Annotated in this window: 55 protein-coding genes and 2 pseudogenes; 34 read left to right on the top strand and 23 right to left on the bottom strand. The window is 31.8% G+C overall.

Going from position 1 to position 56116, the window contains the following annotated elements; genetic code table 11:
* The first annotated feature begins 345 nt into the window (after positions 1 to 345).
* Together PNO30_RS08945 and PNO30_RS00480 are read left to right on the top strand one after the other, a co-directional pair.
* Positions 346 to 393 (top strand): hypothetical protein, encoded by a 48-nt coding sequence (locus PNO30_RS08945; RefSeq protein WP_420319621.1) that lies wholly within the window; start codon positions 346 to 348, stop codon positions 391 to 393.
* 391 nt (positions 394 to 784) lie between these two features.
* Positions 785 to 1075: a bacteriocin immunity protein gene (locus PNO30_RS00480; RefSeq protein WP_271986721.1), complete on the top strand. Its 291-nt coding sequence runs from the start codon at positions 785 to 787 to the stop codon at positions 1073 to 1075.
* 235 nt (positions 1076 to 1310) lie between these two features.
* Here the strand turns inward: PNO30_RS00480 and galE are convergent, their stop codons facing one another.
* Positions 1311 to 2333, bottom strand: a complete 1023-nt coding sequence (gene galE, locus PNO30_RS00475) for a UDP-glucose 4-epimerase GalE (protein ID WP_271986720.1) — start codon at positions 2331 to 2333, stop codon at positions 1311 to 1313.
* 373 nt (positions 2334 to 2706) lie between these two features.
* Between galE and PNO30_RS00470 the strand changes: the two genes are divergently transcribed.
* Genes PNO30_RS00470 through PNO30_RS00460 form a run of 3 tightly spaced genes read left to right on the top strand, consistent with a single transcriptional unit; the run spans position 2707 to position 5209 of the window.
* Positions 2707 to 3666 carry a Gfo/Idh/MocA family protein gene (locus PNO30_RS00470; RefSeq protein ID WP_271986718.1) on the top strand — a complete coding sequence of 320 codons (960 nt, stop codon included), beginning with the start codon at positions 2707 to 2709 and terminating at the stop codon, positions 3664 to 3666.
* Between the two features lie 15 nt (positions 3667 to 3681).
* Positions 3682 to 4551: a glutathione S-transferase C-terminal domain-containing protein gene (locus PNO30_RS00465; RefSeq protein WP_271986717.1), complete on the top strand. Its 870-nt coding sequence runs from the start codon at positions 3682 to 3684 to the stop codon at positions 4549 to 4551.
* A 7-nt stretch (positions 4552 to 4558) separates the two neighbouring features.
* Positions 4559 to 5209, top strand: coding sequence for an MmcQ/YjbR family DNA-binding protein (locus tag PNO30_RS00460; RefSeq protein ID WP_271986715.1), 651 nt, complete (start codon positions 4559 to 4561; stop codon positions 5207 to 5209).
* A 264-nt stretch (positions 5210 to 5473) separates the two neighbouring features.
* On the opposite strand, the gene PNO30_RS00455 is transcribed toward PNO30_RS00460, so the two are convergent.
* From PNO30_RS00455 to PNO30_RS00430, 6 genes are all read right to left on the bottom strand, one after another.
* Positions 5474 to 5827: a hypothetical protein gene (locus PNO30_RS00455; protein ID WP_271986714.1), complete on the bottom strand. Its 354-nt coding sequence runs from the start codon at positions 5825 to 5827 to the stop codon at positions 5474 to 5476.
* On the bottom strand, positions 5828 to 6427 hold the full coding sequence (locus PNO30_RS00450; RefSeq protein WP_271986712.1) for a response regulator transcription factor: 600 nt from the start codon (positions 6425 to 6427) through the stop codon (positions 5828 to 5830).
* A gap of 11 nt (positions 6428 to 6438) precedes the next feature.
* Positions 6439 to 7530, bottom strand: a complete 1092-nt coding sequence (locus PNO30_RS00445) for a sensor histidine kinase (protein WP_271986710.1) — start codon at positions 7528 to 7530, stop codon at positions 6439 to 6441.
* 84 nt (positions 7531 to 7614) lie between these two features.
* Positions 7615 to 8355, bottom strand: coding sequence for an ABC transporter permease (locus PNO30_RS00440; protein WP_271986708.1), 741 nt, complete (start codon positions 8353 to 8355; stop codon positions 7615 to 7617).
* A gap of 12 nt (positions 8356 to 8367) precedes the next feature.
* Positions 8368 to 9255 carry an ABC transporter ATP-binding protein gene (locus PNO30_RS00435; RefSeq protein WP_271986707.1) on the bottom strand — a complete coding sequence of 296 codons (888 nt, stop codon included), beginning with the start codon at positions 9253 to 9255 and terminating at the stop codon, positions 8368 to 8370.
* 154 nt (positions 9256 to 9409) lie between these two features.
* Complete coding sequence (locus PNO30_RS00430) at positions 9410 to 10009, bottom strand: NAD-dependent epimerase/dehydratase family protein (RefSeq protein ID WP_271986706.1); 600 nt, start codon at positions 10007 to 10009, stop codon at positions 9410 to 9412.
* A gap of 127 nt (positions 10010 to 10136) precedes the next feature.
* Between PNO30_RS00430 and PNO30_RS00425 the strand changes: the two genes are divergently transcribed.
* The 4 genes from PNO30_RS00425 (at position 10137) to pflA (ending at position 15071) form a co-directional block, all read left to right on the top strand.
* Positions 10137 to 10991 (top strand): patatin-like phospholipase family protein, encoded by an 855-nt coding sequence (locus PNO30_RS00425; protein ID WP_271986705.1) that lies wholly within the window; start codon positions 10137 to 10139, stop codon positions 10989 to 10991.
* A 1-nt stretch (position 10992) separates the two neighbouring features.
* Positions 10993 to 11466 (top strand): peptide-methionine (R)-S-oxide reductase MsrB, encoded by a 474-nt coding sequence (gene msrB / locus PNO30_RS00420; RefSeq protein ID WP_271964883.1) that lies wholly within the window; start codon positions 10993 to 10995, stop codon positions 11464 to 11466.
* A gap of 418 nt (positions 11467 to 11884) precedes the next feature.
* Positions 11885 to 14125, top strand: a complete 2241-nt coding sequence (gene pflB, locus PNO30_RS00415; RefSeq protein WP_271964881.1) for a formate C-acetyltransferase — start codon at positions 11885 to 11887, stop codon at positions 14123 to 14125.
* Between the two features lie 148 nt (positions 14126 to 14273).
* Complete coding sequence (pflA, locus tag PNO30_RS00410; protein ID WP_271964880.1) at positions 14274 to 15071, top strand: pyruvate formate-lyase-activating protein; 798 nt, start codon at positions 14274 to 14276, stop codon at positions 15069 to 15071.
* A 114-nt stretch (positions 15072 to 15185) separates the two neighbouring features.
* Here the strand turns inward: pflA and PNO30_RS00405 are convergent, their stop codons facing one another.
* Both PNO30_RS00405 and cls read right to left on the bottom strand, forming a co-directional pair.
* Positions 15186 to 16124, bottom strand: coding sequence for a foldase protein PrsA (locus tag PNO30_RS00405; protein WP_271964879.1), 939 nt, complete (start codon positions 16122 to 16124; stop codon positions 15186 to 15188).
* A 62-nt stretch (positions 16125 to 16186) separates the two neighbouring features.
* Positions 16187 to 17704 (bottom strand): cardiolipin synthase, encoded by a 1518-nt coding sequence (cls, locus tag PNO30_RS00400; protein ID WP_271964878.1) that lies wholly within the window; start codon positions 17702 to 17704, stop codon positions 16187 to 16189.
* A gap of 244 nt (positions 17705 to 17948) precedes the next feature.
* Here cls and PNO30_RS00395 point away from each other — a divergent pair, with 244 nt between their 5' ends.
* From PNO30_RS00395 to PNO30_RS00385, 3 genes are all read left to right on the top strand, one after another.
* Positions 17949 to 18104, top strand: a complete 156-nt coding sequence (locus PNO30_RS00395; protein WP_003144715.1) for an SE1561 family protein — start codon at positions 17949 to 17951, stop codon at positions 18102 to 18104.
* Between the two features lie 71 nt (positions 18105 to 18175).
* The gene (rlmD, locus tag PNO30_RS00390; protein WP_271964877.1) at positions 18176 to 19531 is read left to right on the top strand and encodes a 23S rRNA (uracil(1939)-C(5))-methyltransferase RlmD; all 1356 of its coding nucleotides are present in this window, start codon (positions 18176 to 18178) and stop codon (positions 19529 to 19531) included.
* 16 nt (positions 19532 to 19547) lie between these two features.
* Complete coding sequence (locus PNO30_RS00385; protein ID WP_271986704.1) at positions 19548 to 20132, top strand: uracil-DNA glycosylase family protein; 585 nt, start codon at positions 19548 to 19550, stop codon at positions 20130 to 20132.
* A gap of 73 nt (positions 20133 to 20205) precedes the next feature.
* Here the strand turns inward: PNO30_RS00385 and PNO30_RS00380 are convergent, their stop codons facing one another.
* Together PNO30_RS00380 and PNO30_RS00375 are read right to left on the bottom strand one after the other, a co-directional pair.
* The gene (locus PNO30_RS00380) at positions 20206 to 20487 is read right to left on the bottom strand and encodes a peptidase dimerization domain-containing protein (RefSeq protein WP_271986703.1); all 282 of its coding nucleotides are present in this window, start codon (positions 20485 to 20487) and stop codon (positions 20206 to 20208) included.
* A 2-nt stretch (positions 20488 to 20489) separates the two neighbouring features.
* The gene (locus tag PNO30_RS00375; protein WP_271964874.1) at positions 20490 to 21647 is read right to left on the bottom strand and encodes a M20 metallopeptidase family protein; all 1158 of its coding nucleotides are present in this window, start codon (positions 21645 to 21647) and stop codon (positions 20490 to 20492) included.
* Positions 21648 to 21853: 206 nt separating this feature from the next.
* Between PNO30_RS00375 and PNO30_RS00370 the strand changes: the two genes are divergently transcribed.
* The 12 genes from PNO30_RS00370 (at position 21854) to PNO30_RS00315 (ending at position 35656) form a co-directional block, all read left to right on the top strand.
* A complete protein-coding gene (locus PNO30_RS00370) occupies positions 21854 to 23209 on the top strand; it encodes an ATP-binding cassette domain-containing protein (RefSeq protein WP_271986702.1) in 1356 nt (451 codons plus the stop codon).
* Between the two features lie 336 nt (positions 23210 to 23545).
* Complete coding sequence (pyrR, locus tag PNO30_RS00365) at positions 23546 to 24070, top strand: bifunctional pyr operon transcriptional regulator/uracil phosphoribosyltransferase PyrR (RefSeq protein ID WP_048802527.1); 525 nt, start codon at positions 23546 to 23548, stop codon at positions 24068 to 24070.
* A gap of 194 nt (positions 24071 to 24264) precedes the next feature.
* Positions 24265 to 25146, top strand: a complete 882-nt coding sequence (locus PNO30_RS00360; RefSeq protein WP_204641507.1) for an aspartate carbamoyltransferase catalytic subunit — start codon at positions 24265 to 24267, stop codon at positions 25144 to 25146.
* A gap of 13 nt (positions 25147 to 25159) precedes the next feature.
* The gene (locus tag PNO30_RS00355) at positions 25160 to 26440 is read left to right on the top strand and encodes a dihydroorotase (RefSeq protein WP_271986701.1); all 1281 of its coding nucleotides are present in this window, start codon (positions 25160 to 25162) and stop codon (positions 26438 to 26440) included.
* A 31-nt stretch (positions 26441 to 26471) separates the two neighbouring features.
* Positions 26472 to 27560, top strand: a complete 1089-nt coding sequence (gene carA / locus PNO30_RS00350; protein WP_271964868.1) for a glutamine-hydrolyzing carbamoyl-phosphate synthase small subunit — start codon at positions 26472 to 26474, stop codon at positions 27558 to 27560.
* Between the two features lie 52 nt (positions 27561 to 27612).
* Positions 27613 to 30789 (top strand): carbamoyl-phosphate synthase large subunit, encoded by a 3177-nt coding sequence (carB, locus tag PNO30_RS00345; protein WP_271986700.1) that lies wholly within the window; start codon positions 27613 to 27615, stop codon positions 30787 to 30789.
* A gap of 60 nt (positions 30790 to 30849) precedes the next feature.
* Positions 30850 to 31614: a dihydroorotate dehydrogenase electron transfer subunit gene (locus PNO30_RS00340; protein WP_271986699.1), complete on the top strand. Its 765-nt coding sequence runs from the start codon at positions 30850 to 30852 to the stop codon at positions 31612 to 31614.
* Between the two features lie 9 nt (positions 31615 to 31623).
* A complete protein-coding gene (locus tag PNO30_RS00335) occupies positions 31624 to 32538 on the top strand; it encodes a dihydroorotate dehydrogenase (protein ID WP_102170187.1) in 915 nt (304 codons plus the stop codon).
* 14 nt (positions 32539 to 32552) lie between these two features.
* Entirely contained in the window at positions 32553 to 33251 is a 699-nt protein-coding gene (pyrF, locus tag PNO30_RS00330; protein WP_271986698.1) for an orotidine-5'-phosphate decarboxylase, read from the top strand.
* Between the two features lie 34 nt (positions 33252 to 33285).
* Entirely contained in the window at positions 33286 to 33900 is a 615-nt protein-coding gene (gene pyrE / locus PNO30_RS00325; protein ID WP_271986697.1) for an orotate phosphoribosyltransferase, read from the top strand.
* A gap of 185 nt (positions 33901 to 34085) precedes the next feature.
* The gene (locus PNO30_RS00320; RefSeq protein WP_271986696.1) at positions 34086 to 34319 is read left to right on the top strand and encodes a DUF1858 domain-containing protein; all 234 of its coding nucleotides are present in this window, start codon (positions 34086 to 34088) and stop codon (positions 34317 to 34319) included.
* Entirely contained in the window at positions 34319 to 35656 is a 1338-nt protein-coding gene (locus PNO30_RS00315) for a DUF438 domain-containing protein (RefSeq protein WP_271986695.1), read from the top strand. Before PNO30_RS00320 ends, PNO30_RS00315 begins: the two co-directional genes overlap by 1 nt.
* Positions 35657 to 35714: 58 nt before the next feature.
* Here the strand turns inward: PNO30_RS00315 and PNO30_RS00310 are convergent, their stop codons facing one another.
* The gene (locus PNO30_RS00310; RefSeq protein WP_271986694.1) at positions 35715 to 37316 is read right to left on the bottom strand and encodes a hypothetical protein; all 1602 of its coding nucleotides are present in this window, start codon (positions 37314 to 37316) and stop codon (positions 35715 to 35717) included.
* Positions 37317 to 37318: 2 nt separating this feature from the next.
* Positions 37319 to 38062, bottom strand: a complete 744-nt coding sequence (locus tag PNO30_RS00305) for an ABC transporter ATP-binding protein (protein ID WP_271986693.1) — start codon at positions 38060 to 38062, stop codon at positions 37319 to 37321.
* Positions 38063 to 38471: 409 nt separating this feature from the next.
* On the opposite strand from PNO30_RS00305, the gene rpsL reads away from it, so the two are divergent.
* The 8 genes from rpsL to PNO30_RS00265 all read left to right on the top strand — a co-directional run bounded on the left by rpsL (position 38472) and on the right by PNO30_RS00265 (position 46740).
* A complete protein-coding gene (gene rpsL, locus PNO30_RS00300) occupies positions 38472 to 38891 on the top strand; it encodes a 30S ribosomal protein S12 (protein ID WP_003146927.1) in 420 nt (139 codons plus the stop codon).
* 47 nt (positions 38892 to 38938) lie between these two features.
* The gene (gene rpsG / locus PNO30_RS00295) at positions 38939 to 39409 is read left to right on the top strand and encodes a 30S ribosomal protein S7 (protein WP_003144697.1); all 471 of its coding nucleotides are present in this window, start codon (positions 38939 to 38941) and stop codon (positions 39407 to 39409) included.
* Positions 39410 to 39510: 101 nt separating this feature from the next.
* Positions 39511 to 41586 carry an elongation factor G gene (gene fusA, locus PNO30_RS00290; protein WP_271964855.1) on the top strand — a complete coding sequence of 692 codons (2076 nt, stop codon included), beginning with the start codon at positions 39511 to 39513 and terminating at the stop codon, positions 41584 to 41586.
* A 123-nt stretch (positions 41587 to 41709) separates the two neighbouring features.
* A complete protein-coding gene (gene tuf, locus PNO30_RS00285; protein ID WP_271964854.1) occupies positions 41710 to 42897 on the top strand; it encodes an elongation factor Tu in 1188 nt (395 codons plus the stop codon).
* A 565-nt stretch (positions 42898 to 43462) separates the two neighbouring features.
* Entirely contained in the window at positions 43463 to 43972 is a 510-nt protein-coding gene (locus PNO30_RS00280; protein WP_271986692.1) for a hypothetical protein, read from the top strand.
* Between the two features lie 70 nt (positions 43973 to 44042).
* Positions 44043 to 44774, top strand: a complete 732-nt coding sequence (locus PNO30_RS00275) for an alpha/beta hydrolase (protein WP_271986691.1) — start codon at positions 44043 to 44045, stop codon at positions 44772 to 44774.
* A gap of 207 nt (positions 44775 to 44981) precedes the next feature.
* The gene (locus PNO30_RS00270) at positions 44982 to 46058 is read left to right on the top strand and encodes an ABC transporter permease (protein WP_271986690.1); all 1077 of its coding nucleotides are present in this window, start codon (positions 44982 to 44984) and stop codon (positions 46056 to 46058) included.
* Between the two features lie 7 nt (positions 46059 to 46065).
* Entirely contained in the window at positions 46066 to 46740 is a 675-nt protein-coding gene (locus PNO30_RS00265; RefSeq protein ID WP_271986689.1) for an ABC transporter ATP-binding protein, read from the top strand.
* A 520-nt stretch (positions 46741 to 47260) separates the two neighbouring features.
* On the opposite strand, the gene PNO30_RS00260 is transcribed toward PNO30_RS00265, so the two are convergent.
* Both PNO30_RS00260 and PNO30_RS00255 read right to left on the bottom strand, forming a co-directional pair.
* A complete protein-coding gene (locus tag PNO30_RS00260) occupies positions 47261 to 48478 on the bottom strand; it encodes a tyrosine-type recombinase/integrase (protein WP_001291561.1) in 1218 nt (405 codons plus the stop codon).
* Between the two features lie 81 nt (positions 48479 to 48559).
* Complete coding sequence (locus PNO30_RS00255; RefSeq protein WP_000814511.1) at positions 48560 to 48763, bottom strand: excisionase; 204 nt, start codon at positions 48761 to 48763, stop codon at positions 48560 to 48562.
* On the opposite strand from PNO30_RS00255, the gene PNO30_RS00250 reads away from it, so the two are divergent.
* A complete protein-coding gene (locus PNO30_RS00250) occupies positions 48747 to 48998 on the top strand; it encodes a hypothetical protein (protein ID WP_001845478.1) in 252 nt (83 codons plus the stop codon). The two genes, PNO30_RS00255 and PNO30_RS00250, sit on opposite strands and share 17 nt — an antisense overlap.
* A 225-nt stretch (positions 48999 to 49223) precedes the next feature.
* Here PNO30_RS00250 and PNO30_RS00245 read toward each other — a convergent pair whose 3' ends face one another.
* Together PNO30_RS00245 and PNO30_RS00240 are read right to left on the bottom strand one after the other, a co-directional pair.
* On the bottom strand, positions 49224 to 49454 hold the full coding sequence (locus tag PNO30_RS00245; protein WP_000857133.1) for a helix-turn-helix domain-containing protein: 231 nt from the start codon (positions 49452 to 49454) through the stop codon (positions 49224 to 49226).
* A complete protein-coding gene (locus tag PNO30_RS00240; RefSeq protein WP_000804885.1) occupies positions 49451 to 49873 on the bottom strand; it encodes a sigma-70 family RNA polymerase sigma factor in 423 nt (140 codons plus the stop codon). The genes PNO30_RS00245 and PNO30_RS00240 overlap by 4 nt, the downstream gene beginning before the upstream one ends.
* 504 nt (positions 49874 to 50377) lie before the next feature.
* On the opposite strand from PNO30_RS00240, the gene PNO30_RS00235 reads away from it, so the two are divergent.
* On the top strand, positions 50378 to 50731 hold the full coding sequence (locus PNO30_RS00235) for a helix-turn-helix transcriptional regulator (RefSeq protein WP_001227347.1): 354 nt from the start codon (positions 50378 to 50380) through the stop codon (positions 50729 to 50731).
* Positions 50732 to 50790: 59 nt separating this feature from the next.
* Here PNO30_RS00235 and PNO30_RS00230 read toward each other — a convergent pair whose 3' ends face one another.
* The 6 genes and pseudogenes from PNO30_RS00230 to PNO30_RS00205 form a co-directional block, all read right to left on the bottom strand.
* Positions 50791 to 50958: a cysteine-rich KTR domain-containing protein gene (locus PNO30_RS00230; RefSeq protein WP_000336323.1), complete on the bottom strand. Its 168-nt coding sequence runs from the start codon at positions 50956 to 50958 to the stop codon at positions 50791 to 50793.
* Between the two features lie 118 nt (positions 50959 to 51076).
* Positions 51077 to 52994 (bottom strand): annotated as a pseudogene (gene tet(M), locus PNO30_RS00225) (tetracycline resistance ribosomal protection protein Tet(M)).
* A 15-nt stretch (positions 52995 to 53009) separates the two neighbouring features.
* Positions 53010 to 53126: a tetracycline resistance determinant leader peptide gene (locus tag PNO30_RS00220; protein WP_001814923.1), complete on the bottom strand. Its 117-nt coding sequence runs from the start codon at positions 53124 to 53126 to the stop codon at positions 53010 to 53012.
* Between the two features lie 244 nt (positions 53127 to 53370).
* Positions 53371 to 54303 (bottom strand): conjugal transfer protein, encoded by a 933-nt coding sequence (locus PNO30_RS00215; protein WP_001224318.1) that lies wholly within the window; start codon positions 54301 to 54303, stop codon positions 53371 to 53373.
* Positions 54300 to 55301 (bottom strand): lysozyme family protein, encoded by a 1002-nt coding sequence (locus tag PNO30_RS00210; RefSeq protein WP_000769868.1) that lies wholly within the window; start codon positions 55299 to 55301, stop codon positions 54300 to 54302. Before PNO30_RS00210 ends, PNO30_RS00215 begins: the two co-directional genes overlap by 4 nt.
* A pseudogene (locus tag PNO30_RS00205) lies at positions 55298 to 56020 on the bottom strand (YtxH domain-containing protein); the annotation flags it as partial. The pseudogene PNO30_RS00205 and the gene PNO30_RS00210, both read right to left, overlap by 4 nt.
* Positions 56021 to 56116 lie beyond the last annotated feature (96 nt).

Genomic DNA, 56116 nt, shown 5'->3' with positions numbered 1-56116 from the left:
GATTTTGTCGAGTCACCCCCGCACAGTTTATTAGATATCTAAAAAGCTTTTATAAAGCGAATTTAGATATCAATAAACCACTGCGTCTATGAATTATCATATACATTTTGTTAAAATTTAGGACTTTTGAGTCAGCCCCTTGCCAGTATGAAGATAACTAAATATAAAAAATAAAACAATCTATCAAATTTGATAGGGAGATAAATTCAAAGTTAAATTAATTATATAAGGGACTTGAATTTAAAAATGTATTTATAATGAATATAGATGAGAATTATCCTTATTTGTATGAAAAAGTTAGATAAAAATGTATTGTAAGAAACAAATGTAGAAGAAGAAAGACGATTGCTTTATGTAGCAATGACAAGAGTAGAAGAAAGATTGTATATATAGGGCATAAAGATAGTAAGTTTATAAAAGAATTAAAAGAAATAGAAAGTATTTTGACAGAGTATAAAGAGTGATGTTTTAAAAAATATTTTAAAAAATTAAATAAAAGACTTGTATTTTTTATTTTTTTACTTTAAAATAAATCTAATAATTTATTTCTAATATCAAAAAAATGTTAAAATTTCTAAAAAATAGCAGAAAGAAGGTTCTATTATTATGAAAAAGAAATTATTTTTTGTTTTATTATTATCAGGTAGTATGTTTTTAAAATTTAATATAGCTGATGCAAAAGGAAGTACAGAAGTTACTACTTTTTCACAGTATACTACTATTGCGAATGATGGTGGTTCACCATTGGAACCAACTATTAATTGGTAATTATTAGGAATTTTATATGTTTAATTATTTTCCTAAAGAAGAAGAAATTTTAACTGATTTATATAATTTGATATTAGATAAAGAGGTTGGAATAAAAGAGAGAGAATTGTATAAGAAAGCTATTTTGTTAATTGAAAAAGAAAATGAATATTATGAAGCAGTTTTATTTCAATTAGCACCTGCTTTATCTTATTTAGCACGACAAAAAAGTATTTCTAGTAATGGTTGTATTTTTATGACTAAAATTAGTAGATTTACTAATAATTATATAGGATTTTATTTATTTGATTCTATATTAAAAAAATAATTTTTAAAATCAAAGAAAACAGTGTAAAATATGTATATAAAGCAATTAGTTAGTATACAACCTTAATTCAATAAGTGTTATTATATAAAAAGAGGGAGTGACTCAAAAATCATGATTTTGGAAAAATCGATTTTGTTAAGTCATTCCCGTTGCGCCTATAAGATCTTCTATTAACTTTTTATTTCTAAGACTTTTAGGTCAGTCTCATAGACTTTTATTTTCTTGTTTAAGTATATTATTCAGCGAATCCGTTTGGATGTTTACTTTGCCATCTCCAAGAATCTTCACACATACGTTTTATATCGTACTCTGCTTCCCATCCAAGTTCTTCTTTTGCTTTTGTAGCATCAGCATAACATGCTGCAATATCTCCTGCACGACGCGGAGTTATAACATAAGGTAAATCACGTCCAACAGCAGCTGATGCACTTTTAATAATATCTAATACAGAATAACCAATTCCTGTTCCTAAGTTATAAATAGTTAAGCCACTACCTTTTTCTAATTTCTTAAGAGCAGAAACGTGACCTCGAGCCAAATCTACTACGTGGATGTAGTCACGTACTCCAGTACCGTCATGAGTATCAAAATCATTACCAAAAACTTGAACTTTTTCTAGTTTACCTACAGCTACTTGCATAATATAAGGAATTAGGTTGTTTGGTACTCCTTTTGGATCTTCACCGATATCTCCACATTCATGTGCTCCGATTGGATTAAAGTAACGAAGGAGAACAATATTCCATTCGTTGTCTGCTTTATAAACATCTTTTAAAATATCTTCAGTTATTAATTTAGTACGTCCGTATGGGTTAGTTACAGATAGTGGGAAATCTTCTTTAATTGGTAATGTATGAGGATCTCCATAAACTGTAGCTGATGAACTGAAAATTATATTTTTACAATTGTGTTTTTCCATAACACGGAACAAAGTAATAGTTCCAGCTATATTATTATCATAATATGCTAATGGGATTTCACAAGATTCACCAACTGCTTTTAATCCAGCGTAGTGAATAACTCCATAAATATTTCCTTCTTTTTCAAAAACTTCATTTAATTTATCTTCATCTCGAACATCAACTTCATAAAATGTTACCTTTTTACCAGTAACTCGTTCAACTACTTCTAAACTCTTTTTGTTGGCGTTATATAAGTTATCAACGACAACTACTTCATTTCCATTGTTTAATAATTCTATACAAGTGTGAGACCCGATAAATCCAGCTCCACCTGTAACAAGTATTTTTTTAGTCATATTGTATTCCTTTCCATTCTGAAATATATATATATATATCATATAAGGTAAATATAAGTCAATAGAAAAATGAAAATAATATGAAAAAATATGAAAAATAATCGTTATTTTTACAAATAGTTGTTGAATAGTTATTATGAGATAGGTAATGAGTAAGTTAAAAAATAACACATATTTCACGAGAAAAAGTAAGAATTGGTAAAAAATTCAACACATTGTACTATTATAATAACGAAACATGAATACGAAGTTATAGAATTAGAAGCTTCTTATATGTGAAAGTTCTAAGGAAGAGTTTATATGCAAAAAATTTGCTAGCTAGATTTTAACAAGTTATAATTAAAGAACTATGTTGAGTAATTTGGAGGAAAACATGAAATTAGGAATTATTGGTTCTGGAATGATAGTTAAAGATTTTTTATCTTTTGCTCATGAACTTCCAGAAATTAAATTAGAAGCTATAACGGCTAGGAATATTGAAAATTTAAAAGAATTACAGTCTAAATATAATATTAATAATATATATACTGATATTGATCTTTGTTTAGAAAATAAAGAAGTAGATACAATTTATGTTGCAGTTCCAAATAATTTGCATTATTCAGTTGCTAAGAAAGCTTTAGAAGCTGGTAAAAATGTTATTTGTGAGAAACCTTTTACTTTAAAGTATGAAGAAGCTGTAGAATTATTTGAAATTACTGAAGCTAGAGGATTAATTTTAATAGAAGCAATAACAAACCAATATCAAAAAAATTATCTTGATATAAAAGCTAATATTGATAATATTGGAGAAATAAGACTTGTTGAGTGTAATTTTTCCCAACTTTCTTCAAGATACGAAGCGTTTAAAAATGGAATCCTTGCACCTGTTTTTGATAAAAGTAAAGGTGGAGGAGTGCTTGGTGATTTAAATATTTATAACATTCATTTTGTTGTCGGATTATTTGGTAAACCTAATAAAGTACATTATTCACCAAATATAGTCAATGATGTAGATACTTCTGGAATACTTCTATTAGAATATGATAACTTTAAAGTAGTTTGCATAGCAGCTAAAGATACTTTTAATAATAGTTATGTCAATATTCAAGGGGACCAAGGTATAATTAAGGTTATTGGTCCTACAAATGAAGTTCCTAATTACAGTATTCAAACAAAAGATAATTTTATAGAGAAAAATAATAATATCCATTCACACAGAATGTTTGCTGAGTTTAAAAAATTCGTTGAAGTTATAAATAATAAAGATTTTGAATTTATGAACGATCAGAAAGAACATACTTTGAACGTTATGTATATTTATGAAGAAGCGAAAAAATTTATAGAAAATTAAAAAGGAGAAAATCACATGAAAAAATTTTTTAGTAAACCATTTGGAACAGAGGAACAACCTATAGAGGAAGGAAGATATAGACTATTTTGGACTGCGGTCTGTCCTTATGCACATAGAGCAGTTATAGCAAGAGAAATACTAGGATTAGATGACGCGATTAGTTTAGGAACATTGGATTATCGTCGTGGAGAAGAAGGATGGCAATTTAGCTTAGATAAAGATGGATTAGACCCAATATTAAAAAAATCTAAAATTAAAGATGTGTACTTAAATAGTGATTCAGATTATGAAGGGCCATATTCAGTACCTGTGCTTGTTGATGTTACTACAGGAAAAGTAGTTAGAAAAGAATCAGCGGAGATACTTCATGAGTTTTCTACAGTGTTTAAACAATTACATAAAAATACTGAGGTAGATTTATATCCCGAGCATCTTGCAGATCAAATTGATGAATGGAATGAAAAATTAGCTGTGGCTATTAATGATGGTGTATATGGAATGGGATTTGCTGAAAGTCAAGAAAAATATGATGAGGCATTCGAAAGATTCTTTGATATGATGGATGTAGTAGAGGATCGTTTATCAAATCAAAGATACTTCCACGGTAATACAATAACAGAAACAGATATTCGTTTTTATACTACTATGATTCGCTTAGATGTCGTTTATTATGGATTATATTCTGCGAATAAAAAGAGAATTGAGGAATATCCTAACATTTTCAACTACTTAAAAGACTTATATCAAACTCCAGGATTTGGATCTACAACAGACTTTGAAGCAATTAAAGTTGGGTATTACGTATCAGCAGGTAAAACTATTGTACCAAAAGGGCCAGAAGTAGATAAGTGGAATCAAAGTCACGATAGAGCTAGATTCGAGTAAAAGTTTTATGAAAATAATTGATGTAGAAGAATATAACTTCTCTAAAGAAAAACTTTTACAGTATGGATTTAGGGAAGAAGCGGAAAAACTAATATATAGAAAAGAAATTTTAGACAGTAGTTTTTTTATAGAAATAGTATTTGTTAATAGTCAACTTTTGATAGAAGTTTATGATATAGAATTTGATGAGATTTATTCGTTGTTTAGTGTAGATAGTGCTGTAGGTGAAACGGTACAAAATATCAGAGAACATGTAGAGAAACTACTAAGTTCAATATTAGGGTTAGCTGAGGAATCGGGAAAAATAAGTTCAGAAATTATCGACTATTGTAATGATAAATACGGTGAAAATCATGTTAATCCTTTTAAAAAACATCCTGATATATTGGCATTTGTAAATGAAAAAAATAAATGGTATGCCTTGTTTTCAGATGTAGATTATAACAAATTGAATAAAAATACCGATATTACAACTAAAGTGAAAATTTTAAATGTAAAATATCCAACGGATAAAATTTTAGAAATTATTGATAATAAAAATATTTTCCCAGCATATCATATGAATAAAAAGCATTGGATAAGCATAGTGTTAGATAAAAATATCAAATTGGAGACAATAAAAGAATTAATCGACATTAGCTATTCTTTGGTTAAATAAAATAAAAGGAACAACAAAAAATCAATTTATAAAAATTATGATTTAGAGTTGTTCCTGTTTTTATTTATTTTTAAAAAAATAAAAAGCAGATTTTCATAAAGATAAGTTGTTGGGCCTAGCAACAGTGTTAACAATTCTTGAAATCTTTGAAAAAGTCTGCAAATAAACCATTAGGGAACGGAGTTTATATGCTCTCCTAATGTATATTCACATTATATCATGAGAAAAGAAAAAATACAAATTATGATTTAGTTGTTCCTTTTTCTATTTATTATACGCAATTATCAAGAATATTATTTGGAAAATAATAGAAATAATAAAGAAAAATCCAATATAAATCCCTAATGCACCTGCTATGATATACAATATAGTATTTATAATAATTAAATAATTTTTTGTGAATTTTATCAATGAGATAACAATATTAAAAATAACAGCTATTAAGAGCATAAAGTAGTGTGGTATTAGAAATGCAAGTAGCAATCCTAAACCAGCGCCAGCACTAGGACTATCAGAATGATTAATTTTTGATATTACACTTGAAAAGTATAGTATTGTTAGAGCTATATATAATATTGATGAAAGTAATGATAATCTTATAGCGAGTTTTCTTGTCATCTATAGCCATCCTTCCTCAGTAGATTTTTTTACAGCTTCTGTCCTGTTTTTGCAGTTTAATTTTGTTAGGATGTTAGAAATATAGTTTCTAATAGTTCCCTCTGATAAAAACAGTGCATTAGCAATTTCTTTATTTGATAATCCTTCTTTAATTTTTATAAGAATAATTTTTTCTTGATTTGTTAATGGATTGTGACTATTGAAGATATTTTCCATTAGTTCAGGTGAGTATTCTTTGTGCCCTGCTAAAACATTGTTAATTGTTTTCATAAGTTCATCTATTGAACGATCTTTTAGTACATAGGCATCTACGTTATTTTTTATAGCACGTTCAAAATAACCAGCTCTTTTAAATGTTGTAACAATAATTACTTTACAATTTATACTTTTATTACGAATAAATTCTAATACTTCTAGTCCTGTTGATTCAGGCATCTCAATATCTAGTATTGCTACATCAACGCTAGAGTTCACCAATATATCTATTGCTTCTTTTCCATTTTTAGCTTGTAAGACTTCATCTATTGAATCTTCCATAAGAAGTAGTGTAGCCATAGCATCACGTAGCATACTTTGATCTTCTGCGATTAATAATCTCATAAATACCTCCATTAGTTATCTTTACTAATTGTTACTCTAATAATAGTAGGTTCTTTTTTAGAAAGTATTTCTATTTTTCCATCTACTACTTTGATTCTTTCTCTAATTGAAGCTAATTCGCTTCCTGTTATTATCTCAAAACCACAACCATTATCTTTAGCAGTAATAGTGTAGTTTTTATTACTCTCATCTAATATTATATCACATTTATTAGCTTTACTATGTTTAATAATATTATTTGTTAGTTCTTTTAGAATCATTGTAATAGTCCACTCTTGAAGCCCAATAGGTTTAGTAGTGAAATTATTATTAAGATTTAGTTGAATATCACTCATTATCATAATGTCTTGGATAATTTTAATTTCTTCTTCAACAGTTCGATGCTTAAGTTTATTAACTATTGCACGAGTGTTATCCATTGATTCCTTACTAATTTTACTAATTTCACAAAGTTCTTTTTTTGCAGCCTCTAAATTATTTTTTTCTAAATATTTCTCTGCAAGTTCAGCTTTAAGTTTTAACATAACAAATGTATGTCCAATACTATCATGGAGATCTTGACCAATTCTATTACGCTCATTTTCAGCTAGTAAGATGTTAATATGTTCATTGTATTTAATGCGTTCATTTTTTAGCTTGTTTCTTTCATAACCACGTTTTTGTAAGAAGTACGTAATAAGACATAGGAAGTAGAAGCAAAACATAATTACTTTATCACCAGTAAGTAGTGAAGTTAACGCAATATGAATCATAATTGAGTTAATTACTATAAAGAAACTTATAGATCTGTATGTAGTGTAATCATCATGAAATCTCCAAACTAGCAGATTACTTAGATAATAAGAGAATAACATATTCGTTGGATTAATATATAGTGCCATAAATGCAATATAGAAAGCTAAATAAAACCATTCTATAAAAATAATATACTTATTTTCAGTAAATAGAATAGAAATATATGAAACAATCGCCATTATAGTCAGAGGCAATATATAAAACGGATAACTACCATTAACAATATATACTAGTGGAAAAACAAAAAATACTAGTGATATAAAAAATATATAGTTAGATTTAATCTTATTTATTAATACTTTGTTCATGTTCGTCTCCTTTATTTAAGGGTATATTTTATATGATATCACAAAACTAAAGGTGTGTGAATAATGTAATCACACACCTTTAGCTTATTTAGATTCTGTTTTACGTTTAATTACTAAAGTAAGGATAATAAATCCAAAACTATAAGCAAGTAAAACTCCAAATGAAGTGAAAGAGAATACTCCATCTTTAAGATATTTATTTACAAATTCTAATAGGTTATATGTTGGAGTTACTTTAGAAATATTTTGTAACCATTCTGGGAATAAGTAAGTTGGCCACCATAATCCACCTAACATAGCTAACCCTAAATATAAAATATTTGCTAATAAACTTAATTTTTCTACTGATTGAATTAGACTTAATAATAGTCCCATTCCTAAGAAAGTAATACTACCAAGAACCATTAATACACCTGCCATAATCCATTCACGTGCACTCATATTAACATCTCTTAAAAAATGTCCAACAATAAATACTACAACGACTGATACTATAAAAGTGAAAATAATACGAATAAAACGTGCTATATAGTATTCAGATAACTTAATAGGTGAATTGTTAATTAAGTGTAGATAGTTATTATTTTCATCTTCTCTAATAGAAACAGGTAGAGAAAAAAATGCAAAGCTTATGCTACTGAATGCAGTCATTGAAATTAACATATCTTTAATAACTCTAGTTTGAACAGTAGGATCATCAAATTGTTGCATTCCTGAAAATAATACAAAGAAGATTACTGGGAATCCTAATCCCATAATAAAGTTTGATAAATTTCTTTTAGTAAAAATAAATTCCATTTTTAAAAGTGTACTGATATTACTCATTGTCTTGTCTCCTTATTGTTCTTTAGTAGTATTAAATATACTATCAAGTAGTGTTCTGTTTTGAATTTCTAAATCATTTAAAGTACATCCTGATTTTTGTAAAGTATTCCAAATTAAATCAGTTTTTTTAGTTAAGAAGTTGAAACTATCTCGTTTTATTTCTAAGTTGTAAATTTCTGGATTGTTTTCAATAACTTCTAAATATTTAATAGGTAAAGTGAAGAATTTCTCTACTTCTTCGGCTCTCATAGCGTGTGGAGTAGTATCACGAATTAGTTCTCCTTTATTAAGAACTAATATTCTATCTGCAGTATGTTCTACTTCTTCAATATAGTGAGAAGAGTAGATAATTGTTAGACCATCATTTTTTAATGTATTTACTATTTCCCAAAATCTAATACGTGTTGAAGTGTCCATTCCAGCAGTCGGTTCATCTAAAAATAGAATACTAGGTTTTCCTATTAATGAAAGTACGAAAGAAAGAAGTCTTCTTTGTCCTCCTGAAAGTTTAGATGCAAAAGTTTCTTTTTGTTTATTATCAAATCTTAGTAAGTTGTCAATTTCTTCATCTGATAGATGATCTATATAAAGTTTTTTTACAAAATCAATTAATTCTTTAACTTTAAGTTTTTGAGGAACAACATTTTCTTGAGGAAGAACATTAACTAATTTTTTTAATTTATTATTTGTAGGTTGTAAGTCATTTATTTTAATGCTTCCTGAATCTATAAATTTATTACCTAAAAGACAATTCATCAATGTTGTTTTACCAGCTCCATTTGGACCTATAAGAGCTACGCAATCTCCTTCGAAAATATCGAATGAAATGTTATTTAATATTCTTTTTTTATTTATTTGTTTATTAATGTTTTTTATCTCTATAACTTTTTTTGTTTCCATTTTTGTCACCTCTTGTTTGATAATTAAATTATAGCAAAGTGTTAAGATAACTTTTAGTAGGTAATGTCATTAAAGTAATATGACAAATGTCATAAAAAATAGGCTTAAAAACTTGTTTTATTTAGAAACAAAGATTTTAAGTCATCCTGAATAGTTATTTCATATCTATTATTTCAATAATAGTTGAATCAGTATTGTCGAGAATAGTTTTAACTACTGTCTTTGCTACTTTGTCAACTGGAAGGGGATATACATTTTTGAAAAATGGTATACCTAATTTTGAAAAGAATTTAATAGGTAATATATTGAAATAAGAGGTAAGTCTTTCTTTACCATACATAAGCCCTGGACGTATAATAAGATAGTTTAGCTTTGAATCTACTAATAATTTTTCTCCGTTACGTTTGCTTTCTAAATATTGTTTGAAGCCACCATTTGCAGAAAAATATGCAAGTTTATTGATGTTGTGTTTTTGACATAATTCAATTGTCTGTGCCACACTTTCTGTATTTAGTTTTGAATATAGCTTTTTATTTTTAATTGTTCCAATTAAATGAATGGCTATATCATATTTTTCATTGATTACTATATTTTCGATATCAAAAATATCACCCTGTATCCATGTTGCTTCATCTTTGGACATAGAGTAGTTTTGAGATCTAGATAAATAGCTGACTTTTACATTGTATTTTTTAAATTCTTTAATTAATGCTTTTCCAACAAAGCCATTGCCACCGATTAGTAGTATGTTCATATGTACCTCGAATTAAATTATTTTTCTCATTTTAAATAGTAACATAACTTAGTACCCGAGTAAATTTATTTAAACTAATGAAAAAAAGATGATATAATAGTATCAATTTAAAAAGGAGTGTGATTGAATGAAAGTAGGTTTAGTATTAGAAGGTGGAGCTATGAGAGGATTATTTACAGCAGGTGTCCTTGATGTGTTCTTAGAAAATGATATAGAAGTTACTGATATTGTTGGAGTTTCTGCAGGAACACTTTTTGGAGTAAACTATGTTTCTAAACAACCTAAAAGAGCACTACGATACAATGTTAATTATATTAATGATAAAAGATATATGAGTTTAAAAAGTTGGATAAGAACAGGTAATTTAATAAATAAAGACTTTACGTACTATAAAGTTCCATTTCAACTTGATGTTTTTGATAATAAAACATTTAAAAATTCTAAGACAAATTTCTATGCTACTGTAACAAATATAGAAAACGGAGAAGCGGAGTTTATAGAAATAACAGATCCTTACAAACAAATGGAGACGTTAAGAGCAACTTCTGCACTTCCATTTATTTCGGAAATAATTGAGATAGATGAGAAAAAGTATTTAGATGGTGGAATAGCTAATAGCATACCGATAGACTTCTTTGAAAAACAAAATTTTGATAAAATTATTGTTATACTAACAAGACCTATTACATATAGAAAGAAAAAATCAATAAGTTTACAATTTAAGTTATTTTATAAGAAATATCCGCATTTAATTGAAAAGTTGGAGAATAGATATAAAGACTATAATGAAACGGTTGAACGAATACTAGAATTAGAAAAACAAGGGAAAGTATTTGTTATACGACCAAGTGAGGATATTACTGTAAAAAGACTAGAAAAAGATACTGAAAAACTAAACTATGTCTATAACTTAGGGCTAAAAGATGGTAATAATATAATAGAAGATTTAAAACAATATATTAATAATAAAGGAGATGTTTAAAATGGATGAACAAATAAAAATTAATCCAGATGATTTTGAAAAAAAATCTAAAGATGAACTAAAAAAAGAATTATCTGATTTAGAATATGCAGTTACTATGGAAAGTGCAACTGAGAGTCCGTATACTGGACAATATTGGGATAGTTTTGAAGAAGGAGTATATGTAGATATAACAACAGGTGAACCATTATTTTCTTCAAAAGATAAATTTAAATCTCATTGCGGGTGGCCAAGTTTCTCAAAACCAATTGAAAGTGAAGTCACTAGGTACTATAAAGATAATTCGCATTTAGTGGAAAGAATTGAAGTTAGAAGTAGAGTGGGAGATGCTCATTTAGGACACGTATTTCCAGATGGTCCAAGTGAACTGGGAGGGCTTAGATATTGTATAAATAGTGCTTCGATAAGGTTTATTAAGAAGGAAGATTTAGAAAAAGAGGGTTATGGAAATTTATCAAATTTATTTGATAAATAGAAAATTAAAGAGGTAAACGATACCATCTATCATTTACCTCTTATTTTTTGTAAAAAAATATGATATTTTTTATATATGTCTACCAAATATATTCTATATAAATAATTACAGTATAATAACAGATTTCTTAGAGATATAAAATATCTATAGAAAAACAAATGGCTAAAGTTAACGTTTTCATCGTTTTTGCAATTAGGTTTTCAAAAATACACAGTAATATTTTACTATTAATTAAATAGAGAATTCAGAATTCATATTTACTGTATTAGTACTAGAGTTCACAAATTGTACACAATTTGAATAAGAAAAATATTGTCTTAGTAATATGTATGCGATACACTAAGAGTGTAACAAATAGTTTAATTAATAAATTTATTTATCACATATATAATAAAAAATTTTAAGGAGTGACATTAATATGACAACAGTTGCAGAAAAAAAAGCATTCGTTGGTGGTAAATGGCAAACAGAGGTAGATTTAGTAGATTTCATTAAATCTAACTATACTGAATATAGAGGAGATGCATCTTTCCTTGCAGGACCAACTGAAGCAACTACTAAATTAGTAGAAAAATTCAATGATTTAATGCGTCAAGAACGTTTAGCTGGTGGAACATTAGATATGGATACTAGTATTCCTTCAACTATCTTATCTCACGGACCTGGATACATTGAAAAAGATTTAGAACAAGTTGTTGGGTTACAAACTGATAAACCACTTAAACGTGCGTTAATGACATTCGGTGGTATTAACATGGCTGTTAACAGCTGTAAAGCATACGGATACGAAGTAGACGAAGAAGTTATTAAAATCTTCACTGACTACCGTAAAACTCACAACCAAGGTGTATTCGATGCATATACTCCAGAAATGCGTTTAGTAAGAAAATCTGGTGTAATCACTGGTCTTCCAGATGCATACGGACGTGGTCGTATTATCGGGGACTACCGTCGTGTAGCTTTATATGGTGTTGACCAACTTATCGCTTGGAAAAAAGAAGACTTAGCTCAAATCGGAGCTGACGGTGTTATGACTGAACACGTTATTCGTGACCGTGAAGAAGTTAACGAACAAATTCGTGCTTTAGGTGAATTAAAAGAATTAGCTAAAATCTACGGATTCGACATTTCTGAACCAGCTACTACAGCTAAAGAAGCTGTTCAATGGTTATACTTCGGTTACTTAGCAGCTATCAAACAACAAAACGGTGCTGCAATGTCAATCGGTAATATCGCTACATTCTTAGATATTTATATTGAAAGAGATTTACAAGATGGAACAATTAACGAGTCTCAAGCTCAAGAATTAATTGACCACTTAGTATTAAAATTACGTTGCGTTAAATTTGCTCGTACTCCAGAATATAACCAATTATTCTCTGGTGACCCAATTTGGGCTACATTAATCGTAGGTGAAATGTTAGACGCTGAAAGATCATTAGTAACTAAAACTGACTTCCGTTTCATCCACACATTAGATAACATGGGTAACTCTCCAGAACCAAACTTAACTATCCTTTGGTCTAGTAAATTACCAACTGGATTCAAAGAATTCTGTTCTGAATCTTCAATTAACCACAGTGCTATCCAATATGAAAGTGATGAATTATTAGCAGACTTCTTAGGAACTTGTGATAAATCTATCGCTTGTTGTGTAAGTGGTATGACTACTGGTAAAGATATGCAATTCTTCGGAGCTCGTGCTAACTTAGCTAAAGCTTTACTATACACAATCAACGGTGGACGTGATGAAAAATTAGGAATCCAAGTTGGACCTAAAACAGAACCTCTACGTGGTGTATTAAACTACGATGAAGTTTGGGCTAAATTCGATGTATTCATGGAATGGTTATGTAAACTATACATCAATACATTAAACGTAATCCACTACATGCACGATAAATATTCTTACGAAAGCTTAGAAATGGCATTACACGATACTAAAGTTAGAAGATTCATGGCAACTGGTATCGCTGGATTCTCAGTAGCAGTGGATAGTTTATCAGCTATTAAATATGCTAAAGTAACTCCAATCGAAGATGAAACTGGATTAGCTGTAGACTACAAAGTTGAAGGTGAATTCCCAACATTCGGTAACAACGATGACCGTGCAGATGAAATCGCTGTTGAATTACTAAAAACATTCATGACTAAACTTAAAAAACACCCAACTTACCGTGCAGATGAAACTACAACATCTATCTTAACTATTACTTCTAACGTAGTATACGGTAAAAAAACTGGTAACACTCCAGATGGACGTCGTGCAGGAGAACCATTCTCTCCAGGTGCTAACCCAATGAACGGACGTGACCAAAGTGGAGCTCTAGCTTGCTTAAGCTCAGTAGCTAAATTACCATATGAATACAGCCGTGATGGAATCAGCTTAACTGCTGCATTTACACCAAGCTCATTAGGTAAAACTAAACAAGACCAAATCAAAAACTTAACAGCAATGATGGATGGATACTTCAAAAAAGGTGGTTACCACTTAAATACTAACGTATTCAATAAAGAAACATTACTTAAAGTTATTGAATCTCCAGAAGATTATCCAAACTTCACAATTCGTGTATCAGGATACGCTGTACGTCTAATCAGTTTAACTCCAGAACAACAACGTGACGTATTAAGCCGTACAATGCACCAATTCATGTAATTAAGTGAATAAATAGTAAGAAGGTGGAGGCTACAGGCCTCCACTTTTTTAGATTAATTAGGTAGTAAATAATACTATAAAAGTGTTTACAAAATAGCGATGTATACGTTATAATTAAACTATAAATAGCAGAAGGAGGAGATCGCATATGGAAATGGAAAAAGTAAAAGTGAATTCTGCAGAAGAGAAAAAAGAATTAACAGCAAATGTTCACTCAGTTGAATCTTTTGGTAATGTAGATGGTCCTGGAATAAGATATGTAGTATTCTTCCAAGGATGTATGTTAAGATGTAAATACTGCCATAATCCAGATACATGGAAAATGCATAATCCTGATGCTAAAGTTATGACAGTAGATCAATTAACAAGAGAGATAGTAAAATATCGTGATTTCTTTGAAGCTAGTGAAGGCGGAGGAGTAACGGTAAGTGGTGGAGAGTCATTACTACAAATCGATTTTATTTTAGAGCTTTTTAGAGAATTGAAAAAAATTGGTATTAATACTTGTGTTGATACATGCGGTGGTTTCTATGTAAATGCTCCAAGCATGAATGAAAAAGTATTAGAATTGATATCTCTAACTGATTTGTTCTTAGTTGATATTAAACATATTGATGATGAACACCATATGCGTTTAACTAAACGTACAAATAAAAATATTATTCAATTTACTAATTTCTTAAGTGAACATGGAGCTAAAATGTGGATTAGACACGTGCTTGTTCCAAAATGGACAGATGATGATTATTACTTAAAAAAATTACGTGAATATATTGATACATTACATGGTGTTGAGCGTGTAGAAGTATTACCTTACCATGATATGGCTAAATTCAAATATAAAGAATTAGGAATAGATTATGAATTAAATGATATTAATCCACCTACAAAAGATAGAATAAAAAATGCTATCGAGATTCTAGGTGCTCGTGATGATGTTAGTTAATTAATATAGGAGATTAGAAAATAATTTACATGAGTTATTTCTCTAATCTCTTATTATATTTAAATCAAAGACGACTAAAAGCTAAGTTGCTATTAGTCGTCTTTATGAATTTTATTATTGAGCTGAAGTATTTCCTTCTAGCATTGATTTAATGTATGCTTCAACATCGCTGTTGCTTGATTTAACATTATACTCTTCGAATAATTTTTTAAGAGCTTTACTTACGATTGTGCTATCTTTTTTAACAGCTTCTTCAGCAGCTTTTTCAGCTAATGCTGGTTTTAATTCGTCGAATGATGAGTCTTTTTCATCTAATACTTTAATAATGTGATATCCAAATGAAGTTTTTACAACATCTGATATTTTATCTTTACTTAATGAGTATGCTGCATCTTTAAATTCTTTAACAAATGAATTATCTTCTTTAGAAGACCATCCTAAGTCTCCTCCGTTAGAAGCGTTAGCAGTATCGTTAGAATTTTCTTTTGCTAATGTAGCAAAATCTCCACCATCTTTAAGTTTTTTAAGTACTTCTTCTGCTTTTTTCTTAGCTTCTTCATCACTTAATCCATTTGGATTTGATTCACTTTTAACACTTATAAGAATGTGAGCTAAGTGATATTGGTGTTTATTTTTTTCATAGCTTTCTTTAAGTTTGTCATCGTTAGTTCCAGCGTAGTCGTTAATTAATAATGTTTGAGCAGCTTTAACTTTTAGACCGTCTTTATATTTATCAAGAGTGAATCCTTGTTGTTTTAAAAGTTGTTCAAATTTATCTTTACCACCGTATTGTTCTTGAGCTTTTTGAAGTTGCTCATCGATAGTTTTTTGATCGATTTTATTTTTATATTTGTCTAAAAGTACTTTTTGAATCATCATACTAGTAGCTGTTTTTGAAAGTTGACTAGCCCCAATACTTTCTACGATATCTTTTTCTGTTACATCTCCTGCTTTACTAGAAATATATTTTGTTCCTCCAGTAGAGCATCCTGCTAAACCTATAACTGATATACTAAGAGCTATAGGTAAAATAGCTTTTTTAAATTTCTTCATTAAATTTTGTCCTCCTATGTGTACATATGTATTAATATATCATATTTTTTAATATAAAACAACTAAAGAATCGGTGAAATCAACCTTGCAAAGGCTTCTTTAATTCTTATTAGTAAACTTCTTTGTTGATATTTTTCAAAAGAAACTAGTGAAGACTTTTCTATATCTTTTAAGAAAAGATGTCTAAATTCTTTTGTAGTTTTATAGTCATACATAAATGCATTAAGTTCAAAGTTTAGTTTGAAACTTCTATAATCGAAGTTTGCACTTCCTAAACTTGAGACTTCATCATCGATGATAATCATCTTTGTATGAATAAATCCATTTTCGTAAATATATGTTTTCGCACCTAATTCAGCTAATTCTCCAATAAATGAGTATGTTGCCCAATAAACAAACATATGATCAGGTTTATTAGGTACCATAATTCTAACATCAATTCCGGATAATATTGCCATTTTTAATGCATCCATAACACTTTCATCAGGAATGAAGTAGGGTGACTGAATATAGATGTATTTTTTTGCTCTCGAAATCATATATAGATAGCTATATTTGATTTTTTGAAGTTTATTATCAGGGCCACTAGAAACTAATTGAATTGGTAAATAATTATCAACAGGTGTTGAAATATGATCAGAAGTTAATTCTAGTTGTTCTGTTTTTTTAGTTGACTGTGAATTCCAGTCATCTATAAAACGATACTCCAAAGATCCTACAGCTTCTCCTTCAATTCGAAGATGTGTATCTCGCCAGTATCCAAATTTTTTATCTAATCCTAGATATTCATCCCCAACGTTAAATCCACCAGTATAACCAATATTACCATCTATTGTAACTATTTTTCTATGATTTCTGTAATTCATACGAAAATTAATCAGTGGAAGTTTTGATTTAAAGAATTGTTTTATTTTTGCATTGTTTTTAGTAAGTTTTCTTAATGAAGAAATACTTAATTTTCTTGAACCAATATCATCATAAAGAATATATACATCTACACCTTCTAGAAGTTTTTGTTCTAGTAGGTGAAAGAGTTGTTTACCGATTCCATCTTTTTTTAAGATATAATATTGAATATGAATATAGCTTTTAGCATTTTTAATATCTTCAAATAATAATCTAAATTTTTCTTTTCCATCTGTAATAATTTGTATTTTATTATTTTTTGACAAGAATGATTTATCTGTTTCAAAATTTAATTCTATTAGATTTCTATGTTTGTGTATTACTTGTTCATTTTTTGAGATTTCATAAGGAGTTTCCCTTTTCAATAGATTTTGTTGATATTTTATCTTCTCATCATCTGAAAAAGGAAAGATTTTTTCCCTATATATAGGTCTTCCAAATATTAAATAAAGAACAAAACCTAGGTATGGAAATAGAAATAGAACTAATATCCATGCCCAAGAAGACGTAGTAGTCTGATATTCTATAAAAACAATAGAAAATGCTAATAAAGTATTTATTATTAAAAATATAGTTAATACAATATCAAAGTTTATATCGTTAAAAATAGAAGTTATATAGTAAAAAACACTTGAAATATCAATGTTTAATAATTGTAAATTAATATAATTCATAATATACCACTCCTAATTTAATAGTACCTTAAAATATATTAAAAGTCTATTAATAATATTTACGTAAATAGTGATTTTTCTTTCTACTAATAATATATAATTAACGCTAATATAAGATGGACTATTTATTTCTGAATGTATGCGGATTAGTAATAGTTAAAATTATTGATTAATTTTTGTGATATGAGTTGAATTTTTATGAATTTATATTATAATGGAATAGAGAACAAAAAAGGAGAATGTTATGCCTAATAATATTTTAGAAGAATTAAAAACGAAATTTGAAGATTTTGCAAGCGAGTTAGAAAATATTGAACCTGAAAAAGTTGATTTAACTCAAATTGATAGATTAATTGCATTAGTAGAAGAATTAGATAACGAAATTAAAACTATAAAATAATAGTAGAATTGGATAAGCTGAAGTGGGAGTGTTTTGCTTTTACTCAGCTTATCTTTATGAATGAGGATACGATGAAAAATAAAAACGGTAAAAAACTAAACGTCTTACTTACAATTAAGAAAATAGGAATTAATGGTGAGGGGATAGGATATTATAAAAAGAAAATTACTTTCGTAAAAGGTGCACTACCTGACGAAGTTATAGTTTGTGAAATAGTTGAGGAAACACCAAAATATATTATTGGTAAACTTGTTAAAGTAAAAGAACCTAGTCCGCATAGAGTAGAAATCAAAAGAGAATATGCTGAGAGTGGAGCTTATGGTTTAGCTCATGTTAGCTATGAAAAACAACTTGAATATAAACGTACAATTTTGTTAGATGCTTTTGATAAATACTATAGGCTACCAAAACCTGATAAGTTAGTATTAAAAACATTAGCTAGTCCTGTAACTGAAGGATATCGTAACAAAAATCAATTTCCTTTAGCTGTTAGAAATGGGCGTGTTATTGCAGGATTATATAGAGAAGGTTCTAATGATTTAGTTGAAATTAATGAAGATTTAGCATTACACGAAAATGGTAATAAAATAACAAACTTGGCTAAGAGATTACTTGGAAAATACAAAGTAGAAATCTCTACAAATAAAAAGAATTACGGTGTTAAATATATTGCTACAAGAACTTCATTTTATAATGGGGATGTTCAAGTAACATTCGTAGCGAATACTGATAAGATTAAGAATATGGATAAGGTCGTTAATGAACTTAAGCGTGAAAGAATCGTTAAAAGTATAATACTAAATATTACAAATGACAAAGATCACCTGGTAATGGGAACAGAAAGTGTTACTTTATATGGTTCAGATTATATCGTTGAAAAAATTGGTGATATTAAGTATGAACTTTCGGCTAAGTCATTCTTCCAATTAAATCCACCGGCAACAAGAAAACTTTATGATAAAGTAGTTGAGTTTGCTGCACTAAAAGAAACAGATGTTGTATTAGATGCTTTCTGTGGAGTTGGAACAATTGGACAATATGTCAGCCGTAATTGTAAAGAGGTTTATGGTGTTGATATTATCCCTGCTGCAATTAAAGATGCGAATGATAATGTTAAATTAAATAATTTAACAAACTGTACTTATGTTGCAGGAGACGCTAATAAAATAGTCCCACGTTGGAAGAAAAAAGGAATCAACTTCGATGTAGCAATAGTAGATCCACCGCGTGTAGGTCTTGGACCACTAGCTAAAAACTTATTAGCGGTTGACGCTAAGAAAATTGTTTATGTGAGCTGTAATCCATCTACATTAGCACGTGACTTAAAAGTTTTAACAAGAAAATATAAAATTAGACGTATTCAACCAGTAGACATGTTCCCAGGAACAGCGGCAGTTGAAGCAGTAGTTGAATTAATTAGAAAATAATTTCTAGAGGAAAAATATGGATAGTTTTGAACAATTAAAAAAAGAAATAATGGAAGATAGTGATAATAAAAAATACACAGATGAAGGAATAGAACCTTTATTTTCTACACCTAGTACAGCAAAAATATTAATCGTAGGTCAAGCGCCTGGTATTAAAGCTCAAGAGAGTAAGATTTTCTTCAATGATAAAAGTGGAGTTAAACTTCGTGAGTGGATGGGAATAGATGATGAGATGTTTTATAAATCTGGTTTAATAGGTGTAGTACCGATGGATTTCTATTATCCTGGTAAAGGTAAGAGTGGGGATTTACCACCAAGAAAAAACTTTGCAAAAAAATGGCATGATAAAGTTTTAGAACTTATGCCTAATCTTGAACTTATTATTCTTGTAGGAAAATACGCACAAGATTATTACTTGGGAAATGAGAAACAACAAAATCTAACGGAAACTGTATTTAATTATAAACAGTATTTGCCACGTTTTTTTCCAATTGTTCACCCTTCACCATTGAATTTTCGTTGGCATAATAAAAATCCATGGTTTATCAAAGAAGTAGTACCAGAATTACAAAAAAGGGTGAAGGAAATATTACAGAAATAAATCATTAAAAAATAAAGACTGAGGTAACTTGAAGATTTCTATGAAATCATGATTTCGAGTTACCTCAGTCTCTTTAATTTTCTATTATTTCAAATCTAGTCTGCTCACCGTAATATATAAGCAGTGAAGATAGTATTGTTTTTAACTGTTCTAAATTATCTGTTTTTAAATTAATTTTCGCCTTACCAGAGATTATATTAAAAGCATCTCCACTTCTTACGGAGATAATCTCAATGTTTTTGTATTTTGTAGTTTTTCTAATAAATTCACCAGCAATAACTGTTGTATCAATGGCTTCATGAGGTTCAGCACCGTGTCCGCCTTTACCGTAAATAGTAACTAAATATGTATTCATATCTATTGTTCCCCCTTAAGATTTTTTATTATATTAGCGGAATCAAATGCTAGCGTTAAGAATATTGAAGCGGTTTGTTTCATTACTTCTTCTTCAAAATCAAAATTTGGATGGTGATGTGGATATTTAGCGAAGGTAGAATTCCCTGCACCAATTAAGAAAAATCCTCCGGGAACTTCTTCAACATAATATGCAAAATCTTCTCCAATCATAAGCGGTTCAATTTCCATCTGCTTAATATCTGGAAGAATCTTAGAAGTTGCTTTTTTTATTTCTATTGTTCCTTTTTTGTGGTTTATAAGAGGTGGGTATCCACCATAATAAATAAATTCTATATTGGTACTAGAATATTCATTTTCTAGAGCTTTACATAAATTCTGAAGCTTAGTTAGTACCGTTTTGTGAAGTTCTTTATTGAAATGTCTTATCGTACCAGTAATACTTGCTTCTTTAACAGAGCTTTCAAGTTTTCCTAAAGTAATGACAAGTGTTTCTCTTGGTTTAGAAAAACGGGAAACTATTTGTTGAGTCATACTAACAAATTCAGCAGCAATAATATTTGCATTTTCCATAGTATTAATTTTCACTTCAAATCTGTCTGCAGCTGCACATAGTTCTCTGTAACTATATCCTAAAGTTCCAAGTGGAAGTGGTGTCCAAAGATGTGCTCCAAATATTGCATCGACTCCTTGTAAGCAACCAGCATCAATCATTGGTTTTGCTCCACCTGGAGCTTGTTCTTCTCCATATTGGAAAACTGCGACAACATCATGTGGAAGATCTTCTTGATGATCCATTAGAACTTTACATGTTGCAAGTAATGCTGTAGTGTGTCCATCATGACCACAAGCGTGCATTGCATTAGGAATTGTAGACTTATATGGGGTATCTTTTGCATCATTTATAGGTAGTGCATCGAAGTCTGCTCGAAAAGCGATTGTTTTTGAAGAATCTTGTCCTTTAATTCTTACGACTACACCATTTAAGCCGACGTTTGTTTTAATATTAGTAATTCCAATTTTTTCTAAATATTCTTTAATGAATCTCGCTGTATTTTTTTCGTTAAATGAAACTTCAGGATGCATATGCATATAGCGACGAAGTTCAATCATTTCTGGATAAAATTTTTCAAGTTCATCTTGTATAATTTTTTCAATCATAAAAACCTCCAGATTACTATTTTAAATTATAAATACAATTATAGCACAAATATTTTAATAAATAGAGAATTGTTAAAGAAATAGCTTTCAATTATTTTAATTTTTGGTATAATATGAGTAAATAAACACTAGTGAAACTCAATTTGGGGGTGGGAGCATGGATACATTAGATTAATAGAGAGATTTTATTAAAAAGGAGTTAATGTATGCAAATATTAAATATTAAAAACATAGAGTTTGAAAAACAAGGGAAGATATTATTTAAAATTGAAAAATTGAGTATATATACTGGTGATATTATTGGTTTAATAGGGAAAAACGGTTCAGGGAAGACAACTCTGTTAAAATATATAGATGACTCGCTTAAAGATGAAAATAACATTTCATCAGAGTTTTTAGAATTTGGAGAAAACTCTCTTCTTAAAAAAAGTGGTGGAGAAGTTGTTGTAAACAAGATTAGAAGTAGCTTATTATCGAATGTTGAGCTATATTTACTTGACGAGCCATCAACATACTTAGATTATAATAATGCTAGCAAAATAGCTAATCTTATAAAAAGAACTCCAGCAACTTTTTGTATAGCAAGTCACGATAGAAATTTTCTAAATAATGTTTGTACTAAGTTATGGATAATCGAAAATAATACAGTGAGAGAATTTAATGGGAATTATCATGAGTACAAGTTTCAAGAAGAAATTGAAACTGCTGAGTATGAAGCTGAACTACAAAAGTACAATAAAGAAGCTAAGAAAATAAAGAAAAGCATCCAAGAGATGAAAGAGGAACAGCGGAAAAAATCTGGAAAGCCAAAGAATATGAGTGGATCAGATTATAGAATTATAAGTGTAAAAAATAAAATTTCAAAAAACCAAAAGAGATTGCAGAAAAAAATATCAAGACAAGAAGATAAGTTGCAGGCTAATATTAAACCTAAGCCGTTAAAAGATAAGTATGATATTGAATTTTTAGAGATATTTAAGGAAACTCATAACAAGAGTTTTTGTATTGACGCGAAAAGCTGTGAAATAGATGGTAAAATTCTTTGGACATCACCTGGTTTTACTTTTGCCAGTGGAGATAAGATTTTAATTAAAGGAAAAAACGGTTCGGGGAAAACTACTTTTCTAAATTATGTGAAAGAGTCCATTCCTATTTCTTTACAAGTAGCATATTTTGAACAAAATAGATTTGATATTTTTGAGGAAGAGAAAACATTGTTTGAATTTGTGAAAGAATCTACTACATTAGATGATATAGAACTTAGAAATATACTAGCTTTACTAAATTTCAGAGGAGACGATATTAACAAAAAGATAAAAGTTTTAAGCAAAGGTGAGAAAATTAAACTTTATTTCGTGAGTTTACTTTTTAGGAAAACAGATGTGCTGTTGTTAGATGAGATTACTAACTTTTTAGATGTTGTTGCGATAGAAGCGGTAGAGAAGATATTAAAGAAATATCCTGGTATACTAATTATGGTGAGTCACGATATGGAATTTATCGATAATGTTGCAACGAAGGTTATAAACATTACGAATAAAGAAGTACTGAAATTCGAATAAATTAGAAATAATAAAACTATTTATGAGGACAATTATGATAAAAATTATTATAGCTGCATTCTTAATATTAGGTTTTGTCTCAGCTGCGGTTGCTAGTGCTAGATGGAAAGAAAAGGATGAGGATGAATAAAAAAAGTGGATTATTGGAGACATTTAATTGCTCCAATAATCCATTATACATTTGACAAATCTCTTATTATGGTATATAATATTGATAATTTGAATAACACATCTTTAATGTGATCCAGAGAGGTCAGCAAAGATTTATTAATTGGAAAACCAAGTTTATTTATGCTGTCCTGCTCAATAGAGTAGGCTATTTTTTTGAGGTGAAGTATGAAAAAACGAATTCTTTTCGACGAAACAATGATTTCTAGAATGATTACTAGAATCGCGAATGAAATTATCGAACAAAACAAATTAGATGATATTGTTTTAGTAGGTATTCAAACTAGAGGGATTCATATCGCCAAAAGATTAAAACAAAAAATCAAAGAAATTGAAAATACTAATATTCCAGTAGAAACACTTGATATAAAATTTTATCGTGATGATTTAGAAAAAATAAGTGACGAACCTGAAATAAAAGTTCCACGTTTTAAACTTGATTTGACAAACAAAGTTGTAATTATTGTAGATGATGTTCTTTATACGGGAAGAACGGTAAGAGCAGCGATAGATGCCATTATGGATGCTAGTCGTCCAAAAGCAATTCGACTTGCGATTCTTGTAGATAGGGGACATAGAGAACTGCCAATTAGAGCAGATCATATTGGAAAAAATATTCCTACTTCAAGAAAAGAAAATGTACAAGTTCATTTAAATGAAGTAGATGATGTTGAAGAAATATTATTAATTTAAATATAAAATCTTTTTAAGGTAGTCCAGAGAGGCTAACAAGGGATTGAATTTAAAGTTTATACTTTATTTGAGGATAGATATATTTAAGTATAACTATGCCCAGATAATAACTTGAATTTAATAGTTGATGAACAGTCATACCTTGTAGCCAAATGGATACAAGGTATTTTTTTATACAAAATGGAGGAATCACTATGAGAAATATAGTAAAAATGTCAGACTTAACAAATGAAGAAGTTTATCAGCTGATAGAAAGAGCTTTAGAGTTGAAAAATGGTAAGCAGGTAGAGCCAAGAGAAGATCTATATGTAGCGAACCTATTTTTTGAAAACTCAACTAGAACAAAACATAGTTTTGAGGTAGCTGAACACAAACATAGATTAAATGTTATAAACTTCGAGGCTTCAACTTCGTCAGTAAATAAAGGTGAAACTTTATACGATACTTGTAAAACGTTAGAAATGTTAGGTTGTAACATGTTGGTTATTAGACATGGTCAAGACGCTTACTATAATGAACTAACTAATTTAAATATTCCGATTTTAAGCGGAGGAGATGGAAGTGGAGAACATCCAAGCCAATGTTTACTTGACTTAATGACAATGTATGAGAAATTCGGAACGTTCGAAAATCTTAATGTTATTATTGCTGGAGATATTAAAAATTCTCGAGTGGCAAGAAGTAATTACAACATGCTTACTAGATTAGGAGCAAGGGTAAGATTTGTTTGTCCTGATATTTTCAAAGATGAGACACTTGGAGAAGTAGTAGACTTTGATAAAGTAGTTGGAGAAGTTGATGTTTGTATGTTGCTAAGAGTTCAACATGAAAGACATGACTCTAAGATGGGACTAAGTAAAGATGAATATCATAATAACTTTGGATTAACTAAAGAGCGCTATGAAAGATTAAAAGAATCAGCAATAGTGATGCATCCGGCACCTGTTAATAGAGATATGGAAATAGCTTCGGAACTAGTTGAAGCACCTAAATCAGTAATCTTCGAACAGATGAAAAATGGAATGTTCATGAGACAGGCAATGATAGAAAAAATAATTAAAGATAATAATTTATAAAAAGGAGAAGTATATGTTACTTTTAAAAAACGGTAAAATTTTAGAAAATGGTGTATTAGTAGAAAGAGATATTTTAGTTGAAGATAAAAAAATCGTAAAAATATCTGAGAATATCGAAGAGAGTGGAGCTAGGGTATTAGACTTAGAAGGGAAATTCGTTTCACCAGGATTTATAGATGTTCACGTACACTGGAGAGAACCAGGATTTGAATATAAAGAAAACATTTATCATGCTTCAAGAGCAGCAGCACGCGGTGGATTTACTACAGCAATGCCTATGCCAAACTTAAATCCAGTACCAGATAACTATGAGAACCTAAAATTACAATTAGATATTATTGAACGTGACTCAGTAATTAGAGCAATACCTTTCGGAGCTATTACAAAAGGGGAAGAAGGAAAAGAATATGCTGATTTTGAAGAATTAGCTGAGCATGTCTTTGCCTTTAGTGATGACGGTAGAGGAGTACAAGATGCTAACATGATGTATGAATCTATGATGGTTGCTGCTAAATTAAATAAAGCAATCGTAGCTCACTGTGAAGATAACTCATTAATCCGCGGAGGATGCATGCACTGTGGACGTAGAAGTCATGAATTAGACTTACCAGGAATTCCTTCAGTATGTGAAAGTGTTCAGATTGCACGTGATGTTCTTTTAGCTGAAGCAGCGGGATGTCACTACCATGTTTGTCACGTATCTACTAAAGAATCAGTAAGGGTAGTAAGAGAAGCGAAGGCAGCAGGAATTAAAGTAACTTGTGAAGTGTGTCCTCACCACCTAATAAGTGATGAAATGGATATCCCAGAAGATAATGGAATGTGGAAAATGAATCCACCGCTAAGAGCACGTGAAGATAGAAATGCCCTTATCGCTGGTTTGTTAGATGGAACAATCGACGTAATAGCGACAGACCATGCTCCACACGCTACTCATGAGAAAGACTTATCGATGAGAAAAGCTGCATTTGGAATTGTTGGAAGTGAAACAGCATTCAGTCAACTTTATACGAAGTTTGTTAAAACTGGAGTATTCTCACTAGATTTACTAGTTAAGCTGATGACGGAAAAAGTTGCAGATACTTTCGACTTACCATATGGACGTTTAGAAGAAGGTGGTTTTGCAGACTTAGTAGTAATAGATTTAGAAAAATCACTGAAAATTGACCCGGAAAAATTCTTATCTAAAGGTAGAAATACACCGTACGCAGGAGAAGAAATATACGGAATACCAGTACTAACACTATGTGAAGGTCAAGTTGCATACAAAGATAGCGAAGTATTTGAAGTTTAAAAAATAAAAAACTTAGAAAGAGAGAACAAAGATGTACAGTTACGATAGACAACTAATTTTAGAAGATGGAACAGTATATAAAGGATATGGATTCGGTGCTAACAAAGCACTAGCAGGAGAGGTAGTATTTAACACAGGTATGACTGGATATCAAGAAACACTATCAGATCCATCATACAATGGGCAAATAGTAACATTTACTTATCCATTAATCGGAAACTACGGAATCAATAGAGATGACTTTGAGACAATTAATCCAAGTATTAAAGGGCTTATCGTTAGGGAAGTTTGTAAAAAACCTTCTAACTTTAGAACGGAATACAGTTTAGATGAAGTGTTAAAAGAACTTAACATTCCAGGAATTTCAGGAATCGATACACGTAGTTTAACAAGAAAAATAAGAGAACACGGTACAATCAAAGGAATAATCACAGACCTTTGTATGGATCCAGAAGAACAATTAGAAAATCTTAGAAAAACTGATTTACCAACGAACCAAATTGAACAAGTTTCAACTCAAAAAGCTTTCTTATCTTCAGGAAATGGATATAGAGTAGTACTAGTGGACTTTGGTATGAAATCAGGGATACTAAGAGAACTTAATGAACGTAATTGTGATATCGTTGTTGTACCTCATAACGTAACAGCTGCGGAAATTTTCAGACTTAACCCAGATGGAATCATGTTAAGTAATGGACCTGGGGATCCAGAAGATGTACCAGAAACAATTGAGATGCTTAAAGAAGTTATGCCAAAAATTCCAATTTTTGGAATTTGTATGGGACACCAACTTATTTCATTAGCATGCGGAGCGAAAACATATAAACTTAAATTCGGGCACCGTGGAGCTAACCACCCAGTTAAAAACCTAATAACTGGAAAAGTTGATATTACTTCACAAAACCATGGTTTCAGTGTAGATATCGACTCACTAAAAGATACAGATTTAGAACTTACACACCTATCAGTAAATGATAAAACATGTGAAGGAGTACGACACAAAAAATACCCAGTATTTTCAGTACAATATCACCCAGAAGCATCACCAGGACCACACGATCCTAACTACTTATTCGATCAGTTTATAGATTATATGAGAGAATTTAAAGAAAACAAATAGGAAATAACCTGAGAAATTATAGAGTACCGATGCAAAATTAAGGAGAATAAAAATGCCAAAACGTAATGATATAAAAACAATACTAGTAATAGGATCTGGACCAATTACAATAGGTCAAGCAGCAGAGTTTGACTACGCTGGAACTCAAGCATGTCTATCTTTAAGAGAAGAAGGATATGAAGTTATCTTAGTTAACTCTAACCCAGCAACAATCATGACTGATAAAGAAATCGCTGATAAAGTATATATGGAACCTTTAACTCTTGAGTTTGTAAGTAAAATTATCAGAAAAGAAAGACCTGATGCATTACTTCCAACATTAGGGGGACAAGTAGGACTTAACCTTGCGGTTGAGCTACATAAGAGTGGAATCTTAGATAAATACGGAGTGGAATTATTAGGAACAAAATTAAGTTCAATTGAACAAGCAGAGGATAGAGAATTATTCCGTGACCTTATGAATGAACTAAATGAACCAGTTCCAGAATCAGCAATTATTACAACTCTAGATGAAGCGAGAGAATTCGTTGCTGAAATAGGATATCCAGTAATCGTTCGTCCTGCCTTCACAATGGGAGGAACAGGTGGAGGTATCTGTTACGATGAGAAAGATTTAGAAGAAATCGTAAGTAGTGGATTACACTATTCACCAGTTACTCAATGTCTATTAGAAAAATCTATCGCAGGGTTTAAAGAAATTGAATACGAAGTAATGCGTGACTCTAACGATACAGCGATTGTTGTATGTAATATGGAAAATATTGATCCAGTGGGGATTCATACAGGGGATTCAGTAGTAGTAGCACCTTCTCAAACATTAACAGACAGAGAGTACCACATGCTACGTAATGTATCATTAAAAATTATTAGAGCTTTAAAAATTGAAGGTGGATGTAACGTACAACTTGCACTTGATCCAAATTCATTCAAATACTATATTATAGAAGTTAATCCGAGGGTATCACGTTCATCAGCTCTAGCTTCAAAAGCAACAGGATATCCAATCGCGAAAATCGCAGCGAAAATTGCTGTAGGTTTAACACTTGATGAAATTATAAACCCAGTTACACAAAACTCATATGCTTGTTTCGAACCAACACTTGACTACGTAGTAAGTAAAATTCCACGTTTCCCATTTGATAAATTTGAAAATGCAGATAGAAAACTAGGAACACAAATGAAAGCTACCGGTGAAGTAATGGCGATGGGTAGAACTTATGAAGAAAGTTTACTAAAAGCTATTCGTTCACTAGAATATGGGGTACACCACCTTGGGCTGCCAAACGGAGATGATTTCACATTAGAAGAAATTATTGACAAGATTAAACAAGCTGGAGATGAAAGATTATTCTTTATCGGAGAAGCTTTAAGACGTGGACAAAGCACAAAAGATATTCACGATATTACAAAAATTGACATGTTCTTCTTAGAGAAAATGCAAAATATCATTGATATTGAGCATGAATTAAAAGACAATGTTGGAAATGTAGATTTACTAGAATATGCTAAAAAATACGGATTCTCTGATAAGGTAATTGCCCACAGATGGGGAGTGACAGAAGATGATATCTATAACCTTCGTCAAGAAAATAAAATAACTCCAGTATTCAAAATGGTTGATACATGTGCAGCTGAGTTTGTTTCAGAAACACCATACTTCTACTCAAGTTATGAACAAGAGGAAGAATCAATCGTTAGCGATAAGAAAAAAATTGTTGTACTAGGATCTGGTCCTATCCGAATCGGACAAGGTGTAGAGTTCGACTACGCAACAGTACACGCAGTAATGGCGATTAAAGATGCTGGTTACGAAGCAATTATTGTTAATAACAACCCAGAAACAGTTTCTACAGACTTTACAATCTCTGATAAACTGTACTTTGAGCCACTAACTGAAGAAGATGTAATGGCGATAATTAATCATGAAAATCCACTTGGAGTTGTAGTACAATTTGGTGGACAAACAGCGATTAACCTAGCGGCTAAATTAGAAAAACACGGCGTGAAAATTCTAGGTACAGCTTTAGAAGAAATCGATAATGCAGAAGATAGAGATAAATTTGAAGAATTATTACATAAACTAGATATTCCACAACCACTTGGGAAAACTGCTTTTGATGTAGAAACAGCAGTTAAGAATGCTGAAGAAATTGGATACCCTGTATTAGTAAGACCATCATATGTACTTGGTGGACGAGCTATGGAAATAGTTTATGAAGAATCTGAATTACGTCGTTATATGAAAACAGCGGTAAAACTTACGCCAGAGCATCCAGTACTAACTGACAGATATTTAGTTGGTCGTGAGATAGAAGTAGATGCCATTAGTGATGGTGAAACAGTAATTATTCCAGGTATTATGGAGCATATCGAAAGAGCTGGGGTTCACTCTGGGGATTCTATAGCAGTATATCCACCTCAAACATTAACAGAAGGTGAAAAAGCTAAGTTAATAGAATATACAATTAAATTAGCAAAAGGATTAAACATTGTAGGACTATTAAATATCCAATATGTAATCAGTAAAGGGGAAGTATTCGTACTAGAAGTTAACCCTCGAAGCTCAAGAACTGTACCATTCTTAAGTAAAATTACAGGAGTTCCGATGGCGAAACTTGCTGCTGGAGCTATCATTGGAGAAACGCTAAAATCTAAAGGATATGAAACTGGGTTATTACCAGAAGCAGAAAATGTGTATACTAAAGTACCAGTGTTTAGTTTCCAAAAACTAAAAGATGTTGATACTACTCTTGGGCCTGAGATGAAATCAACTGGAGAAGTAATGGGAAGTGATAGAACTCTAGAAAAATCACTTTATAAAGGACTTCTTGCAGCAGGAATCAAGGTAAGTGATCAAGGAAATATCTTATTCACAATTAGTGATGATGATAAAGAAGAAGCATTAAATATAGCAAAACGTTTTTTCGGCTTAGGATACAACCTATTAGCTACAGAAGGAACAGCTAAGTACTTAGATGAACACGGATTAAGAGTTACTCCAGTAGGAAAAATTAATCAAAGTGATTACAGTGTACTTGATGCTATATATAATGGAGATGTGGATGTAGTAGTAAATACTACTTCAAAAGATAAAGATGTAACAAAAGACGGATTCAAGATTCGCCGTGTAGCGAGTGAACAAGAGGTTGTATGTTTAACATCATTAGATACAGCAGATGCGCTACTAAAAGTTTTAGAATCAATCTCATTTGATATATTACCACTATAAAATAAAAAATGATGAAGAAGGGGAAATTTTTTCCCTTCTTCTTACAGAAGGAGCATTTGGATGGATACTTATTTAGCAACAGTAATCAGTAATGAACAAGTAGCAGATAAAATATTTAGAATTGAACTACAAGGAGATGTAGTTAAAGAAATGAATACACCAGGACAATTCGTAAATATTAAAGTAAGTAACAGCTATGAGTTTTTATTAAGAAGACCAATTTCAATTTGTGAAATTAACAAAGAAAAAAATACATTTGTGATGGTCTACAGAGCAGATGGAGAAGGTACTAAAAAGATCTCAGAATTAGAAGCAGGTAATTTAGTAGACGTATTAGGACCATTAGGAAAAGGATATGATGTTTATACGCTAGAAAAAGGGCAAACTGCATTGTTAGTAGGTGGAGGAATTGGAGTTCCACCATTATATGAATTAGCAAAGCAATTTAGAAAACAAGGGGTAAACACTGTACATATTTTAGGTTTTAATAATGTGAAAGATGTGTTTTATGAAGAAAAATTTGCAGAGCTTGGTACAACTTATGTTGCTACAGCTGATGGAAGTTATGGAGAAAAAGGTTTTGTTACTGATGTTATAAAAAATTATGAAGTTGACTATGATAAGTATTATAGTTGTGGTCCATTTGCTATGTTAAAAGCATTAACTAAGATGGATGAAGAAAAGATGGGGTATATTTCTTTAGAAGAGAGAATGGCCTGTGGAGTAGGTGCATGTTATGCATGTGTTTGTGAAAAAATCGATGGTTCGATCTCACGTGTATGTTATGATGGACCAGTATATGATTCGAAAGAAATAGCATTATAGGAGGAATTTATGAGCGAAAGATTACGAGTAAAATTACCAGGGTTAGATTTAAAAAATCCTGTAATGCCAGCATCAGGATGCTTTGCATTTGGTTTAGAATATGCTAACTTTTATGATCTAAGTAAACTTGGCGCAATCATGATTAAGGCAGCGACTAAAGAACCACGTTTTGGAAATCCTACACCACGTGTGGCTGAAACTTCTAGTGGAATGTTGAATGCAATAGGTCTACAAAATCCTGGGGTTCATGAGATATTAGAAACTAAATTAAAAGAATTAGAAAAATATGATGTTCCTATTATTGCTAATGTTGCGGGAAGTGAAATAGATGATTATGTCTATGTAGCAGAGCATATAAGTAAAGCACCTAATGTTCATGCATTAGAGTTAAATATATCTTGTCCTAATGTAAAACATGGTGGGATTCAATTTGGAACGGATCCAGAAACAGCCAAAAACTTAACTAGAAAAGTTAAAGAAGTATCTAGTGTACCTGTTTATGTGAAACTTTCACCTAATGTTACCGATATTGTAGCCATGGCAAAAGCTGTAGAAGAAGGTGGAGCTGATGGTATTACAATGATAAATACTTTAGTAGGTGTAAGGCTAGATAAAAAGACTGGAAAACCAATTATAGCGAATGTAACTGGAGGACTTTCTGGACCTGCGGTGAAACCTGTAGCTATAAGAATGGTTTACCAGGTGAGCCAAGCTGTAAACATTCCTATTATAGGTATGGGAGGAATTATGGATGAGTGGGATGTAATTGACTTTATCTCTGCTGGAGCAAGTGCGGTAGCAGTCGGTACAGCGAATTTTGCAGATCCATATGCCTGTCCAAAAATTATTGATAAATTAGAAGCGGCACTTGATGAACTAGGAGTAGAACATATACTAGAACTACGTGGTCGTGCATATAAATAAAAAGGAGAAATATTATGAATAAAGATGTAATAATAGCGTTAGATTTTCCTACTTTGGAATACACTTTAAATTTTTTAGAAAAATTTGGTGAAGAAAAATTATTTGTAAAAGTAGGGATGGAATTATACCTACAAAATGGACCTGTTGTTATTGAAAAAATTAAAGAATTAGGACACAAGATATTCTTAGATCTTAAACTACATGATATTCCTAATACAGTTTATGGTGCGACAAAAGGATTAGCGAAATTCAAAGTTGATATTCTTACTGTACATGCTGCAGGAGGCTATGAGATGCTAAAAGCAGCAAAACGAGGAATGGTAGAAGGTGGTAGTGTAGATACTAATGTAATAGCTATAACACAATTAACTTCGACATCAGAAGAAGCGATGAAAGAAGAGCAGTTAATATCTGTATCTCTAGAAGAGAGTGTAATTAATTATGCTAAACTAGCTAAAAAAGCAGGACTTGATGGAGTGGTTTCATCAGTTTGGGAAGCAAGATTAATTAGAGAAAACTGTGGAGATGACTTCTTAAAAGTAACTCCAGGAATAAGATTAGAAACAGATGAAGTAGGAGATCAAAAACGTGTAGCAACTCCAACTGTTGCTAACGAAGAAGGAAGTACACATATTGTAGTTGGTCGTTCTATAACTAAATCAGAAAATCCACTTGAAGTTTATAACTTAATTAAAAAACAATTCGTAAAATAATATTAGACATACAGCTAAGATAAAGGAGAAAAACATGGCATTAGAAAGAAAAATAGCAAAACACTTATTAGATATTGAAGCAGTAGCATTAAGACCAAATGATTATTTCACTTGGACATCTGGAATTAAATCACCAATTTACTGTGACAACAGAATTACAATGTCTTATCCAGCGATTCGTCGTGAAATAGCAGCTGGTATGAGTGAAGTAATTAAAGCTAAATTCCCAGAAGTAGAAGTAGTTGCGGGTACTGCAACAGCAGGTATTCCTCACGCTGCATGGGTAAGTGAAGTATTAGATTTACCTATGATTTACGTGAGAGATTCAGCTAAAAAACACGGGAAAACAAATCAAATCGAAGGTAGATTACTAGAAGGGCAAAAAGTTGTTATTATTGAAGACTTAATCTCAACTGGATTATCTTCATTAAAAGTAGCTAAAGCGTTAGAAGAAGCTGGTGCAGTAGTTCTAGGTGTTGTGGCAATATTTAGTTATGAACTTAAGAAAGCACAAGATGCCTTTGCAGCAGATAAAGTAGAGTATCACACATTAACTAACTATAACTACTTAATCGAAGAAGCTGTAGCAAGTGATTATATCAAACAAGAAGATGTAGAAAAACTTCTTGAATGGAGAAATAATTTATAATAAAAGTTCTTTATCGGATTGAGATTAGTTCCAAGGAAATAAAGTATATAAAGTAATATTAAAGATGTAACTTAGAGAAAATATTTAAGTTACATCTTTTTATATTATCATTTTAATTTGATAGCGATTATCAGTGGCTTATGATATAATTATATTAATAATATAAGGTAGTGAGGTAATGAGAAATGGATAATATTATTGATGTGAGTATACCAGTTGCACAAGTTGTTGATAAACACCCAGAAGTATTGGATATTTTAGTAGATTTAGGGTTTAAGCCTTTAGCTAATCCGATTATGAGAAATACTGTAGGTAGAAAGACTTCACTTAGAATGGGTTCGAAATTGGCAGGAATTAAACTTGAAACAATTATTGCTACATTAGAAGCTAACGGATATGAAGTAGTAGGACTAGAATAATGGCTACAAAGAGAATTGAAGTTTTACGCGATATATTATTACGACTTCATAATGGAGAATCTGCAGAGTCGGTACAGGCGGAGTTTAATGAGCATTTTTCTGGAGTATCTGCTATTGAGATATCTTTAATGGAGCATGAGCTTATGAATTCAGATTCTGGCGTAACTTTTGAAGATGTTATGAAGTTATGTAATGTACATGCTAATTTGTTTAAAGGTGCGATAAAAACTGTAGAAGTTGAAGATAGTGAGCATCCAGGACATCCAGTTCAAGTGTTTAAACAAGAAAATTTAGCTTTAAGAGCCGCGATAATAAGAGTTCGACGAATTTTAGACAATTATGCTAAGCTCGATGATGGTGATATAAAAGTAGCAGTTTTAAAAGGATTGCTTCGTCAGTTGCAATTGTTAGGGCAATTTGATATTCATTATAAACGCAAAGAAGAACTTATGTTTCCTATAATGGAAAAATATGGTCATGATGCACCACCTAAGGTTATGTGGGGTGTTGACGATGAAATAAGAGATTTATTTAAACTTGCTAAAGAAGAAGCGGAAAAACTACCTAATGTAGAGATAGTTGTCGTTAAAGAAAAATTTGAAGTTTTTGTTAAAGAATTTGAGGAAATGATCTTTAAGGAAGAGTCGATTCTTCTGATGATATTATTAGAAACATTTACTCAAGACGATTGGTTGAGTATAGCAAAGGACAGTGATGCTTACGGTTATGCAATAATTCGACCTCAAGAAGAGTGGATTCCTCATAGAGAAGATTTTGAAATGCAAATTACTAGCGTTGATAGTGAAGTAATAGAAGCTACAGAAGGGGAATTAACGAAAGTAATACAAACTCCTGAAGGAGAGTTTACTATTACCTATAAACCGAAAGAAGTTAAAAAAGAAACTTTCAATAGAGATACACCTCAGAAAATTGGAAATGGTTATCTATCATTAAATCAAATTGATTTGATATTAAATCATCTGCCAATGGAAATTACCTTTGTTAACAAAGAGGAAATTTTCCAATATTATAATAACCATTGTTCAGAAGAAGAGATGATTTTTAAGCGTACGCCAGGACAAGTAGGTAGAAATGTAGAACTATGTCATCCACCTAAGTACCTAGAAAAAGTTAAAACTATAATGAAAAACTTACGAGATAGAAAAAAAGATAAGTACGAAATGTGGTTTAAATCAGAATCAAGAGGAAAGTTTGTTCATGTTACTTATGCAGGTGTTTATGATGAAAATGGTGAATTTCAAGGAGTATTAGAATACGTTCAGGATATAGCTCCTTATAGAGAAATAGACAGTGATTATTATAGGGGAATAGAATAAGATAAAAGCGAGATAGACTCAAAAATCGATTTTGTTGAGTCCCTCTCGCTATATTTTTTTATGAATATATTTTATCGAATACATTTTTTCTTAATTTTCTCGTTGCAAGAATCAACAATATAATTAGTATTAGAGAATATATTATTCCTACTATATTTGCTGATGATGGCAGCATAGCAACTAAGAAAAATGTCACGACATTAAGTAGTACTAATAATAAAATAGCTCCGAAAGCTAAAATAGTTAATAGGACTTGATTTATCGAACTACGATTAGCTAAATCTGTGATAGTGTTCCAGTTTAGATATAATTTTTTATAGTCGCTTGTATAACTATAGAATGAAAAAACAATACTTGAAATAATATAAGATATTATTGTTACAATTGCTAATAAGATTGGTGTTTTAGTTATAATTAACATCATAATCAGAGCAAGTAATCCAAAACCAAGTTGTAAACAAGTGGCGATTGCTAATTTGATTTTTAGGTATTTTTTGAAATCAAAAGGAAGAGATTTTAAAAAATAATAGTCTTGTTTTTCTAGTGATATTGCTATACTTGTAAAATTCATAGGATTAGAATTAATGTACAATGCTAATGTAAATCCTATAGTCATAGCTACTGGATAGAATATAGGTGGTAGTGTAATACCCCCGTGCTTTCTAATTTCTATAATCGGAATTATAAATATACCAAGTGTGATAAGAAGATTAGTAAATACAGTTGACGAAATTGTACTGTTTAACAATAGTTTTACATTTCTCTTAATTAGTTTAGAAAATAGTGTAGTTGATGTACTATTAGTATTTTCTTTAATTTTTATAGTTTTAGAACTAGATGTATATGTACTACCTGATATTCTATATAAGTCTTTCATATATTTTTTTACTACGAATACATAAGTAGTAAAGAAAGAGATAACTGCTAGAATTATAGTTATTATTAAATAAGTATAAGTCTTTGAAATATCTAACACGAGTATATTTAAAAATAAATCTCCTTTATATTCAGAACCAATATTTTTAAAAGTATGAGCAAACTCAAATATCCCCCCCGTGAAAACTATCAACGCAATCAAGATTGTAGCTGCATTAACTTTTCCTTTATTCTTCTTGAAGTTTGGGATATAAGTAATAAATGAAAGTATCGTCATTATAGAACATATTAAAGTAATAATAAATGCAAAACTATATACTAATACGAAGAAAAGTTTTTGAATTGAAAACTCTGCATTTAATCCAATAATCAAGTTTATAACTATTAATGGAATAAAATTACTTATAACTAGTGTAAGTAGAGTGAACAATTTACTAAAGAATATCTCAGCCCCTGTAATTGGTAAATGAATAATTGCTAATGTATCATCACTTTCATAAAACATATTGGTAAAATTATTTAAAATTTGGATAAATACCATTAATAAAATAAAGAAAAGTATACTCCTATAACCCGATCCAGAAAAGTTAAAACCACGAGAAAATATTGAAAATACAAATAAAATATTTAAGAAATTGACCAAATTCATCATTAAAACATTTCTAAAAAGATTATGTCTTATATCACTTTTTCCACTGAATTTTTTTCTATATTTATTTCTTTGTGGAGGAAAACTATAAAGAAGATTCGTTAAGAATAATTCCTTCATTACATTGAATCTCATGTTTAATCACCACCTAAAATATTTGAATTTGAATTTTTTACTATATTAAGATAAATTTCTTCAAGATTATCTCCTTCAAATTGTTCTTTAAGCTCATTAAGTGTACCGATAAAAACTAGTTTTCCTTTGCTGAGGATACCTATTCTGTCGCATAGATGTTCAGCGACCTCCAAGACATGAGTAGAGAATAGAACACTGTTCCCTTTTGAGGCATGTTCTTTCATTAAGTTTTTTAAGTCAAATGCAGCTTGTGGATCTAATCCAGTCATTGGTTCATCCATAATCCAGAATTTAGGTTCTGATAATAGGGCACCAATAACAAATACTTTTTGCCTCATACCATGAGAAAAAGAACTAATTTCCTGATGCTCAACGCCTATCATATTAAATAATTTGCAGTACCTGTTAAGAGTTTCATCTCTTGTTTTATTATCTATTTCGTATATGCTAGCGACTAATGACCAATATTCAAAGGCTGATAATGTAAGAAACATATCAGGTGAATCAGGTACATAGCCAATTTGCTTTTTACACGCTAATCTATTATTTTTTAAAAGTAGATTATTAAAATATATATCACCCGAAGTAGGCTCTAATATACTAACTAGAGATTTGATTGTAGTTGACTTACCAGCTCCATTATGCCCGATAAGCCCGAATATCTCCCCATCATTGATTGTAAAACTTAAATCATCAACAGCACACTTTGTATCAAATTTTACGGTAAGATTTTTAATTTCTATCATAAACATCCCTCCATATATCTTTATATAGTTATATTATACATGTAATCGTTTTAATCAACAAGAGTATAATTTGGTTATTTCTATACAAATAATAAATTTTTAAGTTGGAAATGAAACGCCTGGAATAGTTTATTAAAAATACTGCTGTGATACACCTGGAAGTGTTTATTTATATTTTTTAAATGATACACCTGGTTAAGTGTAAAAATAGAATATGATAATAGCAAGTGAAAAAAGATATAAAAATTTTTTAAAAAAGTGTTGACAAGAAAAAATAAAAGTGGTATTATTTAGTACGTGAGTGTTACGGCACTCTGTGTAAAGCCACTAAGGCTTATAAAAAATCTAAAAATGTGATACACCTGGATAGGTGATTCACAAATAAACAGGGAAGGAGGAAATCAGGAAAATGCCAACTATTAACCAATTAGTTCGTAAACCTCGTAAATCAAAAGTATCAAAATCAGATTCACCAGCACTTAACAAAGGTTACAACTCTCAAAGAAAGAAAGAAACTAACATTTCTTCACCACAAAAACGTGGAGTTTGTACTCGTGTTGGGACTATGACACCTAAAAAACCTAACTCAGCTTTACGTAAATATGCACGTGTTCGTTTATCAAACCAAATCGAAGTAACAGCATATATCCCAGGTATCGGACACAACCTACAAGAACACAGTGTTGTACTTATTCGTGGAGGACGTGTAAAAGACTTACCAGGGGTACGTTACCACATCATCCGTGGAGCTTTAGATACTGCAGGAGTTAACGACCGTAAACAAGGACGTTCACTATACGGTGCTAAAAAACCAAAAGAGAAAAAATAATATAAGATAAAAATTTGATAAAGAATTCGTGAAAGGAGGCAGACACTATGCCACGTAAAGGTCCAGTTGCAAAACGTGACGTTTTGCCAGATCCAATTTATAACTCAAAATTAGTTACAAAATTGATTAACAAATTAATGCTAGATGGGAAACGCGGTACAGCTCAAAGAATTTTATATTCTGCGTTTGATTTAATTAAAGAAAAATCAGGACGTGATGCTATGGAAGTTTTCGAAGAAGCATTAAACAACATTATGCCAGTTCTTGAAGTTCGTGCTCGTCGTGTTGGTGGTTCTAACTACCAAGTACCAGTAGAAGTACGTGCTGAAAGAAGAACTACATTAGGTCTACGTTGGTTAGTTAACTATTCTCGTTTAAGAGGAGAAAAAACTATGGAACAACGTTTAGCTAATGAAATTTTAGACGCAGCAAATAACACTGGTTCAGCTGTTAAGAAACGTGAAGATACTCACAAAATGGCTGAAGCAAACAAAGCATTTGCTCACTATCGTTGGTAATTATAGGGTGAATATCAAGCTATTTTATAGCTTGAGTTTTTCACTATAAAAGACAAATTACTCAAAACATTTAAAATTTTATGAAAGGAGAAAATTGACTCATGACTAGAGCATTTTCTTTAAAAGATACTCGTAATATCGGTATCATGGCTCACATTGACGCAGGTAAAACAACTGCTACAGAGCGTATTCTGTTCTACACTGGGAAAATCCACAAAATCGGAGATACTCACGATGGTAACTCACAAATGGACTGGATGGAACAAGAACAAGAACGTGGTATCACTATTACATCTGCTGCAACAACTGCTCAATGGAAAAACCACCGTATCAACATTATCGATACACCGGGACACGTAGACTTCACAGTTGAGGTTGAACGTTCACTTCGTGTACTTGATGGATCAGTAGCAGTATTAGATGCACAATCAGGTGTTGAACCACAAACAGAAACAGTTTGGCGTCAAGCTACAACTTATGGAGTTCCTCGTATCGTATTCGTAAACAAAATGGATAAAACAGGAGCTGACTTCCTATACTCTGTAGGAACAATCCACGACAGATTACAAGCTAACGCACACCCAATTCAACTTCCAATCGGAGCTGAAGATTTATTCGAAGGTGTAATCGACCTTGTTGAGATGAAAGCTATCTACAACGAAGGTAGCGTTGGGGAAAATCTTGTTGAAAAAGAAATCCCAGCTGAATACCAAGATCAAGCTGAAGAATACCGTGAAAAACTTATCGAAGCTGTTGCAGAATTCGATGAAGACTTCATGGAAAAATACTTAGGTGGAGAAGAAATTACAATTGATGAGCTTAAAGCTGCAATACGTAAAGCTACTTTATCAGTAGAATTCTTCCCTGTAGTATGTGGATCAGCCTTCAAATATAAAGGTGTACAACCAATGCTAGATGCAGTAGTAGAATACCTACCATCTCCATTAGACGTACCAGCTATTAAAGGTATCGATCCAAACACTGATGAAGAAGTAGAAAGACACTCTTCTGATGAAGAGCCATTCTCAGCATTAGCTTTCAAAGTTATGACTGACCCATTCGTAGGGAAACTTACTTTCTTCCGTGTGTACTCAGGTATCTTGTCATCTGGTTCATACGTTAAAAACTCAACTAAAGGTAAACGTGAACGTGTAGGACGTATCCTACAAATGCACGCTAACACTCGTAACGAAATCGCTGAAGTTTACGCTGGTGATATCGCTGCAGCTGTTGGTCTTAAAGATACTACAACTGGGGACACACTTTGTGACGAGAAAAACGAAGTTATTCTTGAATCAATGGAATTCCCAGAACCAGTTATCCAACTTTCAGTTGAACCAAAATCAAAAGCTGACCAAGATAAAATGTCAACAGCTTTACAAAAATTACAAGAAGAAGACCCAACATTCCGTGCTGGAACTGACGAAGAAACTGGACAAGTTATCATCGCAGGTATGGGTGAGCTTCACTTAGACATCATCGTTGACCGTATGCGTCGTGAATTTAAAGTTGAATGTACAGTAGGTGCTCCAATGGTATCTTACCGTGAAACATTCAAACAAGCTGCACAAGTACAAGGTAAATTCACTCGTCAATCTGGTGGACGTGGACAATACGGGGACGTATGGATTGAGTTCACTCCAAATGAGCCAGGTGCAGGATTTGAATTTGAAAATGCTATCGTTGGTGGGGTAGTTCCACGTGAATACATCCCAGCAGTAGAAGCAGGATTAAAAGACTCTATGGCAAACGGGGTATTAGCTGGATACGAATTAATCGACGTTAAAGCTAAATTATTCGATGGATCTTACCACGATGTCGATTCATCTGAAATGGCGTTCAAAGTTGCTGCATCATTAGCTCTTAAAGAAGCTGCTAAAAAATGTAACCCAGTAATCTTAGAACCAATCATGAAAGTTGAAGTTGTAATGCCTGAAGAATACTTAGGAGATATCATGGGAGATATCACTTCACGTCGTGGACGTGTTGAAGGTATGGAAGCTCGTGGTAACGCACAAGTAGTAAGTGCTTCAGTACCATTATCTGAAATGTTCGGATATGCAACTTCTCTACGTTCTTCAACTCAAGGACGTGGTACTTACTCAATGGTATTCGACCACTACGAAGAAGTACCTAAATCAATTTCTGAAGAAATTATCAAAAAAAATAAAGGATAATAAAAATTATTCTTTATAGTTGCAATTTTCGTTGTAACATTATAAAATATAGTTATCATAGAATGCTATGTGACTAATTATTAAAAAATAAAATTTTATTAACTTGAAGGAGACATTTTTAAAATGGCAAAAGAAAAATTTGACCGTAGTAAAACACATGCTAACATTGGAACAATTGGTCACGTTGACCACGGTAAAACTACTTTAACAGCAGCTATCGCTACTGTATTAGCAAAAACTTATGGTGGAGAAGCTAAAGACTACGCTTCAATCGATAACGCACCAGAAGAAAGAGAACGTGGTATCACAATCAACACTTCTCACATCGAGTACGAAACTCCAAACCGTCACTACGCACACGTAGACTGCCCAGGACACGCTGACTATGTTAAAAACATGATCACTGGTGCTGCTCAAATGGACGGAGCTATTTTAGTAATCGCTGCTACAGATGGACCAATGGCTCAAACTCGTGAGCACATCCTATTATCTCGTAACGTTGGAGTACCAAAAATTGTTGTATTCTTAAACAAATGTGATATGGTTGATGACGAAGAGTTATTAGAATTAGTTGAAATGGAAGTTCGTGAACTATTATCTGAATACGGATACGACGGAGATGAACTACCAGTAATCAAAGGTTCTGCTCTTAAAGCTCTTGAAGGTGACGCTGATGCAGAAAAAGCTATTATCGAATTAATGGAAACTGTAGATGCTTATATCCCAACTCCAGAACGTGATAACGCTAAACCATTCATGATGCCAGTTGAGGACGTATTCTCAATCACAGGTCGTGGTACAGTTGCTACTGGACGTGTTGAACGTGGACAAGTTAAAGTTGGAGACGTAGTAGAAATCGTTGGATTAACTGACGAACCAGCTTCAACTACTGTAACAGGTGTTGAAATGTTCCGTAAATTATTAGATTACGCTGAAGCAGGAGATAACATCGGTGCATTATTACGTGGTGTTGCTCGTGAAGATATCGAACGTGGACAAGTTTTAGCAGCTCCTAAAACAATCACTCCACACACTCAATTCGTAGCTGACGTGTACGTATTATCTAAAGAAGAAGGTGGACGTCACACTCCATTCTTCACAAACTACCGTCCTCAATTCTACTTCCGTACTACTGACGTAACTGGTGTAGTTACTTTACCAGAAGGTACTGAAATGGTAATGCCTGGGGATAACGTATCAATCAACGTAGAACTTATTTCTCCAATCGCGATCGAAGAAGGAACTCGTTTCTCAATTCGTGAAGGTGGACGTACTGTAGGTTCAGGTGTTGTAACTTCAATCGTTAAATAATAATTGAATTGAAACACATAAAGCAAGGTGAATTTCACCTTGCTTTTTTTATATATTAAATATAGATTTACATAATGTTCATATTTAATTAGAGTTATTTGTTAGTTTCAAAATATTATATGTATTAATATTGTATTTTCACTGTAAAATCATTTTTTTTTGTATTTTTATTAGAAAATACGTACTATTTTTAATAATTCCTTGCAGAAAATCTGTAAGAGGTGTATAATATGTTTAAAGGTAGTATAGGGGAAATAATATAATAAATTTAAATAATTTATATATTATTAAAATAAAACCTAATTACTCTAGGGATATTGAGTAATAGTAAAAAGTCGAAGTTAAGAAATTAGCTTCGATTTTTTAAATTAATTATTATAAATGTAGCTTTCAGAATCACGTATAAATATAAGAATAATATTATTTTTTGATATATTATTTCTAAAATTGCTATCATATATCATAGGTTATTAATTTCCTATTGTTCTCATAAAGTAAATAGCTTATAATAATATTACAAGTATATAATTTATCATTATAAGTTATTTAGGAAAAGGAGAAGATTGTGAATACTATAATTTATTTATTAGCGTTGATATTAATAGTCTTATTATTTATTTGTAGTTTAATTATTGTAAAATTTTTTAGAAATAAAGCAATTTGTGAATTATCTACCGGGATTAAAAAAGAGGAATTTATTATCAAAAAAAGTGGAAAATACTCTATTTGGATAAAAGATAAGAGGTATTCTTTTACTAACATTAGAGATTTAAGGATAACTGTTGTTAATAAAAATACTTGTGAAAAAAAATGTCTAGAAGAAGTATTTTATAGATCTAAAGGTCTAGGGGTTATTTGGAGAAGAGTAGAATTTTATTGTTTTCAAGCTGATGAAGGGGAGTATATTATTTCATTTGAAAGTGATGAGAGATTTCGAGAGTCTATTTTTAATACTACTATCCAAGTTCGTAAGTATATATCTTTTTATAAGTTTGTGTTAGTTATTTTCGGAGTTCAGTTTCTCTTATTTATAATTAGTATATTACTAATTATTATTTTAAAAAATTTTAATTAATAAGTTTTAGTATATAATCGTTTATAGTATTTTTAAATAAATTAATTTATTTTAGGAGAAGGAAGAATTAATGAATCAAAAAATTAAAATATATTTTATAGGTGGTTTAGGCAGTAATTATTATTTCGCAAAGGATTTCTTTCAAGAGCTTGAAGTAGAAACTTTTTTTTTAAATCCTTATAAAGAAATAATACAAGATAAAAAAGAACTTCAAAATTGGTTTAATGATGAAGTAAGAGATTGTGAAGATGTTTATCTGATTGGTCATTCACTAGGTGGTGATTTAGCTAGATTTTTAGCATCACGTTGTCCGAAAGTAACTAAACTTATTTTACTTGATGGAGGTTATTTAAATTTAGATGTAATTATGCCTCTTGAAAATGAGATAGAAGCGACAAAAGATTATTTTAGTCAGCATACTTTTTCAAATTTGGAAGAAGTTATAGCTAATGAAAAATCTAAGTCGTATTATTGGTCAGAAAATCTAGAAGAAGCATTAAGAAATTCTTATCGTTATAATAATACTTCTGACAAATTTGAATTAGATTTAGATTTTGAAAAAGTTTCTTATTTACTTAAATTACGTCGAGCTATTAGATCATATCAAAGAAATTTAGAATCAAAAGATGTATTATTTATAGCTCCAGCATATGAGGAAGAACCTGAATGGAGAAAGATATCACTAGATAAACTTCCGAAATATTTTGATGTTGAGTTAGTGGAAAATTGTGGCCATGAGATGTATATGAAGCATCCTATTGAAATTGCTACAATAGTACATAGTTGGATTAATAAAAAATAATTTAATAAATTTATTGTTAATAAAAGAGGTCTTTAGAAAGTCTAAAGGTCTCTTTTAGTAATTTGTAGAGAATATTATTCCACTCAAATAGAGATAATAGATATCCACTATAATTTAATAATTTGACTTTACAAGTTATATTTTATATGCTTAGTATAATGCAATTTATTATTTATGAATAAAAATTTTATATTTTAAGGAGAAAAAATGTTTTTAGCTATTAATGAAATAAAGGATGCTAAGCTCAGGTATAGTCTTATTGTAGGATTACTTACACTAGTTTCTTATTTGATGTTTTTCTTATCTGGATTGGCTTTTGGATTGATTGATCAGAATAGATCTTCTATTGATCATTGGAAGGCAGATACAGTATTACTTTCTTCAGAGGCTAATAGAACTTTAGCTTTATCAAATCTTAAATTATCGAATAAATCATCGTTATCTGCGGATAATGTTGAGCCATTTAGTCAAATAGTTACAATAGCCATGACTGAAAAAAATTCAAATGATGATGTTAAACAGAAAATTAGTATTTTTGGAGTTAATGATGGGAGTTTCTTGATTCCACCGATAATAGAGGGAAGAAGTTTTGAAGCAGAAAATGAAGTAGTGATTGAAAAGAGTTTATCTGAAAAAGAAGGTTTTGCTATTGGAGATACAATTAAAACAGCAAATTCTGATACTGAATTAAAAATAGTAGGTTATACAGAAAAATCTAGATTTAATGTAGCTCCAGTCATATATATGAATATTAATGATTTTCAAGTGTTGAAATATGGTAATAAGAAATCAATTGATAATCCTATAATTAATGCTTTCGTAGTAAAAGGAGAATTAAAGGATTACGACAGCTCTATTTTCCAAAAAGTTAGTATAGCTGATTTTATTAATGAATTACCTGGTTATAGTGCTCAGATTTTAACGTTTGGACTAATGATAGGATTCTTAATAGTGATTTCTGCTATTATTATAGGTATTTTCATGTATGTACTTACTATTCAGAAAACACCTGTTTTTGGTATAATGAAAGCGCAAGGAATCTCGAATGGAATTATTGGAATTTCTGTTTTATCGCAAACATTCTTACTTTCATTAGTTGGAAGTATACTAGGTTTGGTTGGAACATGGGGAACATCACTTGTCCTGCCATCAGCAGTACCATTTTTAGGAAATGGACTTTATTACAGTGTTATATTCGTTAGTTTGATTATTTTTTCTTTAGTTGGAACATTATTCTCTGTTTTAGCTATTAGAAAAATTGATCCATTAAAAGCAATAGGATAGGTATCATATGAATGTATTAGAATTTATAAATGTAACTAGATCATATCAGGATGGAAACAAAGAAATAGAAGCTCTGAAAGAAACCAATTTTAAAATAGAAGAGGGTCAATTTATAGCGATTATCGGTCCATCAGGTTCAGGTAAATCAACTTTCTTAACTTTAGCTGGAGGTTTACAAACTCCATCTAAAGGTCAAATAATTATTAACGGAAAAGATTATACTAATTTGTCTGAGAAAGAAAGAGCAAAGTTACGATTTAACGATATTGGATTTGTTCTGCAGGCATCTAATTTGGTTCCATTTTTAACAGCAAAACAACAGTTAGAATTAGTTGATAGAATAAATAAGCAAAAAAGACAAACACTTCAAGATCAGAAATCTCTATTTAAAGAATTAGGAATAGATCATTTAGAAAATAAATTACCAAAAGACTTATCAGGAGGAGAACGACAACGATTAGCTATTGCTAGAGCTCTTTACAATAATCCGGCAATCATCTTAGCTGATGAACCTACAGCAAGCCTTGATTCAGATAGAGCGTTTGAAGTTGTAGATTTACTTTCAAAAGAGTGTAAAGAAAAAAATAAATCAATTATTATGGTAACACATGATAATAGAATGATTGAAAAATGCGATCATGTTTATCGAATGAAAGATGGTATTTTGACAAAGGAAAGATAATATAAAAAGTGATGATCCCCCAAAAGTCCTAAAATTTAACAAAGTTCATATATGAACTCATAGACGCAGTGGTTTATTGATATCTAAATTCGCTTTATAAAAGCTTTTTAGATATCTAATAATCTGCGCGGAGGTGACTCGATAAAATCGATTTCTATGAAATCACGATTTTGAGTTACTCTCTTTTTTTTTTATTGATAACATTATTATATAAGGTGGTAGCATAATTTTAAGAAGTTTAGATAAATGATTGCATAAAGCACATTAATATACTAATATATATTAGTGTAGAGTATTCTCGTTATATAAAATTTATAAGTAATATATTAACTAATATTTTTAAAATAAACAAAGTATAAATTTCTAATTATCTTTTTATATTTTCTTAAATGCTCGTAAAGCCTTATTCTATGTGCTTTCGAGTATTTTTACTGTAGGAAGATACTTCACGTTTCTTTGCATATTTCCTCATGTCTTAGCTGTCAGAAGTGGTAAATAAGTAGTAAATTCATTTGTACTACTAAGCAACAAGACGCTCCTGTTGCTTCTCTTTATTCAAGCGTTTCATTTCTGCCATTGCAGAATCGAATGTTGCATGTGCGTAATAGTTCAGCGTCATGGCTATATTAGCATGTCCCATAATGTACTGTAATGCCTTTGGATTCATTCCTGCATTTGCATAGTTGGTACAGAATGTATGTCGCAAACTATGTGGAGTGATGTGTGGCAATTTATCCTCGTTATACTTATTGTATTTCTTAACAAGACCTTTCATCATGCCGTTGTAATCACTTGCCACTTTTGGATAGTTCTTTCTATTAAGAAAGAGGAAATCACTATATCCATCAATCTCAACACGCTTATCATTCTTTCGATTCGCTAACACTCGCTTAAATGCTTGATAGGCTTCTTCAACCATAGGAACTTGACGTTCGCCACTTTTGGTCTTTGGTGTTTCAATGTAGTACCCAATTTCAGTATCTCTCAATAGCTGATGGTCTATATTGACAAGACGATTCTCAAAATCTAAATCTGGAAGTGTCAAACCACCAAACTCTGAAATACGAAGACCTGTTTTTAAGAGTATCAGAATTTCATCATAATTTTTGCTGTAGGTTTTATCAGCTTTTGCAAAGGCTAACAGTTTTTCTTCCTGTTCTTCTGTTAGTACGGTCTTAGGGACAGTATCATCATCAAGAACTGCTTTCAGTTGAAAGTCAAATGGATTCTTCCGAACACAATCATCTTGTATAGCAATATAGAATGAAGCCTTTAAAGAACGTTTGTAGTTATTGATGGTTTGATAAGCATAACCATTTTCACTCATTCTAATAGCCCATTCTTTAGCGTCTGATGGCTTAATACTGTCAATACTTCTTACACCTAACTTGTCTTTCTTCAAAATATCCATAAGATATTTGCGTCCAGTTTCAGTGTTTTTTCTAACCTTTGGTCTTTGAGCGTTCTGTTTTGCGTAAAGCTGGCAGAGTGTCATTTTCTTTCCTACAACATCAATACCATCATGAATGTCTTTCTGTAACTCTGCGATTTTCTCTCTAAGTGAGATACAATCACGCTTTCCTGCTGGTACTCGGTCTGTAGCCACAAGTTTCCACGAGTAAACAAATTGCGGTTCTCCAAATGAATCTATATATTTGTATAAGTATCTTCCGTCTTTTCGTTGGCTCTCTCCAGTCTTTAAGATTCGACCTTTATTGTCACGTCTTTTTTCTGACATGGCATTTGCTCCTTTCCTTTATGGAAAGAGCCTTGATACGACTTAATACTATTTTATCATATACAAGACCCTTTGGCGACGCTAGATTGCGTCCAATGTATCTATAATTTTTTCAAATTGTTTTCGTTTAATCTGAATACGATTGCCATTCATAATCAGCCAATTTGCATTTTTATTTTCCTCTGCCAAGCGTCGTAGCTTGTTTTCGCCAATACGAAAATATTTTGACGCTTCTTCAATGGTTAGGGTATAACGTTCCCAAATAGGAATGTCAGTCTGCTTCATAAAATCCTCCTTTCCAAATCACTTATTTGGATTTCATAAAAGTTGTTTTACCAGCAATCGAACAGCTTTAGCAAAGCTCACGGGAGTTCCACCCCTGCATGGTTCTCATGTAGCCATACTCATTGCCTGCGACGGTTTTATCACGCTCGGACTATTGACTGTATGGGAGTATCATTATCACGATAAGAATGTCGTTGCAGGCAATCCTGCTAAAGATTGCTTCTCGGATCACTAACATGAATCGCTCGCTATCTTTATAAGATAGGTCATGGCGGTTAGTTCCGTTGGCTCTTTTCTTATCGAAACGTATTCGATTACTTTTATTCAGTTTTCAAAGAACAATGGCTCGTTAGCCTATCAAAACACATTGAAAGCTCAATATGCTTTGGTGGAATAACAAACCTCCCTGTTCGGGAAGCGTGGAATGGTTTAGCACGCTTCCACGAAAGGAGAGAGGATATTACTTAATTTCAAATGACAAAATCTTTGTAATCAGTCTGGTTTCCATTCTTCCACGTAAGACTTCATCAACGACCATACTTTGATTGCCATATTCATCTTTCATAAGTCGTAGGGAACGCTTCGTTATGTACCCTCTGTAATGATGTAGAATCTGGTTAATCGCTTCGGTATCGCCATCTGTTGCCTTTACAATGAGAGGAAAGGGAATCATAGGATATTGTGTTTTCATTCTTCAAATTCCTCCATAAACTTTTTAATTAAGGCTAGTCCACTGGTTCTATGCCGATAGACAGTAGAACGGTTCAATTTCAACAGGTCTGCAATTTCTGAATCGCTCATGTCCATAAAGTAAAACAGCAGTAGAATTTCACGTTTCTTGTCTGGCAACTCACGTAATGCTTCACTCAACAAATCATTTTCAACGCCTACTGATAACCCATTGAGTGTAAAAATCTGAAAGTCAGTTGAATAGTTATCTGTTGTCGCAAACTGGCTAACAAGATAATCGCCAACATCCGAAAAGGACACCTCACGCTTTGCAATCCTTGAAAGATAAAGCATATAATTCTTTCGCTCGTCTTCCATAGCACGTTTACAGATATAGTCAAACTGATTTTCTATTGTGGTCTGAAAAGAAGATGGTTTCATGTTTCTCACCCCCTTTCTGTCTAGGAAAGGAAGTGAGCCTTGCTCGTTTATCTCCTTTCACTCTTAGTCCCAATGTGAAAGGGGGATTTGTTGCATTACTGATAAATAAACTTTGTAAAAAAGTTCTGAATAGCCAAAAAAGCATATAAACAGATTTATTTCTCTGTTTACATGCTTCTGTTATTCTATCTATATGATTTATAAAACCACATTGGTGGACGTACTTATCTATTGCAGATAGACGACTTTTTTTGACAAGAACCCAATGTAAGGAAATTTATTGTATATGATGTACTTCATGGCGACGTTGACCTCCAACAAACCGCCATTTGGAAGTAATATACAATATTTTAACAGCGTAAATAGCACTACCATATAACGGTTTTTTTTATTGGCGTTTAGTAGTGCTTTTTATTAAATATAAACCTATAAACCATATAACACGTTTTTCTATACCTGTTTTTAATTCAGTAGGGACAATAAAATGTATAGAGGTGGTCTACTATGCGTAAAAAAGAAGATAAATATGATTTTAGAGCCTTTGGTTTAGCCATTAAAGAAGCTCGATTGAAACGAGGTTTAACTCGTGAACAAGTGGGAGCATTGATTGAAATTGACCCACGGTACTTAACTAATATTGAAAATAAAGGGCAACACCCCAGCATACAAGTTCTTTATGACCTTGTATCGTTACTTCATGTTTCCGTTGATGAATTTTTCTTACCTGCTAATAACTTGGTAAAAAGCACCCGACGATTACAGATAGAGAAATACATGGATAGCTTTACAGACAAAGAACTATCCTTAATGGAATCTTTAGCCAGCGGTATCAACGAAGCAAGAAACATCGAAGACTAATTAAAAGAATCCATACATAACGGAAAGAGCCGATAAAATGAGATTGTATTAATCTCATTTTATCGGCTCTGCGTCTTTGCGTCTGGCTCTGTAATCACAGTTACTTTGAACTGCTTTATTTCAATTAAATTTTCTTGTCTGCATTTCGGACAATAGAGGGGGAATTTTTTTAATTCAGTATCTTCCCTTATCTTTAATCGTGTTTTATTTCCACATACAGGACACAATATCCACTTGTAGTTTATAATAACTATCTCCTCCTTTACACTTTAATTCAAATCTTTATTAAAAAATATTTCATCTTATTTAACAAGAAACCATATTTATATAACAACATAAAATACACTAAGTTATTTTATTGAACATATATCGTACTTTATCTATCCGACTATTTGAACGACGGGGCTGGCAAACAGGTTCACCGGTAGTAACATGGTACCCTTTTAACTCTGTTAAACAAACACTACGTCCATTTGTAAAGAAAGTTAAATCACTACGATATTCTTGAATACACCGAGCAGGGATTTCTCCACTAAGAATGACCTCATTATTTTTCAATTGAGTGTCTACGATGTTCGCACAATATTTAGGAGCATCGTTGTATGCTCGTGAAAGATATTCCTGTGGCGCATAAATTTTAAAACTAAGATATGGCTCTAACAATTCTGTTCCAGCTTTTTTTAAGACTTGTTCCAATACAATAGGAGCAAGCATCCGAAAATCTGCTGGGGTACTAACAGGGCTATAGTATAAGCCATACTTAAAACAGATTTTACAGTCCGTCACATTCCAACCATACAATCCTTGTTCACAGCCATAGCGTATCCCCTCCATAACTGCATTTTGAAACGATTGATTTAAGTATCCAAGAGAAACCGAGCTCTCATACTGTACTCCGCTCCCTAATGGAAGCTGTGCTACAGATAGACCAATGGAAGCCCAGAAAGGATTCGGTGGAACTTCGATGTGAATGGTATACTCTGCTTTTTTTAACGGTCTTTCCATATAAATGACTGTAGGCTCTTTTATTTCTATCTCCACATGATACTTTTCTTGCAGCAGAGCACAAGTCACTTCCATTTGTACTTTCCCTAAGAAAGAAAGTATGATTTCATGTGTCGCAGAATCCACATAATATCGCAGAAGCGGGTCACTGTCGGAGATTTCTAAAAGTGCATCAAGTAACATTTCCCTTTGTTGAGGTTTGCTCGGTTCAACAGTCGTTTGCAGCAGAGGGAGGGGATTTTCAATTCTCTCTCTGTGGCAATAGCTTTGTATCTCCAAGAACACTATTTAACTTCAAAAACTCATTCTGCAAAATAACAATTTCCCCGGAATAAGCCTTATCGATTTTACATAATTCACCATTTATTGAAGTATACATTTCTGTAATTTTTATTTTTTCCTTTTCCGATATTCTAACCGAATCTCGCAAATGCAGTACGCCACTATAAAGACGTATATATGCAAGACGCTGTCTTTTTTCCGAATACTCAATTTTGAAAACTTTTCCGCAAAGTTCAGACTGACCTCGATGTGTTGATGAATAAAATTTATTCGTAATCACTTCTATAAGGTTATCAATCCCTATATTGTTTTTTGCACTTCCGTGATAAACAGGGAACAGGGAACAATTATGAAATCTTATGCTTTCCTCTTGTTCGAGTTCCAATGCTTCTAATGATTTACCGGACATATATTTCTCTAAAAGGTCATCGTTTCCCTCTATTACCGTATCCCATTGTTCAGATTCGGTAAAGTTCGTCACACACATATTAGGATACAGTTCTACCTTCTGTTTGATTACAATTTCGGCAGAAAGTTTCTCTTTAATATCCTGATAAACCGTTGATAAATCAATTCCATTTTGGTCAATCTTATTGATAAAAAAGATTGTGGGAATCCCCATTTTCCTAAGTGCATGAAATAATATACGAGTTTGTGCTTGTACGCCATCTTTTGCAGAAATCAGTAGAATTGCCCCATCTAAAACTGATAATGAACGATATACTTCTGCTAAGAAATCCATATGTCCTGGCGTGTCTATGATGTTCACCTTCGTATTTTCCCACTGAAAAGAGGTTATTCCTGTCTGAATTGTAATTCCTCTCTGACGTTCTAAAAGCGTATTATCCGTCCTCGTTGTACCTTTGTCCACGCTTCCTAATTCTGTAATCGCTCCACTGTTATATAATAAGCTTTCTGTTAAGGTAGTTTTTCCTGCATCAACATGAGCTAAAACTCCAATATTAATAATTTTCATGTGATTTTCCTCCATTCAAAAACCCAAAAGGGCATAAAAATCCCAGTGATAAATACTTTTATCACTGGGATTTTTATGCATAACCATAGGCATACAAAGCATACAGATATTCTCCGGATACTTTAGAATCACATGATAAAGGTATTCTTAAACTGGGTACAAAAAACTAAGCCCTCCTAAAAAAGGACATCCAATTATTTGTTCTCACTATCAAATTGACAGTTTATTTAAGAATACCTTGCTGCATATTTATTAACTCCTTTTAAATAGATACTTAAATAATAGCACGTAAGAGCATATTTGTCAAGGAATCTCCAATTTTTTATCAAAGAGAGTACGTGATTACAAAATAGCTGTAATAATGTACCAATATTTGTTATTCTATAATCTTCCAATTACTCCCGTTCTTTTCAAGTACCAAATCAAATTGAGATACCTGCGTTGCTTTGGTCTGCTGGTCGATATACTCCACTGTCAGCGATACCGTGACTTGATTATCCTTACGATTGTGAATAGGATTTACCAGTTCTTGAAAGATGTACTCTTTTCCGATTGGTTTTAATATCCCGTCATTCACATAGTAGGAAAGTTCACTGGCTGTCGCTGTAGGATAGAGCTTGAAGAACGTCGTTAAAAACTCATTGATTTCATTGGTTGTAATGGAATCAACCGTCCCCTCACTTTCAATGGCTTTTGGTTTATAACTTGATTTCTTAGGTATGTTGGTAATGGTCGGATTCTTAACCAGTACCATATTTCCAGAACCATCTACATAGACACTCACTATATAAGCAGAGTGGACGGTCTTTGTATTTTCTCCCTCTGTAATGAGCTGGTCTACACTGTAGGTTACATTAAACTCATTGTCGCCAGTTGGCTCTACCGTCCATATCTGAAATCCTCTTACAGAAGACGATACAGGAATATCTTTGCGTACTGTATCAACATTGAGAGCTTGAAGTTCATCTGTCAGATAGCCTTTTAGACTTTCCATTCGATTATCAATGGACTTATCGGATTGCTCCCATGAATAGTAGACTTTCGCAAAGTTCTCTACAAAATTTTCTACATGATGAGTATCAACGTATTCCTTTTCTATGATAGTTGTTTCGTGAATAGTATGAGTATCTATAGCTGTAAAGTGCTTGAATATCGCAAAGCTGAAACTAAGCCCTAAAAGTACCCACAAGGCAATCACAACCTTTTTATGAGGATTGACCTTATAGACACGAGGTTTCTTTTCCTTTGGTATCTGTTTTTCTTTATTCTGATTTTTTCTAAATTTCATCATTAAATCTTCCTTTCTCATTGTTTGATTCGTCCTGCTCCCACTAAATGCTGTTGCCAGTAGGGGCTTGTTAAGTCGGCATAACCGATTGGGTCGCCTGCATGAAACATACGGTTATTGCCAAGGTATATCCCAACATGAGTAATATAAGAGCCAGCGTTATAGGTAGAATGAAAGAAAACCAAATCGCCAGCTTGTGCTTCCGATAGTGGGATATGCTGGGTCACATCATATTGCTGTTGTGCGGTTCGTGGTAAGTTAATTCCAGCTTTTCCATACGTCCATTGTGTCAGTCCGCTACAATCAAAAGAAGTAGTCGGGGAAGCTCCACCGTAAACGTATCGCCAGCCCTCATATTTCAGTGCTTCGTCCATGATGGCTTGTACCGTATCATCATCAAACTCTGTTGTGACAAGATACTGCGTTACCAGTTGCACATAAAACATATTGCCATAGTTGTATCGCCAGCCCCCATTGATAGGTATGGCTATGGGATTGGGGTAAGACACTTTTTCGCCACCTGAATACTCTTTTGAGAAACTTTGAGCCAGTTCAAAGGTATATTTATTTCCACGATTAGCCACATACCCTAAGAAACCACCACCATAATTGTAGGACTGGATAACCGATTCTAAATCTACACTGAGCCTTTCGCTACTGGCTAATAATTCACTGAAATACTTCACACCTTGCTTAATGGATTCTTCTGTACTCAATGAATTAGGTGGAAGACCGAGGGATTCCGAGGACTGCATAACATCTTCCGCAGTACCGCCCGATTCCACCTGTATAATCGCAAGAAGTATGTTGACATATTCTTCAACGCCATATTCTTTGGCATATTTTTCTACCATAGGCTTATGAGCCAGCACTTCTGCGGAAACATTCACACCTCCATAATGAATATTGGAAATTCCGCTGTCCTGTTCATCTGAAAATAAAATGGCAACAAACAGAAGCAGTGAGAAGACCATCAAGAATAATCCAGAACCACCAATCACTAAAGTTTTCAACTTCATGGTTTCTTACCGACTTTCTTAATGGTGGCGGTTTTGATTGGTGGTCTACTTCTTGTATTTTGTAGTGGTACTCTTTGAACAGTAGACGGACGTTCTTTTGTGATTGGACGTTGTGAAGTTCTATCTGCTGTAGTGGTTGAAGTTGCTGGCTTTTGAACGGTTTTTTCTTGAACGGTATTGCCTTGGCGTTCCACTTTTGGACTTGAAAAATCGGACTTAACTGCTGGACGCTCTTGTTTGGCTTGTTGAGATTCCTTATATGAAGTCTGAATATTAGACTGTTTTGAGGTCTGTTCATCATGATATTGTTCTTGTCTTGTAGTCGGTCTTTCATGAACAGAAGAAGCAGGCTGTTTTTTCTGTTTGACCTGTTCCATTTCAGAGCGACGCTTCGCAATGGTTTTTCGCCTTTGTTCCTGCTGTTCCTTGCGTCCACTGGCTCTGTCCGCTTTGGTTTGAGAAATACTACTGGTTAAATCACGGACATTCTCTTTTACTTTGGATTTTCCTTGATATACTGCATATCTTGCATTGGTCGGCAAATCTTTAACCTGTTCTTTCAAACCACTAGCAGTGTCTACCATTCTGTCTTTGGTATCAGCTACTGTACCGATGGTTTGACCGATACGTTTTCCAAGTGTTGATTTTTCCTTTCCGTCTGGTCGGGAGTGATCTGCTTGTGTCCTTGCAGAACTCCCCGAACCCGACTGTCCTTTTTTAGGTTCTGTTGCAAAGTTTTAAATCTACTATCAAATAAGGTAGAATAATAGAAAAAGATAGCAGGAGGAATGACGATGAATCATTTTAAAGGAAAG

Source organism: Gemella haemolysans, assembly GCF_028308085.1.
GTDB classification, from domain to species: domain Bacteria; phylum Bacillota; class Bacilli; order Staphylococcales; family Gemellaceae; genus Gemella; species Gemella haemolysans_D.
This window is presented reverse-complemented; position numbering and strand designations above follow the sequence as displayed.

Bases quoted from the DNA above. Each gene is read 5' to 3' on its own strand.
- pyrF (WP_271986698.1), top strand. From the start codon at position 32,553: ATGAATAAAGATGTAATAATAGCGTTAGATTTTCCTACTTTGGAATAC.
- pflB (WP_271964881.1), top strand. From the start codon at position 11,885: ATGACAACAGTTGCAGAAAAAAAAGCATTCGTTGGTGGTAAATGGCAA.
- PNO30_RS00380 (WP_271986703.1), bottom strand. From the start codon at position 20,487: ATGAATACATATTTAGTTACTATTTACGGTAAAGGCGGACACGGTGCT.
- PNO30_RS00445 (WP_271986710.1), bottom strand. From the start codon at position 7,530: ATGAACAAAGTATTAATAAATAAGATTAAATCTAACTATATATTTTTT.
- PNO30_RS00340 (WP_271986699.1), top strand. From the start codon at position 30,850: ATGGATACTTATTTAGCAACAGTAATCAGTAATGAACAAGTAGCAGAT.
- PNO30_RS00480 (WP_271986721.1), top strand. From the start codon at position 785: ATGTTTAATTATTTTCCTAAAGAAGAAGAAATTTTAACTGATTTATAT.
- tuf (WP_271964854.1), top strand. From the start codon at position 41,710: ATGGCAAAAGAAAAATTTGACCGTAGTAAAACACATGCTAACATTGGA.
- pyrR (WP_048802527.1), top strand. From the start codon at position 23,546: ATGAAAAAACGAATTCTTTTCGACGAAACAATGATTTCTAGAATGATT.
- PNO30_RS00405 (WP_271964879.1), bottom strand. From the start codon at position 16,124: ATGAAGAAATTTAAAAAAGCTATTTTACCTATAGCTCTTAGTATATCA.
- PNO30_RS00395 (WP_003144715.1), top strand. From the start codon at position 17,949: ATGCCTAATAATATTTTAGAAGAATTAAAAACGAAATTTGAAGATTTT.
- PNO30_RS00245 (WP_000857133.1), bottom strand. From the start codon at position 49,454: ATGAAAACACAATATCCTATGATTCCCTTTCCTCTCATTGTAAAGGCA.
- PNO30_RS00335 (WP_102170187.1), top strand. From the start codon at position 31,624: ATGAGCGAAAGATTACGAGTAAAATTACCAGGGTTAGATTTAAAAAAT.
- fusA (WP_271964855.1), top strand. From the start codon at position 39,511: ATGACTAGAGCATTTTCTTTAAAAGATACTCGTAATATCGGTATCATG.
- PNO30_RS00435 (WP_271986707.1), bottom strand. From the start codon at position 9,255: ATGGAAACAAAAAAAGTTATAGAGATAAAAAACATTAATAAACAAATA.
- PNO30_RS00450 (WP_271986712.1), bottom strand. From the start codon at position 6,427: ATGAGATTATTAATCGCAGAAGATCAAAGTATGCTACGTGATGCTATG.
- PNO30_RS00320 (WP_271986696.1), top strand. From the start codon at position 34,086: ATGGATAATATTATTGATGTGAGTATACCAGTTGCACAAGTTGTTGAT.
- msrB (WP_271964883.1), top strand. From the start codon at position 10,993: ATGGATGAACAAATAAAAATTAATCCAGATGATTTTGAAAAAAAATCT.
- rlmD (WP_271964877.1), top strand. From the start codon at position 18,176: ATGAAAAATAAAAACGGTAAAAAACTAAACGTCTTACTTACAATTAAG.
- PNO30_RS00355 (WP_271986701.1), top strand. From the start codon at position 25,160: ATGTTACTTTTAAAAAACGGTAAAATTTTAGAAAATGGTGTATTAGTA.
- PNO30_RS00375 (WP_271964874.1), bottom strand. From the start codon at position 21,647: ATGATTGAAAAAATTATACAAGATGAACTTGAAAAATTTTATCCAGAA.
- carA (WP_271964868.1), top strand. From the start codon at position 26,472: ATGTACAGTTACGATAGACAACTAATTTTAGAAGATGGAACAGTATAT.
- PNO30_RS00270 (WP_271986690.1), top strand. From the start codon at position 44,982: ATGTTTTTAGCTATTAATGAAATAAAGGATGCTAAGCTCAGGTATAGT.
- PNO30_RS00470 (WP_271986718.1), top strand. From the start codon at position 2,707: ATGAAATTAGGAATTATTGGTTCTGGAATGATAGTTAAAGATTTTTTA.
- pyrE (WP_271986697.1), top strand. From the start codon at position 33,286: ATGGCATTAGAAAGAAAAATAGCAAAACACTTATTAGATATTGAAGCA.
- PNO30_RS00250 (WP_001845478.1), top strand. From the start codon at position 48,747: ATGTCAGTCTGCTTCATAAAATCCTCCTTTCCAAATCACTTATTTGGA.
- cls (WP_271964878.1), bottom strand. From the start codon at position 17,704: ATGAATTATATTAATTTACAATTATTAAACATTGATATTTCAAGTGTT.
- PNO30_RS00370 (WP_271986702.1), top strand. From the start codon at position 21,854: ATGCAAATATTAAATATTAAAAACATAGAGTTTGAAAAACAAGGGAAG.
- rpsG (WP_003144697.1), top strand. From the start codon at position 38,939: ATGCCACGTAAAGGTCCAGTTGCAAAACGTGACGTTTTGCCAGATCCA.
- PNO30_RS00275 (WP_271986691.1), top strand. From the start codon at position 44,043: ATGAATCAAAAAATTAAAATATATTTTATAGGTGGTTTAGGCAGTAAT.
- PNO30_RS00265 (WP_271986689.1), top strand. From the start codon at position 46,066: ATGAATGTATTAGAATTTATAAATGTAACTAGATCATATCAGGATGGA.
- PNO30_RS00460 (WP_271986715.1), top strand. From the start codon at position 4,559: ATGAAAATAATTGATGTAGAAGAATATAACTTCTCTAAAGAAAAACTT.
- PNO30_RS00210 (WP_000769868.1), bottom strand. From the start codon at position 55,301: ATGAAGTTGAAAACTTTAGTGATTGGTGGTTCTGGATTATTCTTGATG.
- PNO30_RS00260 (WP_001291561.1), bottom strand. From the start codon at position 48,478: ATGTCAGAAAAAAGACGTGACAATAAAGGTCGAATCTTAAAGACTGGA.
- galE (WP_271986720.1), bottom strand. From the start codon at position 2,333: ATGACTAAAAAAATACTTGTTACAGGTGGAGCTGGATTTATCGGGTCT.
- rpsL (WP_003146927.1), top strand. From the start codon at position 38,472: ATGCCAACTATTAACCAATTAGTTCGTAAACCTCGTAAATCAAAAGTA.
- PNO30_RS00235 (WP_001227347.1), top strand. From the start codon at position 50,378: ATGCGTAAAAAAGAAGATAAATATGATTTTAGAGCCTTTGGTTTAGCC.
- PNO30_RS00215 (WP_001224318.1), bottom strand. From the start codon at position 54,303: ATGAGAAAGGAAGATTTAATGATGAAATTTAGAAAAAATCAGAATAAA.
- carB (WP_271986700.1), top strand. From the start codon at position 27,613: ATGCCAAAACGTAATGATATAAAAACAATACTAGTAATAGGATCTGGA.
- PNO30_RS00430 (WP_271986706.1), bottom strand. From the start codon at position 10,009: ATGAACATACTACTAATCGGTGGCAATGGCTTTGTTGGAAAAGCATTA.
- PNO30_RS00465 (WP_271986717.1), top strand. From the start codon at position 3,682: ATGAAAAAATTTTTTAGTAAACCATTTGGAACAGAGGAACAACCTATA.
- PNO30_RS00315 (WP_271986695.1), top strand. From the start codon at position 34,319: ATGGCTACAAAGAGAATTGAAGTTTTACGCGATATATTATTACGACTT.
- PNO30_RS00385 (WP_271986704.1), top strand. From the start codon at position 19,548: ATGGATAGTTTTGAACAATTAAAAAAAGAAATAATGGAAGATAGTGAT.
- pflA (WP_271964880.1), top strand. From the start codon at position 14,274: ATGGAAATGGAAAAAGTAAAAGTGAATTCTGCAGAAGAGAAAAAAGAA.
- PNO30_RS00305 (WP_271986693.1), bottom strand. From the start codon at position 38,062: ATGATAGAAATTAAAAATCTTACCGTAAAATTTGATACAAAGTGTGCT.
- PNO30_RS00425 (WP_271986705.1), top strand. From the start codon at position 10,137: ATGAAAGTAGGTTTAGTATTAGAAGGTGGAGCTATGAGAGGATTATTT.
- PNO30_RS00455 (WP_271986714.1), bottom strand. From the start codon at position 5,827: ATGACAAGAAAACTCGCTATAAGATTATCATTACTTTCATCAATATTA.
- PNO30_RS00240 (WP_000804885.1), bottom strand. From the start codon at position 49,873: ATGAAACCATCTTCTTTTCAGACCACAATAGAAAATCAGTTTGACTAT.
- PNO30_RS00255 (WP_000814511.1), bottom strand. From the start codon at position 48,763: ATGAAGCAGACTGACATTCCTATTTGGGAACGTTATACCCTAACCATT.
- PNO30_RS00360 (WP_204641507.1), top strand. From the start codon at position 24,265: ATGAGAAATATAGTAAAAATGTCAGACTTAACAAATGAAGAAGTTTAT.
- PNO30_RS00440 (WP_271986708.1), bottom strand. From the start codon at position 8,355: ATGAGTAATATCAGTACACTTTTAAAAATGGAATTTATTTTTACTAAA.
- PNO30_RS00310 (WP_271986694.1), bottom strand. From the start codon at position 37,316: ATGAGATTCAATGTAATGAAGGAATTATTCTTAACGAATCTTCTTTAT.